This window comes from Arthrobacter sp. AG258, from assembly GCF_004364695.1.
Taxonomy (GTDB): Bacteria; Actinomycetota; Actinomycetes; order Actinomycetales; family Micrococcaceae; genus Arthrobacter.
The window spans coordinates 1-56,288 of sequence record NZ_SOBI01000009.1 but is presented as its reverse complement, the minus strand read 5'-3'; the positions used below and the strand labels follow the sequence as shown (position 1 = coordinate 56,288).

55 protein-coding genes (1 of these 55 running past the window's edge) are annotated in these 56,288 nt (G+C 66.2%); 33 read left to right on the top strand and 22 right to left on the bottom strand.

All coding sequences use genetic code 11. The annotated features are described in order from the left end of the window. Positions 1-988: the 5' portion of a TerC family protein gene (locus tag DFO47_RS17590; RefSeq protein WP_133832472.1), read on the bottom strand. 215 nt of this gene lie to the left of the window's left edge; 988 of the gene's 1,203 nt are visible here — the first part of the coding sequence; it begins with the start codon at positions 986-988; its stop codon lies off the left edge, out of view. 36 nt (positions 989-1,024) lie between these two features. Beyond that, positions 1,025-2,707, bottom strand: coding sequence for a RecQ family ATP-dependent DNA helicase (locus tag DFO47_RS17585; protein ID WP_133832471.1), 1,683 nt, complete (start codon positions 2,705-2,707; stop codon positions 1,025-1,027). A gap of 170 nt (positions 2,708-2,877) precedes the next feature. Between DFO47_RS17585 and DFO47_RS17580 the strand changes: the two genes are divergently transcribed. Beyond that, a complete protein-coding gene (locus DFO47_RS17580; RefSeq protein ID WP_133832470.1) occupies positions 2,878-5,205 on the top strand; it encodes an FdhF/YdeP family oxidoreductase in 2,328 nt (775 codons plus the stop codon). A 139-nt stretch (positions 5,206-5,344) separates the two neighbouring features. On the opposite strand, the gene DFO47_RS17575 is transcribed toward DFO47_RS17580, so the two are convergent. Together DFO47_RS17575 and DFO47_RS17570 are read right to left on the bottom strand one after the other, a co-directional pair. Further along, positions 5,345-5,674, bottom strand: coding sequence for a DUF6457 domain-containing protein (locus tag DFO47_RS17575; RefSeq protein ID WP_018762248.1), 330 nt, complete (start codon positions 5,672-5,674; stop codon positions 5,345-5,347). Positions 5,675-5,702: 28 nt separating this feature from the next. Continuing rightward, a complete protein-coding gene (locus DFO47_RS17570) occupies positions 5,703-6,677 on the bottom strand; it encodes an aldo/keto reductase (RefSeq protein WP_133832469.1) in 975 nt (324 codons plus the stop codon). Between the two features lie 322 nt (positions 6,678-6,999). Here DFO47_RS17570 and fdhA point away from each other — a divergent pair, with 322 nt between their 5' ends. The 4 genes from fdhA (at position 7,000) to DFO47_RS17550 (ending at position 11,210) form a co-directional block, all read left to right on the top strand. Next, on the top strand, positions 7,000-8,211 hold the full coding sequence (gene fdhA / locus DFO47_RS17565; protein ID WP_018762250.1) for a formaldehyde dehydrogenase, glutathione-independent: 1,212 nt from the start codon (positions 7,000-7,002) through the stop codon (positions 8,209-8,211). 111 nt (positions 8,212-8,322) lie between these two features. Then, positions 8,323-8,676 (top strand): GNAT family N-acetyltransferase, encoded by a 354-nt coding sequence (locus DFO47_RS17560; protein ID WP_133832468.1) that lies wholly within the window; start codon positions 8,323-8,325, stop codon positions 8,674-8,676. A 168-nt stretch (positions 8,677-8,844) separates the two neighbouring features. Continuing rightward, positions 8,845-9,780 carry a serine hydrolase gene (locus DFO47_RS17555; protein WP_133832467.1) on the top strand — a complete coding sequence of 312 codons (936 nt, stop codon included), beginning with the start codon at positions 8,845-8,847 and terminating at the stop codon, positions 9,778-9,780. 68 nt (positions 9,781-9,848) lie between these two features. After that, the gene (locus DFO47_RS17550; RefSeq protein WP_026264715.1) at positions 9,849-11,210 is read left to right on the top strand and encodes an MFS transporter; all 1,362 of its coding nucleotides are present in this window, start codon (positions 9,849-9,851) and stop codon (positions 11,208-11,210) included. A 5-nt stretch (positions 11,211-11,215) separates the two neighbouring features. Here the strand turns inward: DFO47_RS17550 and DFO47_RS17545 are convergent, their stop codons facing one another. The 3 genes from DFO47_RS17545 to DFO47_RS17535 all read right to left on the bottom strand — a co-directional run bounded on the left by DFO47_RS17545 (position 11,216) and on the right by DFO47_RS17535 (position 13,882). Next, positions 11,216-12,520, bottom strand: a complete 1,305-nt coding sequence (locus DFO47_RS17545; protein ID WP_133832466.1) for a hemolysin family protein — start codon at positions 12,518-12,520, stop codon at positions 11,216-11,218. 73 nt (positions 12,521-12,593) lie between these two features. Further along, entirely contained in the window at positions 12,594-13,349 is a 756-nt protein-coding gene (locus DFO47_RS17540; RefSeq protein WP_018762255.1) for a metalloregulator ArsR/SmtB family transcription factor, read from the bottom strand. A gap of 125 nt (positions 13,350-13,474) precedes the next feature. Beyond that, the gene (locus tag DFO47_RS17535) at positions 13,475-13,882 is read right to left on the bottom strand and encodes a DUF1304 family protein (protein WP_026264716.1); all 408 of its coding nucleotides are present in this window, start codon (positions 13,880-13,882) and stop codon (positions 13,475-13,477) included. Positions 13,883-13,969: 87 nt separating this feature from the next. Between DFO47_RS17535 and DFO47_RS17530 the strand changes: the two genes are divergently transcribed. Both DFO47_RS17530 and DFO47_RS17525 read left to right on the top strand, forming a co-directional pair. Beyond that, the gene (locus DFO47_RS17530) at positions 13,970-15,013 is read left to right on the top strand and encodes a helix-turn-helix transcriptional regulator (protein ID WP_133832465.1); all 1,044 of its coding nucleotides are present in this window, start codon (positions 13,970-13,972) and stop codon (positions 15,011-15,013) included. A gap of 10 nt (positions 15,014-15,023) precedes the next feature. Beyond that, on the top strand, positions 15,024-15,359 hold the full coding sequence (locus tag DFO47_RS17525) for a cupin domain-containing protein (protein ID WP_018762258.1): 336 nt from the start codon (positions 15,024-15,026) through the stop codon (positions 15,357-15,359). A gap of 72 nt (positions 15,360-15,431) precedes the next feature. On the opposite strand, the gene DFO47_RS17520 is transcribed toward DFO47_RS17525, so the two are convergent. From DFO47_RS17520 to DFO47_RS17480, 9 genes are all read right to left on the bottom strand, one after another. Beyond that, positions 15,432-16,673, bottom strand: coding sequence for an MFS transporter (locus DFO47_RS17520; protein WP_133832464.1), 1,242 nt, complete (start codon positions 16,671-16,673; stop codon positions 15,432-15,434). 100 nt (positions 16,674-16,773) lie between these two features. Next, positions 16,774-18,021 (bottom strand): AGE family epimerase/isomerase, encoded by a 1,248-nt coding sequence (locus DFO47_RS17515; RefSeq protein WP_018762260.1) that lies wholly within the window; start codon positions 18,019-18,021, stop codon positions 16,774-16,776. 50 nt (positions 18,022-18,071) lie between these two features. Continuing rightward, entirely contained in the window at positions 18,072-18,815 is a 744-nt protein-coding gene (locus DFO47_RS17510; protein ID WP_133832463.1) for a sulfite exporter TauE/SafE family protein, read from the bottom strand. Continuing rightward, positions 18,816-20,255 (bottom strand): NAD-dependent succinate-semialdehyde dehydrogenase, encoded by a 1,440-nt coding sequence (locus tag DFO47_RS17505; protein WP_133832462.1) that lies wholly within the window; start codon positions 20,253-20,255, stop codon positions 18,816-18,818. 59 nt (positions 20,256-20,314) lie between these two features. Beyond that, positions 20,315-21,130 (bottom strand): carbohydrate ABC transporter permease, encoded by an 816-nt coding sequence (locus tag DFO47_RS17500; RefSeq protein ID WP_018762263.1) that lies wholly within the window; start codon positions 21,128-21,130, stop codon positions 20,315-20,317. A 4-nt stretch (positions 21,131-21,134) separates the two neighbouring features. Next, a complete protein-coding gene (locus tag DFO47_RS17495; RefSeq protein ID WP_018762264.1) occupies positions 21,135-22,091 on the bottom strand; it encodes a sugar ABC transporter permease in 957 nt (318 codons plus the stop codon). Next, positions 22,088-23,377, bottom strand: a complete 1,290-nt coding sequence (locus DFO47_RS17490; protein ID WP_133832461.1) for an extracellular solute-binding protein — start codon at positions 23,375-23,377, stop codon at positions 22,088-22,090. Before DFO47_RS17490 ends, DFO47_RS17495 begins: the two co-directional genes overlap by 4 nt. Positions 23,378-23,471: 94 nt before the next feature. Beyond that, a complete protein-coding gene (locus DFO47_RS17485) occupies positions 23,472-24,356 on the bottom strand; it encodes an aldolase (protein ID WP_018762266.1) in 885 nt (294 codons plus the stop codon). 31 nt (positions 24,357-24,387) lie between these two features. Continuing rightward, complete coding sequence (locus tag DFO47_RS17480; RefSeq protein WP_133832460.1) at positions 24,388-25,293, bottom strand: PfkB family carbohydrate kinase; 906 nt, start codon at positions 25,291-25,293, stop codon at positions 24,388-24,390. Positions 25,294-25,429: 136 nt separating this feature from the next. Here DFO47_RS17480 and DFO47_RS17475 point away from each other — a divergent pair, with 136 nt between their 5' ends. The 9 genes from DFO47_RS17475 (at position 25,430) to DFO47_RS17435 (ending at position 31,352) form a co-directional block, all read left to right on the top strand. Continuing rightward, on the top strand, positions 25,430-26,572 hold the full coding sequence (locus tag DFO47_RS17475) for a Gfo/Idh/MocA family oxidoreductase (RefSeq protein ID WP_133832459.1): 1,143 nt from the start codon (positions 25,430-25,432) through the stop codon (positions 26,570-26,572). 70 nt (positions 26,573-26,642) lie between these two features. Then, positions 26,643-27,425, top strand: a complete 783-nt coding sequence (locus tag DFO47_RS17470; RefSeq protein WP_109863974.1) for a DeoR/GlpR family DNA-binding transcription regulator — start codon at positions 26,643-26,645, stop codon at positions 27,423-27,425. Continuing rightward, positions 27,422-28,339: a 2-hydroxyacid dehydrogenase gene (locus DFO47_RS17465; protein WP_018762270.1), complete on the top strand. Its 918-nt coding sequence runs from the start codon at positions 27,422-27,424 to the stop codon at positions 28,337-28,339. Before DFO47_RS17470 ends, DFO47_RS17465 begins: the two co-directional genes overlap by 4 nt. 31 nt (positions 28,340-28,370) lie before the next feature. Beyond that, positions 28,371-28,838 carry an SRPBCC family protein gene (locus tag DFO47_RS17460; protein WP_018762271.1) on the top strand — a complete coding sequence of 156 codons (468 nt, stop codon included), beginning with the start codon at positions 28,371-28,373 and terminating at the stop codon, positions 28,836-28,838. Between the two features lie 7 nt (positions 28,839-28,845). Then, entirely contained in the window at positions 28,846-29,190 is a 345-nt protein-coding gene (locus DFO47_RS17455; protein WP_018762272.1) for a DUF1801 domain-containing protein, read from the top strand. A 170-nt stretch (positions 29,191-29,360) separates the two neighbouring features. Continuing rightward, positions 29,361-29,846: a hypothetical protein gene (locus DFO47_RS17450; RefSeq protein WP_133832458.1), complete on the top strand. Its 486-nt coding sequence runs from the start codon at positions 29,361-29,363 to the stop codon at positions 29,844-29,846. Between the two features lie 63 nt (positions 29,847-29,909). Continuing rightward, positions 29,910-30,233: a hypothetical protein gene (locus tag DFO47_RS17445; protein ID WP_018762274.1), complete on the top strand. Its 324-nt coding sequence runs from the start codon at positions 29,910-29,912 to the stop codon at positions 30,231-30,233. Between the two features lie 245 nt (positions 30,234-30,478). Continuing rightward, a complete protein-coding gene (locus tag DFO47_RS17440) occupies positions 30,479-30,865 on the top strand; it encodes a VOC family protein (protein ID WP_018762275.1) in 387 nt (128 codons plus the stop codon). 136 nt (positions 30,866-31,001) lie between these two features. Beyond that, positions 31,002-31,352: a cupin domain-containing protein gene (locus tag DFO47_RS17435; RefSeq protein WP_133832457.1), complete on the top strand. Its 351-nt coding sequence runs from the start codon at positions 31,002-31,004 to the stop codon at positions 31,350-31,352. Positions 31,353-31,409: 57 nt separating this feature from the next. On the opposite strand, the gene DFO47_RS17430 is transcribed toward DFO47_RS17435, so the two are convergent. Both DFO47_RS17430 and DFO47_RS17425 read right to left on the bottom strand, forming a co-directional pair. After that, positions 31,410-32,663 carry an MFS transporter gene (locus DFO47_RS17430; RefSeq protein ID WP_109863977.1) on the bottom strand — a complete coding sequence of 418 codons (1,254 nt, stop codon included), beginning with the start codon at positions 32,661-32,663 and terminating at the stop codon, positions 31,410-31,412. Next, entirely contained in the window at positions 32,660-33,121 is a 462-nt protein-coding gene (locus DFO47_RS17425) for a MarR family transcriptional regulator (RefSeq protein WP_018762278.1), read from the bottom strand. The genes DFO47_RS17430 and DFO47_RS17425 overlap by 4 nt, the downstream gene beginning before the upstream one ends. A 134-nt stretch (positions 33,122-33,255) precedes the next feature. Between DFO47_RS17425 and DFO47_RS17420 the strand changes: the two genes are divergently transcribed. The 7 genes from DFO47_RS17420 (at position 33,256) to DFO47_RS17390 (ending at position 41,174) form a co-directional block, all read left to right on the top strand. After that, a complete protein-coding gene (locus DFO47_RS17420) occupies positions 33,256-33,762 on the top strand; it encodes a DUF3592 domain-containing protein (RefSeq protein WP_133832456.1) in 507 nt (168 codons plus the stop codon). A 54-nt stretch (positions 33,763-33,816) separates the two neighbouring features. Continuing rightward, positions 33,817-34,398: a heme-binding protein gene (locus tag DFO47_RS17415; protein WP_018762280.1), complete on the top strand. Its 582-nt coding sequence runs from the start codon at positions 33,817-33,819 to the stop codon at positions 34,396-34,398. A 388-nt stretch (positions 34,399-34,786) separates the two neighbouring features. Further along, the gene (locus DFO47_RS17410; RefSeq protein WP_133832455.1) at positions 34,787-36,865 is read left to right on the top strand and encodes a beta-galactosidase; all 2,079 of its coding nucleotides are present in this window, start codon (positions 34,787-34,789) and stop codon (positions 36,863-36,865) included. 8 nt (positions 36,866-36,873) lie between these two features. Next, on the top strand, positions 36,874-37,854 hold the full coding sequence (locus DFO47_RS17405; RefSeq protein ID WP_109863980.1) for an ABC transporter permease subunit: 981 nt from the start codon (positions 36,874-36,876) through the stop codon (positions 37,852-37,854). Positions 37,855-37,937: 83 nt separating this feature from the next. Beyond that, the gene (locus tag DFO47_RS17400; RefSeq protein WP_133832550.1) at positions 37,938-38,807 is read left to right on the top strand and encodes a carbohydrate ABC transporter permease; all 870 of its coding nucleotides are present in this window, start codon (positions 37,938-37,940) and stop codon (positions 38,805-38,807) included. Positions 38,808-38,813: 6 nt separating this feature from the next. Then, the gene (locus DFO47_RS17395; protein WP_133832454.1) at positions 38,814-40,448 is read left to right on the top strand and encodes an extracellular solute-binding protein; all 1,635 of its coding nucleotides are present in this window, start codon (positions 38,814-38,816) and stop codon (positions 40,446-40,448) included. Positions 40,449-40,496: 48 nt separating this feature from the next. Beyond that, entirely contained in the window at positions 40,497-41,174 is a 678-nt protein-coding gene (locus DFO47_RS17390) for a DUF624 domain-containing protein (protein ID WP_133832453.1), read from the top strand. Between the two features lie 5 nt (positions 41,175-41,179). On the opposite strand, the gene DFO47_RS17385 is transcribed toward DFO47_RS17390, so the two are convergent. Next, on the bottom strand, positions 41,180-41,917 hold the full coding sequence (locus DFO47_RS17385; RefSeq protein WP_133832452.1) for an alpha/beta hydrolase: 738 nt from the start codon (positions 41,915-41,917) through the stop codon (positions 41,180-41,182). Positions 41,918-41,990: 73 nt separating this feature from the next. On the opposite strand from DFO47_RS17385, the gene DFO47_RS17380 reads away from it, so the two are divergent. Beyond that, a complete protein-coding gene (locus DFO47_RS17380) occupies positions 41,991-42,686 on the top strand; it encodes a WYL domain-containing protein (RefSeq protein WP_133832451.1) in 696 nt (231 codons plus the stop codon). Positions 42,687-42,704: 18 nt separating this feature from the next. On the opposite strand, the gene DFO47_RS17375 is transcribed toward DFO47_RS17380, so the two are convergent. Then, positions 42,705-45,083, bottom strand: a complete 2,379-nt coding sequence (locus DFO47_RS17375; RefSeq protein ID WP_133832450.1) for a glycoside hydrolase family 3 N-terminal domain-containing protein — start codon at positions 45,081-45,083, stop codon at positions 42,705-42,707. 296 nt (positions 45,084-45,379) lie between these two features. On the opposite strand from DFO47_RS17375, the gene DFO47_RS17370 reads away from it, so the two are divergent. The 5 genes from DFO47_RS17370 to DFO47_RS17350 are packed head-to-tail and all read left to right on the top strand — an operon-like array spanning position 45,380 to position 49,838. Then, the gene (locus DFO47_RS17370) at positions 45,380-46,513 is read left to right on the top strand and encodes a Gfo/Idh/MocA family oxidoreductase (RefSeq protein ID WP_133832449.1); all 1,134 of its coding nucleotides are present in this window, start codon (positions 45,380-45,382) and stop codon (positions 46,511-46,513) included. Positions 46,514-46,540: 27 nt separating this feature from the next. Beyond that, complete coding sequence (locus tag DFO47_RS17365) at positions 46,541-47,509, top strand: PmoA family protein (RefSeq protein WP_133832448.1); 969 nt, start codon at positions 46,541-46,543, stop codon at positions 47,507-47,509. Positions 47,510-47,511: 2 nt separating this feature from the next. Next, positions 47,512-48,243, top strand: coding sequence for a cupin domain-containing protein (locus DFO47_RS17360; protein ID WP_133832447.1), 732 nt, complete (start codon positions 47,512-47,514; stop codon positions 48,241-48,243). A gap of 36 nt (positions 48,244-48,279) precedes the next feature. Beyond that, complete coding sequence (locus tag DFO47_RS17355; RefSeq protein ID WP_133832446.1) at positions 48,280-49,305, top strand: LacI family DNA-binding transcriptional regulator; 1,026 nt, start codon at positions 48,280-48,282, stop codon at positions 49,303-49,305. A gap of 29 nt (positions 49,306-49,334) precedes the next feature. Further along, the gene (locus DFO47_RS17350; protein WP_133832445.1) at positions 49,335-49,838 is read left to right on the top strand and encodes a GNAT family N-acetyltransferase; all 504 of its coding nucleotides are present in this window, start codon (positions 49,335-49,337) and stop codon (positions 49,836-49,838) included. Here the strand turns inward: DFO47_RS17350 and DFO47_RS17345 are convergent. Then, positions 49,835-50,230 (bottom strand): VOC family protein, encoded by a 396-nt coding sequence (locus tag DFO47_RS17345; RefSeq protein WP_109863989.1) that lies wholly within the window; start codon positions 50,228-50,230, stop codon positions 49,835-49,837. The genes DFO47_RS17350 and DFO47_RS17345 overlap by 4 nt on opposite strands. Positions 50,231-50,610: 380 nt before the next feature. On the opposite strand from DFO47_RS17345, the gene DFO47_RS17340 reads away from it, so the two are divergent. The 3 genes from DFO47_RS17340 to DFO47_RS17330 all read left to right on the top strand — a co-directional run bounded on the left by DFO47_RS17340 (position 50,611) and on the right by DFO47_RS17330 (position 53,533). Then, positions 50,611-51,876: a DUF1524 domain-containing protein gene (locus tag DFO47_RS17340; protein WP_133832444.1), complete on the top strand. Its 1,266-nt coding sequence runs from the start codon at positions 50,611-50,613 to the stop codon at positions 51,874-51,876. Positions 51,877-51,942: 66 nt separating this feature from the next. Continuing rightward, positions 51,943-52,638: a PASTA domain-containing protein gene (locus tag DFO47_RS17335; protein WP_243835525.1), complete on the top strand. Its 696-nt coding sequence runs from the start codon at positions 51,943-51,945 to the stop codon at positions 52,636-52,638. A 103-nt stretch (positions 52,639-52,741) separates the two neighbouring features. Then, complete coding sequence (locus DFO47_RS17330; RefSeq protein ID WP_133832443.1) at positions 52,742-53,533, top strand: DinB family protein; 792 nt, start codon at positions 52,742-52,744, stop codon at positions 53,531-53,533. Here the strand turns inward: DFO47_RS17330 and DFO47_RS17325 are convergent. After that, the gene (locus tag DFO47_RS17325; protein ID WP_347876408.1) at positions 53,530-54,402 is read right to left on the bottom strand and encodes a universal stress protein; all 873 of its coding nucleotides are present in this window, start codon (positions 54,400-54,402) and stop codon (positions 53,530-53,532) included. The two genes, DFO47_RS17330 and DFO47_RS17325, sit on opposite strands and share 4 nt — an antisense overlap. A gap of 347 nt (positions 54,403-54,749) precedes the next feature. Here DFO47_RS17325 and DFO47_RS17320 point away from each other — a divergent pair, with 347 nt between their 5' ends. Continuing rightward, the gene (locus tag DFO47_RS17320; protein WP_133832441.1) at positions 54,750-55,838 is read left to right on the top strand and encodes a TerC family protein; all 1,089 of its coding nucleotides are present in this window, start codon (positions 54,750-54,752) and stop codon (positions 55,836-55,838) included. Positions 55,839-56,288: the final 450 nt, after the last annotated feature.

The following is a 56,288-nucleotide window of genomic DNA, read 5'->3' as shown; positions in this document are numbered from 1 at the left end:
GCCGCCTGGCCCCGGAGACAGCGTTCTTGGCTTTGCCCTTGGGGCTGAAGACCGACGCCAGGATCGTCAGCAGCAGCACGCCGAGGATCACGCCCAGGGAAACCCCGGTGCTGACTTCCACCACGTTGACGTGCTCGCCGTCGTTGATGAACGGCAGGGTGTTCTCGTGCAGGGCGTGCAGGACCAGCTTCACGCCGATGAAACCGAGGATGACGGCCAGCCCGTACGAGAGGAAGATCAGCCGGTCCAGCAGGCCGTCGATGAGGAAGAACAGCTGGCGCAGGCCCATCAGCGAGAACGCCGTGGCCGTGAAGACGATGAACACGTTCTGGGTCAGGCCGAAGATCGCCGGAATGGAATCCAGGGCGAACAGGATGTCCGTGCCGCCGATCGCCACCATCACCAGCAGCATGGGGGTCAGCACCCGCTTGCCGTTCTCCACGGTGAACAGCTTGTCACCGTCGTAGTGTTCGGAGGCCGGCAGGAATTTCTTGGCGAGCCGCACCACAACGCCGTCGGAGTCGTCGTCGTGGTCATCCGGTTTGAGCAGGTGGCCCGCGGTGACCAGCAGGATAAGCCCGAAAATGTAGAAGACCCAGGCGAAACTGTTGATCAGCGCGGCGCCCAGGAAGATGAACGCGGTGCGGGCGATCAGGGAGAAAATGATGCCGAACAGGAGCACCTTCTGCTGGTCCGCGCGCGGCACCTTGAAGCTGGCCATGATGATGAGGAATACGAAGAGGTTGTCAACGGACAAGGCCTTTTCCGTGACATAGCCCGCGAAGTATTCGGTGCCCATGTCCGGCCCGCCGAAGATGAGGACAGCCAGCCCGAACAGCACCGCAATGCTCACGTAGATGGCGGACCAGACGGCCGATTCCTTCAGGGACGGGGTGTGGGCCTTCCGGACATGGAAGAAGAAATCGAAGGCCAGCAGCCCTGCGATAACCACAATGGTCAGGATCCAGGCGTAGGCAGGGGTTTCCACGCGGCGGGCCTTTCGTCGGAGGTTACCCCAGCCTACCTAAGCGGGCTTCAGGAGATGGTGCTCCACGACGGCGGATCGCGACAGCGTCTTGTACCCCTCCTGTTCGAACAGCACCGTGATGACGTCCCCCTCCTCCCGCATCACCAGGCCCGGCCCCCACTCCTTGTGCACCACTGCGGACTGTGGCGGGAACGGTGCACCGGCGCTGTACGCCGGACCGCCGTCGTCGTCCGTGTCCTTGCCGGCCGGAGGCGCAGCTGCTCGGTGGACTTCCGCCGTGCACGCGTCGCAGTTTCCGCACGGTTCAGGCATGTCCTCGCCGAAGTAGCCCAGCAGGAACCGCCGCCGGCAGCCGTCCGCCTCGGCGTAGGCGCGCATCATGCCCAGCCGGGACTGGTCCACGCGTTGCCGGGCTTCGGCGAGCTCCACGGCGTCCTGCACCAGCGCTGCCGGTTTGGCCTTGGAGGTCAGGCGGACTCCACGTTTCCCGCTGCTTGCGGCACCGATCTCTTCCAGCAGGTTGACCAGCGCCGTGATGCGACGGGCCGGGAGGCCCGTCAGTTCCGCCAGGGATGACTTCGGCGCGGGAGCCTTGGCGGCTTTGAGGACCTTCAGGACCGCCAGCAGCGAACCGGGATCGGGCGAGCGGCTGCTGAAGAATTTCCGCAGCCCCAGGTCCTCCGATCGGTAATGCAGCACGGCGGCCGCGGAGTTTCCGTCGCGGCCGGCGCGGCCTATCTCCTGGTAGTAGGCGTCGAGTGATTCCGGAATGTCGGCATGGACCACGAAGCGGACATTCGGCGTGTCGATGCCCATGCCAAAGGCAGTCGTGGCCACCACCACATCCAATTGGTCATGCAGGAACAGCTCGTGGGTGCGTTCCCGGTCCGCGGCGCGCCGGCCGGCGTGGTAAGCCTCGGCGCGCAGCCCCTTTGCCGCCAGCCGCGCCGCGTACTCTTCGGTGTCTTTCCGGGTGGCGGCGTACAGGAGGCCCTTTCCCGTCCGGGCCAGGTCCGCCACCTGCCCCATCACCGCCTTGCGTTTGTCCTTGTCCTTGTGGTGCCGGACCACAGCCAGGCTGATATTGGGCCGGTCGAAGCCGTGGACCAGGACCAGCGGGTCCTTCATGGCCAGCCGCTCCACGATCTCATCGCGCACCGGAGGGGAAGCCGTGGCGGTCAGCGCGGCCACGGGCGGGTTGCCCAGTTGCTCCCGGACCGTGCCCAGGCCCAGGTAGTCCGGGCGGAAGTCATGGCCCCAGGAGGAGACGCAGTGGGCCTCGTCCACCACGAACAGGGACACATCCAAAGCCTTGAGCCGGTCCACCGTTGACGGCCGCGCCAGCTGCTCCGGGGCCAGGAACACGAACACGGCCCTGCCGTCCTCCACCGACTGCCAGGCGGCGTGGACGTCGGCGTCGCTGTGTGCGGAATTGATGGCGACGGCGGCATCCGGCCCCAGATCCGCAACCAGCGATTCACGCTGGTCCTCCTGCAAGGCGATCAGCGGAGAAACCACGACGGCGGGACGCCCGGTGAGGTTGTGAAGGTGCAGGGCTGCGACCTGGTAGATGGCGGACTTTCCGTACCCCGTGGGCATGACGGCCAGGACGTCGCGGCCCCCGGTGAGGGCGGCCATGCCGGCCAGTTGGCCTTCCCGAAGGTTGCCCAGGGAGAAGGACGAGGCCGCAAGGGCGCGAAGGGCAGGTTCGTCGGACATGAAGAAAGGGCTCCGCACGGAAGGAAACAATGGCCGCCTGCTTCAGCCGTGGGAACCAGCCTACGCCAGGGCCCTGGTGCTTGACTTCACGGGAATGCTCAACAACTGTGGAGTGACATATCCGCCAATCCAGCCGGTCCTTCCGGGAGCCGGCGAACAAGGAGCATGTTGTGGCGCGCGAAAACCCGAAGGTCGAAGAACCGGAAGAGTCCGATCTCGAGGTGACCGGCCACCCCAAGACCTGGGCCGCGGGAGTTCCGGGCGTCTACCACTCGATGCAGCCGGCGGTCCAGCACATGGGTGTGGAACGGTCGCGGAAAACCCTGTTGGCCCTCAACCAGAAGGACGGCTTCGACTGCATGAGCTGCGCGTGGCCTGATCCGGGCCACCGCAAGACGTTCGAGTTCTGCGAAAACGGTGCCAAAGCCGTCACCTGGGAGGCGACCCCGGTGGTGGTCGGCAGCGAATTCTGGGCAGAGCATCCGGTCAGCGAACTGCGGAAGCGGTCCGAATACTGGTTGGGCATGCAGGGCCGGCTCACCGAGCCCGTCTACAAGGCTGCGGGGGAGGACCACTACCGCCCGGTGACGTGGGAGCGCGCCTTCCAGATCATGGCTGACAAGCTCAAGTCCCTCCCGGACCCCAACCAGGCCACGTTCTACACCAGCGGCCGCACCTCGAACGAAGCAGCCTTCCTGTACCAGCTGTTCATCCGCGCCTACGGCACCAACAACCTCCCGGACTGCTCCAACATGTGCCACGAATCCTCGGGGTGGGGCATGGGGCAGACCATCGGCGTGGGCAAGGCCACCGTGTCCTACGATGACTTCGGCAAGGCGGATTTGATCATCGTCATGGGCCAGAACCCGGGCACCAACCACCCGCGGATGCTGACGGCGTTGGAAGAAGCCAAGGAAGCCGGCGGCCATATCGTCGCTGTCAACCCGCTGCCCGAGGCCGGACTTCTGCGCTACAAAAACCCGCAGAAGGTCAAGGGCATCATCGGCCACGGCACCCAAATCGCCGACCAGTTCCTGCAGGTGCGCATCGGCGGTGACATGGCGCTGCTCCAGGCGGTGTCCAAGCGCGTGCTCGACGCCGAGGCCGCCAACCCCGGTAAAGTCCTGGACCACGCATTCCTTGCCGAACACTGCTACGGTCTCGAGGAACTGCGGGCGCACCTGGCCCACCTGGACGAGGCAGCGGTGCTGGAAGCCACCGGCCTGCGGTCTGAGGAAATCGACGAACTGGCGGCCCGCTACCTGGCGGCGGACAAGGTGATCATCACCTGGGCCATGGGCATTACCCAGCAGAAAAAGGGCGTTGCCACCATCAAGGAGATCATCAACCTGCTCCTGCTGCGCGGCAACATCGGCAAGCCCGGTGCCGGCGCCTCGCCCATCCGCGGCCACAGCAACGTCCAGGGCGACCGGACCATGGGAATCTGGGAACAGATGCCGCCGGCCTTCCTGGACGCCCTTGGTCGGGAGTTCCAGTTTGAGCCGCCGCGCGACCACGGCCTGGACGCAGTCCAGACCGTCCGTGGAATGCGCGACGGCGGCGTCAAAGTCTTCGTAGGGCTTGGCGGCAACTTCGTGGGCGCCATTTCAGACACCGAGGCCGCCGAAGCGGCCATGGAGAACACTGAACTTTCCGTCCAAATCTCCACCAAGCTCAACCACTCCCACGCCGTGACCGGGGCCGAGGCCCTGATCCTGCCCACCCTGGGCCGGACCGAGATCGACCGGCAGGACTCCGGCCCACAATTCGTCTCGGTGGAGGACACTGTCTGCGCCGTCCATGCCAGCCATGGCGTCGTGGAGCCGGTGGCCCCCGGGCTGCTCTCCGAAGTTGCCATCGTGTGCCGGCTTGCCGCCGCCACGGTGGGGGACCGGACGTCAGCGGACTGGGCCGGGTTCGAAAAGAACTACGACCTCGTCCGGGACCACATCGCCCGCGTGGTGGTTGGCTGTGAGGACTACAACACCAAAGTCAGGAAAAAGGGCGGGTTCGTGCTGCCCAACGGTCCGCGGGATTCCCGTACCTTCAACACCCCAACCGGGAAGGCCATGCTCACCGTCAACGAACTCGAACACGTTGACCGGCCTGCCGGAACCCTCATCCTGCAGACCATGCGCTCGCACGACCAGTTCAACACCACCATCTACGGCAACAACGACCGCTACCGGGGCATCAAGAAAGGCCGCGAGGTGGTGTTCGTCAACCCCGTGGACCTTGCCGAACTGGGCCTCGCCGACGGGCAACACGTGGACATCCACGGCGTCTATAAGGACAACGTGGCCCGGGTCCTGCGCAACTACCGGGTGGTGTCCTACCCGTCCGCCAAGGGCTGCGCCGCAGCGTATTACCCCGAGGCCAACGTCCTGGTCCCGTTGGAGAGCGTCGCGGAGGGAAGCCAGACCCCGGCGTCCAAAGCCGTCATCGTCCGCCTTGAGCCTGTGAAAGTCCTGGAAGAGGAGCCCGCCGCCGCAGGCTGACAGGTTGTGGGCCTGTCGAAACCCAGCTGACCGTGCCCCGGCGGCACGCGAACGAGCGACTCCCCGCCGTTTGGACTTTTCCCTGCGTCACGCGAAGGGGATGTGTCCATATGGCGGGGAGTCTGCGGGCCGTGGCCGGTTACTGTCCCGTGTCCGCCCAGCCGCGGCCGGCGGGCCCGCCGTGCGCGCCGTCGTCGACCAGGCCCAGGGCGACCCGGGCCGCCTTGGCCACGGCAGCCGACGCCGCCTCACGGCTCCCGGCGCTGCCCGTCCCCGCGTCCAGCGCCGCTGCGTACCCCACCAGGAACGTGGTGATGGGCGCGGCCGCATGGATCACGTTGTCGGCGGATTTGCGGGCGAGGTCCAGCAACAGCTCCTGGTCCACGTCGAGGTCCAGGATCTGCAGTGCCTGCGCCAGCCGGTGGGTCCACTGGTCCAGCACCTGGGCTTCGTCGTCGTTGACTGTCATGGTTTCTCCTTTGCTGACACCGGATGTCTCAGGTGTCGATAGTGGACATGTTCGGGTAGCGGGCGCCCGCTGTCGACCCTGCGGGGGCCAATTCGTCCAGCAGCCGCAGCTCATCGGCGCTGAGCTCCACTTCCACCGCGCCCAGGTTCTCGCGCAGCCGGTCGCGCTTCTTGGTGCCTGGGATCGGGACAATATGTTCACCCTGTGCCAGCAGCCAGGCGAGTGCCAGCTGGCCGGGAGTGCACTGCTTGTGGTCGGCCAGTTCCTTCACCCGGTCCACGAGCTCAAGGTTCCGGGTGAAGTTCTCGCCCTGGAACCGTGGCGAATGCCGGCGGAAGTCGTCGTCGGCGAAGTCGTCCACGCTGCGGATCTGACCCGTCAGGAACCCGCGGCCCAGCGGACTGTACGGCACGAACCCGATTCCCAGCTCGTCGAGCACGGGAAACACCTTGGTTTCCGGCTCCCGCTCCCACAGCGAATATTCGGTCTGCAGCGCCGTGATCGGGTGCACCGCGTGCGCCCGGCGGATGGTGTCCGCCGATGCCTCGGACAAACCGAGGTGCCGGACCTTTCCGGCCTGGACCAGTTCCGCCATGGCGCCCACCGTGTCCTCGATAGGAACCGTCTTGTCCACCCTGTGCTGGTAGTAGAGGTCGATGTGGTCCACGCCCAGCCGCCGGAGGCTGGCGTCGCAGGCCGACTTGACGTACTCGGGGCGGCCGTTGATGCCCACCCAGGAACCATCCTCGCGGCGTTCGTTGCCGAACTTGGTGGCGAGCACCACGTCATCGCGCCGGCCCGCTATTGCGCGGCCCACCAACTGTTCGTTGGTGAAGGGCCCGTACATGTCCGCCGTGTCCAGCAGCGACCCGCCGGCGTCCAGGAACTCGTGGATCGTGGCAATCGATTCCTGCTCGTCGCCGTCGCCGTAGAACTCGCTCATGCCCATGCAGCCAAGGCCCAGGGCGGAAACAGTCAATTGTCCAATAGTGCGTGTTTTCATGCCGTTCTCCTCAACGGTAGAACTTGCCTTAGGGGCAGCCGGCCCGCCTGTTTGCGCGGAAGCCGGTGGGTGTCGCGTACGCCACTATAGGCGCTTCCCCTTGGGGACGCGTCGATAGACAGTTGCACCGGCAAACAGGGGGCACCTACCCCTAGACCGCTCCCGGGGGCCTGCCTAGACTGGGCGGACCCCACGCCGGGAACCTGCCCCTGATATTCATCAGGAATCGCCAGTGGAGCAGGGCGGGTCCCATGTCCGGGGTTTTTCAACCTACCCAGATCACTGCCGTCCCACCGGACGGACCTGACTACAGGAGCGATAGATGACAGGGAACAAAGCCGTTGCCTACAAGGAAGCCGGCAAGGTCGAGGTAATTGATATTGACTACCCTACGTTCGAACTCAAGGACGGGCCCGGGGTCAACCCCGCCAACGTGGGGCGCCCCGTCCACCACGGGGTCATCCTCAAGACAGTCGCCACCAATATTTGTGGTTCGGACCAGCACATGGTCCGCGGCCGCACCACGGCTCCGCCGAACCTGGTCCTGGGCCACGAGATTACCGGCGAAGTGGTGGAGGTAGGCCGCGACGTCGAATTCATCAAGGTGGGCGATCTCTGCTCGGTGCCGTTCAACATCGCCTGCGGCCGCTGCCGGAACTGCAAGGAGCGCAAGACCGGCATCTGCCTGAACGTGAACCCGGACCGTCCCGGCAGCGCCTACGGTTACGTGGACATGGGCGGCTGGGTAGGGGGCCAGGCGAACTACGTGCTGGTGCCGTACGCCGACTGGAACCTGTTGAAGTTCCCGGACAAGGACAAGGCCATGGAGAAGATCCTGGACCTGGCCATGCTTTCGGATATCTTCCCCACCGGGTTCCACGGCGCGGTCACGGCCGGGGTGGGTGTTGGATCCACGGTGTATGTTGCGGGTGCCGGCCCGGTGGGCCTCGCAGCCGCCACCAGCGCGCACCTGCTGGGTGCCGCCGTCGTCATTGTGGGCGATATGAACGAGGGCAGGCTGTCCCAGGCGCGCAGCTTCGGTTGCGAGACGGTGGACCTGTCCAAGGGTGATCCGAAGGACCAGATCGAGCAGATCCTCGGCATCCCCGAGGTGGACTGCGGTGTGGACGCCGTCGGCTTCGAGGCGAAGGGGCACGGCCACGACGCCAAGGAGGCACCGGCGACGGTCCTGAACTCCCTGATGGAGCTCACGGCGGCCGGCGGGGCCCTTGGCATCCCCGGCCTGTACGTCACCGGCGACCCGGGCGGCATCGACGAGGCCGCCAAGAAGGGTGCCTTGTCGTTGAGCCTGGGCACCGGCTGGGCCAAGTCCTTGAGCTTCACCACGGGCCAGTGCCCGGTCATGAAGTACAACCGGCAGCTGATGATGGCCATCCTGAACGACCGGGTGCACATTGCCAAGAACGTCAACGCCAAGGCGATTCCGTTGGAAGACGCGCCCAAGGGCTATGCCGAGTTCGACGCCGGCGCGGCCACCAAGTACGTCCTGAATCCGAACGGCTACCTGAGCTGAGCCGTGGGCGGACGGTGATGCCACGAGGGACTCCTCTCAGGCGGAAATATGTGCTGCCCGGGCCGGGTTAGGCTTTGCACGGGCAGCACGACCGCAACGAAGGAGTTTCCCTTGAGTGATATCACCGTCCGCCACAACCCCGAGCGCAGCCGTTTCGAGATCCTCGACCGCGGGAACGTGATCGGCAAGGCCGCCTACCAGGATTACGACGGCGGCGCGTCACCACAGCGGATTTTCTACCACACGGTGATCAACGAGGAATACGGCGGGCAGGGCCTGGCCGGGAAGCTCGCCGCGGCTGCCTTGGACGCGACGGTGGAGGCCGGGACGGGCATTGTCCCGGTCTGCCCGTTCATCAAGAAGTTCGTGGCCAAGCACCCGGAGTACTCGGACAGTGTGGTGGCCGTGGCTCCGGCGCACCTGGAATTCCTCGAAACCGCCCTTTCGGCCAGGGCCCGGGCGTAGCCCCGGGCGCCCCAAACGTTGATTGTGGGCCGCCCGGGCGGTCCGGTGGAACACACCGCAAGTCTTCAGGAAGCTCCCAAACTCCGGTGATTTAATCGCATCTGTCAGCGCGGCTCAACGCCGCGCTGACGTTGTTTGTCATTGCCGAGGCGGGACAGGAGCCCTTGTATGTCCGAGCACCCACAGGTGCCCACACCAGGCCGCGCCGCTCCGCCGACACCGCCCGCCCAGCCGGCCCCCGGGAGGGGCCAGGGCATCCGTACGCTGGTCATCCTGGCCCTTGCCGTCATACTGGTCATCGCGGGAACCATCGCCCTTGCCGTAGCCCGGTCCGAGCCGCCGACCGGTTCCGTGGCCCCCACCCAGCCTGTGGCGGCGCCGGCACCCGTTGCGGCAGCCCCGGAGTCCCTGCAGGACAGCGTGGACACCATCCTCAGCGAGGCGGACCAGTACCGGATCGGGCTGGCGCTCGCGGACGTGTCCGGCGGCGCGGAACGCACGTTCGGCGATGCGGACGCCTTCACCGCGGCCAGCACGGCGAAGATCCTGACAGCTGCTGCCTACTATCACTTGGTGGAAAAGGGGGAGGCGGCCCTGGATGAGCCCATGGGCGACTACGACGCCGCTTTCCAGCTCAAAGCCATGGTCAACGACAGCAACAACGACTCCTGGCAGCTGCTGATTGACGCCGTCGGGTACCCCCAGTTGATTGCCTACGCGGCCTCCATCGGTGTTACCTACGACCCCGAAAAGAACCTGTTGACCGCGGCGGACATGGCCCTGATCCTGAAAAAGCTGTACGCGGGGGAGCTGCTCAACGCCGACAACACCGCCCAACTGCTCAGCTACATGCAGGACACCAACAACGAAGACCTCATTCCCGCCGGCTCCAGGGCAGGCATCGACGTCCACCACAAATACGGTGAGCTCTCCGGCGAACTGCATGACGCCGCACTGCTGAGCTACCGCGGCTCGACCTTCGCCCTGGTGATCTACACGGAAAACCGGGACGGCGTGGCCGATGACGGGCAGGCCGAGGTGATCCGGGACCTGACCCGGGCCGTTGAGGATGCATTGTTCCCGGTTGGGGTGGCGGGCAGGTAGCCAACGCCACGCCCGCGCCGTGGTCCGCCGACTCGCCCTCAGTGAGCGCTTTGGGCCAGACTGTTACCGTGAGCAACAACCCACGGACTGCCTTGGCCGTCGCAGGCCTCAGCCTGGGCACGGCACTGAACCCGCTCAACTCCTCCATGATCGCCGTGGCCCTGGTGGTGCTGCGCGCCGATTTCGGGCTCGACGTTGCGGCCGTCACCTGGGTGGTCACATCCTTCTACCTTGCTTCTGCGGCCGGCCAGCCGGTGATGGGCAGGTTGGCGGACCGGTTTGGGCCACGACGGATGTTCATGCTGGGCATGGGGCTGGTGGCCGTTACCTGCGCCCTGGCACCGCTGGCCCCGAACTTTGCCTTGCTCTGCGTGGCCCGGGCGGTCATGGCACTGGGCACGGCCACCGCGTACCCCAGCGCCGTGGTGATGGTGGGGGCGATTGCGCACCGGGCCAAGGTGGACTCGGCCCGGCCGCTGGGCCGGCTCCAAATGGCGAACACGTCGGCAGCTGCCGTGGGGCCCGTCGTCGGCGGTTTGCTCGTGGGCTTCGTGGGCTGGCAGTCGCTGTTCCTGATTAATGTTCCGCTGGCGGTGGCGGCGCTGCTGATCGTGCGGCAGGCCGCACCTGCGGACCAGGTCCGCGAGCGCGGCAGCGTGGCCCAGCTGGTGCGGGACTCGGATGTTCCGGGCATCGCAGGCTTTATCGGTGCCCTGCTGTTGGTCATGATGGCGGCGCTGAATGTGGCGCCTGACTACCGCTGGTGGATGCTGGCCGCCGGCACGGTTGTGGCAGCCCTCTTCGCCTGGCGGGAGCTGCGGTTCGCCAAGCCGTTCCTGGACCTGCGGCTGCTGGGCCGGAACAGGCCCCTCATGCTCGTTTACCTGGCGTTCGCGGTGTTCAGCAGCGTCTACTACTTCGTCTTTTTCGGCCTGCCGCAGCTCTTGCAGGAGGCGGGCGGCTATGATCCCGGCGTCGTGGGCCTCTTGATGCTGCCCCTTGCCGGGATGTCGGTGGTGGCCACCCCGTGGGCGGTCTCCGCGATGGGAAGGTTCGGTGTGCGCCGGGTGCTGCTCGCCGGCGTCGTCCTCCTGACGCTTGTGGCGGCACTGATGTGGCTGCTGACCGGCACACTGGCCATCCCCTTCGTGGCGGTCCTGACCGCGCTGATGGGGATTCCCTACGGAACCGTCAGCATCGCCACCAACCAAGGCATGTTCGTCTCCACCCGGCCGCAGGACCGCGGCGTCGCGGCAGGGATCTACCAGACGTGCCGCTACGTTGGCGCGATCACCGCTACCGTGATGATCGGTGTGTTCGCGTCCGGTGGCGTGCACCAGGACAGCTGGATGCGGATGGTCCTGGCCATGCTGGTGCTCTGCGCCGTGACGCTCGGGATCTCTGTTTTCTGGCGGCAGCAGAAGGCGTAGCCGCCTTACCCGCCGGCACCCGACGGCGGCGTCACCGGGGTGACCCGGACCCGTGCAATCCGCAGCTTGTCCATGCTGAGGACCGTCAGCACGTACCCCGGGACCTGCACCCGGTCACCGGCCTGCGCCAGCCGCCCCAAGCGGGACATCATGAAGCCTGCCACCGTCTCATAGCGTCCCTCGGGCAATTCGATTCCGGAGGCTGACGTGAACTCCTGCAGGATCAGGCCGCCGTCCACCTCGATGGACCCGTTGGCAACGGTGACACGGTCCTCGTGTTCGGCGCCGGTGTCGTACTCGTCATAGATCTCGCCCACGAGTTCTTCCACGAGGTCTTCGAGCGTGACCACACCGTCGGTGCCGCCGTATTCGTCCACCACCAAGACAATGTGCTGGTTGGTCTTGCGCATCCGGGACAGCGACGGAAGGACCCTGTTGGTTCCCGGCATGGCCAGGATGGTCCGGGCAATATCCCTCACCGGCGCCTGGTCCTGCGCCTCGCCCCGGGGCATCAGGTCGCGGATATGGACGAAGCCCAGGACGTCGTCGGGGGTCCTGCCAATCACCGGAAACCGGGAGTAGGGGCCGTCCCTGACCATTTCGCGGGCGGCAGCGACCGTTGTGGTCCCGTTGATGAAGGTCACTTCCGTGCGGGGACGCATGACCTCCTGCAGGGTCCGGTCGCCGGCGCCGAACACATCGGCCAGGATGTGGCGGTTGCTTTCCTCAAGGGCCTCGCTTTCCGCCACCATGTCCCACAGCTCCTCCGACGTGATGCTTGCCCGTTTGGCATGCGGGTCGCCGCCGAACAGCCGTACCACCGCATCGGTGGAGACGGACAGCAGCCAGATGACCGGCCGCATAACCCTGGAAAGGGTGATCAGCGGCGGAGCCAGGATCCTGGTCAGGGCGACGGGGTTTTGCAGGGCCAGCCTCTTGGGTGCCAGCTCGCCCAGGACCAAGGACAGGTAGGCCACCAGCAGCGTCATGCCAACGAACGACGCCGGCCCGGCGGCGGCCCCGAGCCCAAGGGCTTCCAGGAGGGGCACGACGACGGGCGCGATCGCCGAGGCGCCGTACGCTGCCGAGAAGAACCCGGCCAGGGTCACCCCGATTTGGACCGTGGAGAGGAACCGGTTGGGATTCCGCGCCAGGGCGGCGGTCCGGACCCCGGACTCGCCGGACTTTTCGATGCGGCGGATCTGGCCCTCGTGCAGGGACACCAGGGCCATTTCCGCTGCGGCAAAGACTCCGCCCAGCAGAACGAAACTGAGAACCAGAGCGATGTTGACCAGGGTGCCGCTGTCCATGAGATGACCTTAGACCCGCGGGTGGCCGCGTGGACGCGGAGCTCCAGTGCGGGCTGCCGGGCGGCTGTCGTCGCTAGGTGTACATCAGCGAACCGGGGGTGGTGAGCTTCTCACCGGTTTCCAGCCAGGTCTTCAGGCCGGAGAGGATCATCGGCCAGCCGCCGTAGAGCTGTTCGTTGGCCCCTTCGCGCAGGTCGCTGTGCGTAACGGTGAGGTGGCAGGAGTCGTCGCCTACCGGTTCGATCTCCCAGGTGATTTTAGAGGTGCCCTCGGCCTTGACGTCCTCGCCCCAGAGCGCCCGCATGGTCTGGACCAGGCGGCGCGGCGGATCCACCTCCAGGTTCTCGCCCTCGCCCAGGGCCTCCCCGGCCTTGGGGTTGCCCATCACGAACTTGCCACCGGGTGTCCAGTCGGACTCCATGGTGTTTCCGAATTGGTACTTGCTGCGGATGTCACTGTCGGTGATGGCTTCCCAGAGCCGTTCCGGCGTGGTCTTGATGTAAATCTCGAAGATCTTTTCCATGGGAGTTTCCAATCTGGATTTGAGGTCGCTGAGGGCAGCGGCCCATGGTTCTGCGTATTTGCTGACCCAGCGGTCGTGGACCAGGCGGATGGGCACCGGGTTGAGGAAGTGCAGCTTTTCCCGGCCCCGACGGCGGGTGGCCACCAGGCCTGCATCCTCCAGGATGCGCAGGTGCTTGGCGATGCCGAAGCGGGTCATGCTGAACCGCGCCTCAAGCGCACTCAGGGTCTGGCCATCCTCGCGGAACAGCTCATCAAGCAGGTCCCGGCGGGTGGGGTCGGAGAGTGCTTTGAACACGTCGTCCATACCGCCAATGATAGGTGACTAAATGGTCACCTATCAAGGGTTTTACGCAGTTGGCTCGAGCCGGGAGCCGCGTGGGCGGTTCCTCGCCGCCAGCCGCGCGTGCGGAACCCCGGCGGCCGGGTCGCCTAGGGCCCCAGGGGGAGGAAGAGCAAGGTGAGCAGGGCGGGAAGGGTGGCGGCAAGGGTCCCCGGGACGCTCTCCCACCGCTTCGGGTAGTGGCCCTGCAGGTCGGCCAGCAGCATGGTGGGGGCGGTGAGGACCATGTTCAGGCAGCAATACACAACCAACGTGTACCCCACCACGGTTTCGCCGATGTTGACCGCCACCAGCCCGGCCGCCAGGCCCAGCGCGACCACCAGGTTCTTGTACCCGGTGGGGATGGCCCACATCATCACCGCGGGCACGTTCTCCGGCGGCGTGCTGAGGAACTTCTGCGCCCACCTGCTGCGCAAGAGCAGGAAACTCTCCACCGGGAAGACGCCCACGTAGATGGCCACGGCCATCACCGCAAAGACCTGGGACATGATGTTCATGCCGGAAGGGTAGGGCCGCGGCACTGTAGCGCACCATCCCCGGATTGGGGGATTCCACGGGAACCCGGGGAGCCGGATACTGAACCTATGTGGGAGGAACGCGCTGAGCGCGCCCGGCGGGAGATCGCCGCGCTGGCCACAGACGGACTGGACTTGTCCGCCCTCTATGCCGCCGCCCTGGCACTGGTGCGGCAGTCGGTGCCGTTCGACCAGGCCTGCTGGGCCGGCGTCGACCCCGACACGATGGTGATGAATTCGGTCACCAACTGGCGGCCCTGGCCCGTCACCGACGAGTACGCCGTCCGGTTCGCCCAATCCGAGTATCAAGGGAACGAGCCGAATACCTTTGCCCAGTTGATGGGGCGTCCGCGCCCGGTGGCTCGGATTTCGGATGCGCCTGGCCCCGCGGTGGCCGGCAGCATCCGGATCAATGACCTCTTGCGCCCGCTGGGACTGGTGCATGAACTGCGCGGCGCGTTCCGCGTGGACCAGTCGTGCTGGGGAGTGGGCAGCCTGTTCCGTAATGGGGCGGTCGACTTCAGCGACCGGGAGGTGGAATTCCTGGCAGCGGTTACTGGCGCGCTCGCCGCCGCAACCCGCATCGCCACCCGCGCCCACCACGCGGTCTGGGACCAGCATGGGGGCCCGATCATCGTCCTCGCCGGCGATCGTGGTGAGTTGCGGGCCGCCACTCCGGCCGCCACCACGTGGCTCCAGGCACTCGAAGACGCGGTTCCGGGCCGGTTCAGCATGGTGCTGTACGCCGTGGTGGAACAGGCAAAGGCGTCACGCACCGGGACGGCGCGGACCCGGATGCGGGACCTCGACGCCGGTTGGGTGGTCCTTCAGGCGAGCCGGCTCCTCACCGGGGACGATCCCGGACAGATGGTGGTCACGGTGGAGCCGGCCACCACCGGCCAGTTGCTGACCCTCCTCCTGGCTGCTTACGGCTTCACCCCGAGGGAACAGGAAGTCTGCCTGGAACTCATCGCAGGCAGCCCGGACGCTGATATCTCCCGGCATCTGTTTATCTCGCCGCACACCGTCCACGACCACCTCAAATCCATCTTCGACAAAGTGGGGGTGGGCAGCCGCGGGGAACTGGTCGCCAGGCTGACGGCAACTGGGTAGCCTTGGGCGCATGCAGAAGATATCGGTCGACGCCTTGGCGCGCCAGCAGCTCGAGGCAGCGCTCGCATCCCCCAACGGCCGTGCCGCCGATACCGTTTACGGCGGCCACGAGAAAATCCTCCGGCAATCCGTGATGGCGATGGCGGCCGGAACCCGGTTGAGCGAACACAAGAACCCCGGCGACGCCACGGTGTTCGTGATCCGCGGCTGCATCCGGCTGACCGCGGGTGGAGACTCCTGGCAGGGCAAGGCGGGGGACCTGCTGATCGTCCCGCCCGGCCTGCACAGCCTGACAGCCGAAGAGGACTCCACCTTCCTCTTCACCGTGGCCAAGCACCGCGACTGACCCATCGACTGCTCCGCAGTTGTCGTTCCGGGCGCTGAAAACGACTGGTACGGAGCACTCGAAGCAGGTTTGTCAGGAACGGTCGGTGACGCTTTCCTTCACCGGCCGTGGCTCCAGCCAGATCCGCTCCCGCGGGCCCGGCGGATAGGCGTACCTCTTCCCGGCAAAGGTGATCAGCAACGCGGCAACCACCGGGATCGCCGCCGCGGCGGGGACCAGCAGCGCGCCGCCCACCACCAGGGCGGCCGAACCGTACAGGGCACCAACGGTGATGCCCAGCTGGATGGTCAGCACGGTCAGCCCGTTGGCGGCCTCGCTGTATTCACCGCCGGCCCGGAGGATCGCCGACTGGTTGTAGATGCCGATTGCCCCGAGGCCGGCCCCCCAGACCGTCATCAGTACCAGGGCGACGGGGAGGTTCCCTACCGCCAGGGGGAGTAAGAACATCGACGCGGCGATGGCCGCCGTCGTCACGATCAGGGACCGGCGCGGGCGCGAATCCACGGTCAGCCCGGCAATCCAGATGCCCAGCAGGCCAGAGCCGCCCAGCACGGTCAGGGAGAGGCTGGTGGCGTAGTCCGGCAGGTGCGCCTCGCGGATGAAGGGTGCGATGTAGGTAAAGAGAGCGAAGTGGGCCAACACGAGCAGCGGCCAGGCGACGGCCACGGACTTTACTCCGGGCTGGCCAATAGCCTTCCGAAGCGAGGGCCGGGCCGCGTCGGTAATGCGGCGGACCCGGGGGAGCAGCCAGAACGCGAGGACGGTGAGGACCAGCCCAAAGCCGGCCAGCACCAGGAACGCTGCCCGCCATCCCAGGAACCCGCCCAGGGCGGTGCCCACCGGAGCCCCGATGGCCAACCCCAGGCTGTTGCCGCTGAACACGATGGCCAAGGCCTTGCCCACCTTGTCCGCCGGGACCACCCGGGCCACGAACGGCGCCATGGTGGTCCAGAGCAGCCCGTGCGCCAGTCCACCCACCAACCTGGCGATCATCGCCGAGGTGAAGTCCGGCGCCATCCCCACCATGGCGTTGCTCAGCGCGAACGTCAGGACCAACGCGACGAGCAGCGCATGCCGTGGAATTTTCCCCAGGAGCCGCGCCGCCGGAACCACGGTGACAACAATGACGGCGGCGTACGCGGCGGCGAGGTAGCCGGCCACGGGTTCGGACACGCCGAGGCCGGAGCTGATCTGCGGAAGGAGCCCTGACGGCAGCAGCTCCGTGGTGATGGCAGTGAAGGCTATGGTGGCCAGCACCGCCATGGCGGCATAGGGAAAACGGGCAGGGGACGGCGCGGAAATCGCGGAAGACATGGGGGTGCGTCCATTCAAGGGGTGGGGTTGGAAAGCGGCTCGCTGGCCGGACAAATTCCTCCCTTAAATTTACAGGATCGAACCCCCTGCTCCGCGCCGGTTACGGCGTGTTCAGGCGTGCGTCCAGCAAGCCGGCCGCGACCGCTGGAGCCAGTCCGGGCGCCAGCGGGAGGCGCGGGACCACGAGGCAGTGCCACAGGTGGTAGATATCCGCCTTGCCGGACCACACCGTCGAGGTGACATTGCCGTTCTCGTCGAGTTCCTGCTTCCAGGAACCGTGCTCGTAGTCGATGAACCAGTCGCGGGCGTGGTCCCAGATCCGCTCATACCAGTCCGCGTACTGTTGCTCGCCCGTGGCAATGTACAGGGCGGCCGCACCGCCGATCGCTTCCGCTGGTACCCACCGGATGCGGGTGGTGACAACGGGTTTGCCTTCCCAGTCGACTGTGTAGACAAAGCCCGGATGGCCGTCCGGTTGCCAGGCGTCCCGGATGGCGGCATCGAACAAGCCCCGTGCATCCTCGAGGAGCCACTCCGGGACGTCCAGGCCGCGGGCCTCAAGCCCGGCACGGAGGTGGAGGAGCAGCCGCGCCCACTCCACCCAGTGGCCAGGGGTTCCACCGTAGGCGCGGAACTGGCTGGCGCGGTCATCGGTGTTGTACTCGGGCATGGGGTTCCAGTCCGGGTCGAAGTGCTCGAACACCCGGTAATTGTTGTTGCGCGCAAACCGGTGGATGAGCACCTCGGCGATGTGCAGGGCCCGTTCGAGCCACCTGTTCTCCCCGGTCACATCAGCCACGATGAGGTAGGCCTCCACCGAGTGCATGCTGGCGTTGCCGCCGCGGTATGCCTCGGTTTCCGTGAAGTCCCGGTTCCACGAGTCGAAGCACATGTTGGCCTCGTGGTCCCAGAACTTCGTGTCGGCGACCTGCAGCGCTTCATCCAGCAGCTCCCGCGCTCCGGGTCGACCGGCCGCGACGGCGCTTGCCGCGGCCAGGAGTACGAAGGAGTGCTGGTAGCCGGACTTGGTGTCGTCCACCGGACCGTCCTGGTCCACCTCCGCGTACCAACCGCCAAACTCGTCGTCGTGGAGGACGCCGTTGAGGGCGGCAATTCCGTGGTCCACGAGCGTGGCCGCTCCCGGCCGTCCCATCAGGGCGGCGACGGCGAAACTGTGCGTCATCCGCGCGGTGATCCACAGGTGGGTTGGCTTGTCGGCGAATACCTTGCCGTAGTTGTCGAGCCAGCCGAATCCGGTGGCGACCTTGGAGGCCTCGGCGAAACGGACCAACCGGTCGGTTTCCGCCTCAAGCCATCGTGCGTGGGCGGCGCTGTTCAGCCACGTCATGTCATGTCCTCTCAGTTCTCTCAGTTGCGTGGTAGGTAGAAAATATTGCGTCAGCCGGCGGCTTCAAGAACGCCGCGGACAATCGTGGCAGCCGCTCCCAGATAGGCCAGGACCACCAGGAGTTTCTGTGCTGCCCGGGCCGGAACAAATTTCGAGGCGACGTCGCCGAGCACCAGCCCGGCCAGGCAGGAGACGGCAACGGCACCCCACATGCCCAATGGCATCACGGGGAAGGTCGCGGGGGCAGTGATGGCCTTGGAGATGAGTGAGAACGTACCGATCGTGAAGAAGTACGGCTGCATGGTGGCAGCGAACGACTTATGGTGCCAATTGGTGGCGATCGAGTACATGCTGACGGCGGGCCCGCCCACCCCGGCGGCAGTGTTCATGAATCCGCTGAGGCCGCCGGCGGCCAGCAGGTAGCGCCGGCGCGACGGCAGCGTGGCGGACTTCAGTGCCAGCAGAACAGTCAGCCCGGCCGCGAGGAGCACCCCGATGGAGATCTCCAGCACCGGCGCTGGAATCAGGCGGATCAGGAAGGCCGCCGGAATGATGCCAAGCAGGGCAGAGGCAGCAAGAAACACGTAGCGCTTCCAGTCGATGTCGCGCAGCACCCGGAAGATAATGGCTCCTGCCGTCACCGCACCGCACACATTCACCAGCACCACGCCTTCCACCGGGCCCAGGAGCAGGACCAGGAACGGGGCCGCCACCAGCGCGAAGCCCATCCCGGTGATCCGCTGCATCCCGGCACCCATGACGACGGCCCCGAGGACCAGCCCGGTGGTCAGCATTTACGGTCTCCAGGCCACGTACTGGACCTCTTCGAACTCTTCGAGGCCCAAGCTCGATCCTTCCCGTCCCAGCCCTGACTGTTTGGCGCCGCCCATCGGGGCGAAGGCAACGGACGGCAGGGGGTCGTTCACGCCGACGATGCCGGCCTCAAGCTGCTCCGGGATCTCCCAGCCGCGCTTCGGGCTGCCGCTCCACACGTAAGCGGCCAGGCCCATCTCGGTGGCGTTCGCCTTCCGGATGGCGTCCTCCTCCGAGGAGAAGGTGACGACGCCGGCGGCCGGGCCGAACACCTCTTCGGTCACCAACAGTGCGTCGTCCGGAACATCGGCAAGCAGGGTGGGCGCCATGAACGCACCCCCGCCAGGGACCGCCGTGCGCTGGGTGACGCGGCGGGCGCCCCGGCCCAGGGCGTCGTCCACCAGCGCCTGTACGGCGGACACCCTGTCGGCATCGATGACCGGGCCCAGGTCCGGGACCCGCGCGCCGCCGTCGGGAACGCCATGACCGATGGTCATCGCGTCAAAGCGGGCGCCCAGCTTCCTTGCGAACTCGTCGGCGACGCTGTCCTGGACCAGGAACCTGTTGGCGGCCACGCAGGACTGGCCGGTGTTGCGGAGCCTGCCCAGGACGGCGCCGTCAACGGCCGCGTCAAGGTCCGCGTCCTCGAAGACGATGAACGGTGCGTTGCCGCCGAGTTCCAGCAGGGGCCGGACCACGCGCTCGGAGGCCGACGCCATGACCTGCCGGCCCACGCCCGTGGAACCGGTGAAACTTACGGCACGGACCGCCGGGTGGGCCATCAGCGCCGCGGTGATTTCGCGGGAAGGGCCATGGACCAGATTCACCACGCCGGCGGGAAAACCGGCGTCATTCAGGACTTCGAACAGGCCGGTCGCAGCCAACGGGGCCTTCTCGGAAACCCTGCCCACCACGGTGCACCCGGCGGCGAGCATCGCGGCGAGCTTGCGGGCCTGGATGGAGACGGGGAAGTTCCACGGGGTGAGGCTGAGGGCCACACCGACGGGCTTGCGGTTGCTGAGGTGGCGGCGGCCCCGGAGTTCAGGTGGGCTGATGGTGCCGGTGGCGCGGCGGACCTCCTCGGCGAACCAGCGGAAGTACTCCACCGAGAAGTCCACCTCGCCCTGCGCTTCGGGAAGCCTCTTGCCTGCCTCGAGTGCCAGCGTGTGCGCGATTTCGTCGCGGCGTTCCGCCAACAGCTCCGCCGCGTTGCGGAGCAGGTCTGCCCGGTGGCGGGCGGTGGTGCGGGACCAGCTGCCGAAGGCTTCGGCGGCGGCGTCGGCGGCCTTGGTGGCGTCCCCGGCCGAGCCCCAGGCGACCTCGCCCACGGTGCTGCCGTTGCCCGGATCAGTAACGTCCCTTGCGGTTCCGGCAGTGTGCCAGGTGCCGTTGACAAGGTGCCGGGCTGATGTGAGGTTCATGGAAGGAGCCTTTCGTTGGGCCGTGAGGGCACCGCCGGAGCCGCGCGTCGTCGTTGTACTCATCCCTTGCTTGCCCCTGCCGTGATGCCGGCAACGAAGTAGCGCTGCAGGAAGACGTAGGCCACCACCACCGGCAGGGAAGCCAGGATCACGCCGGCGAACAGCAGCGGGTAATTGGTCTGGAACTCACCTTGGAAGCTGAGCAATGCCAGCGGCAGGGTCCGGTTGCCGGGGGACTGGATGAACAACAGCGGGTAGAGGAGCTCGTTCCAGTGGATGACGAACAGGAAGATGGCGGCCGCGGCGATCGACGGTGCGGAGAGCGGCAGGGCGATGGATGCGTAGGTCTTCCACGGCCCGCTGCCGTCGATGGAGGAAGCTTCATAGAGTTCCTTGGGCAAGGTCCGCATAAACCCGCCCAGGATGAAGACGGCAATGGGCAACGTGGACACGACGTTGGCCAGGATCAGGCCGGCCAGGTTGTCCAGCAAGCCCAGCCTGCCAAAGAGGACGTAGAGCGGCACCATGTTGGCCTGTGCCGGGATGGCCATGCCCAGGACCAGGAATCCGAAGATTGCCCAGGACATGAACCCCTTCAACCGGGACACTGCGTAGCCGGCCAGGCTGGCCACGAACAAGGTCAACGGCACCGAAACGCCGGTAACGATCACGCTGTTCATGAAGGACGAACCCAGGTTCTGGCCGCCCACCACCTCAACGAAGTTATCCGGGGCGAGTGAATGCGGAAGGCTGAACGGGCCGGCGAACAGTTCCTGGGTGGACTTGAAACTGCCGAACGCCACCACTGTCAGCGGAATGATGATGATGACCGCGTAGATGGCCAGGATGGCGCGGCGGCTTAGTGTTGCGAGCATGCTGCTAGTCCCCCTTCGGGGTGAGCCGGAGCAACCGGCGCTGCAGCCAGGTGACCAGGGCGATCATCGCCATGAAGATAATCGACTGGGCGGCGGCGTAGCCGAACTCCGAGTTGGCAAAGGTGCTGTATATGCGGGTGGAAAGGATATCCAGGGCTGCCTTGGGCGGGTTGCCGGCGATGCCAAGGATCAGGTCGAAGGCCTTGAAGGACTGCACGGTGGTGTAAGCCACCACGATGGAGGTGGCCGGGGCCACGAACGGCCAGGTGATGGATTTGAACTGCTGCCATTTGCTGGCGCCGTCCATCTCCGCCGCTTCGTAGAGTTCCTTGGGGATGGCCTGCAGCCCGGCGATGTAGACCACCATCATCTGGCCCGAATGGAACCAGACCTGGGTGACGGCCACCCAGTACAAAGCTTGGGCGTCGTTGCCGAGGTAGGCTCCACCGTCCACCCCGACGGTTCGGAGGACGGAGTTGGCCAGGCCGAAGTTGGGGTCGTAGATGAACTTCCAGATGAAGGCCACCGAGACGGAGGACAGGATGGTGGGGAAGAAGAACAGTGCCCGCAGCAGGATGCTGCCCCGCGAGTTCTTGGTCAGCAGCAGGGCCAGGACCAGCGAGAACGCTGTCTGGGCGATCACCACCAGCAGCACGAACTTCAGGTTGTTCGTCAGCGCGTTCGTAAACAGCGAGTCCTTGGTGAACGCCCGGACGAAGTTGTCCACGCCCACATAATTGAACGCCGCGGAGAATCCGTTCCAGTCCGTGATGGCGTACTGGAACGCCTGCAGCGTCGGCATCACCAAAAAGAAGGCGACGACGGCGACTGCGGGCAGCGGGAAAAGGTACAGGGCCGGATTCACCCGTGTGGGAGAGCGGCGGCGCACCTTGGCAGGGTTGTCGGGGGTGTGGCTGTCCGGGGCCTTCCGCCGGGCAGCCGTTCCCGGATGGATGCTCATAGCCGTTCGTCAACAATCTTCTGGGCGGCAGCGGCTGCCTGCTCCGGGCTGGTGCCGGAAATGACGGCCGTGGCGCTGGCCTCCACCGCGTTGCGGACATCGAGGTTGTTGAACTGGAAGCGGGCGGCGAGTGCAGTCTTCTTCTGCAGCCAGGGACTGAGGCGCTTCAGGTCCGGGTTGGTGTACTCCACCTTGTCCACGGAGACGTGCTGGGCAGTCTGGTTGGCGTAGTATCCGGCGTTCTCGGGCTCGGAGAGGAAATCGATCCATGCCGCCGCGGCCGCCTGGTTCTTGCTGGCGGAGTTGACGCCCAGGATGAAGGTGGCGTTGTAGGCGCCCTCGTATTTGCCGTTGCCGTCGGAGGTGGTGTTGGGGAATACCAGGTCGATCGGGAACTTGGCACCGAGTCCGCGGACCGCGGCGAGGTGGTAGGAGCCGGTGGCGAGCATGGCGGCCTTGCCCTGGGAGAACAGGTTCTGGGCCGGTTCAACGGCGGTGCCGGTGGCGTTGGGCTGCACGAAGGGCTTCAGGTCCTTGTACTGGCCCAGCATCTTGAGGAACCAGTCGTCCGTGCACTTGAGCTTGCCCTGCTCGATTTGGGCGCACATGTCGTCCACGGGGGCGTTGTTGGCGATCATGCAGTTGAACAGCTGGCCGCCGTTTCCGACGTCGCCGCCCGGCCAGGAAATGGGAATGACCCCGGAGGCGGCGAGTTTTTCGCACATGCCCAGGAAGGCGTCCCAGTTCTTGGGCGAGGTTTCTGCACCGGCCTTGTCGAAGAGGTCCAGGTTGGCCATGGGCATGGGGAAGACCACCTGGTAGGGCAGGCCGAGCTGGTTGTCGCCGCTCTGCCCGGCGGACAGGAGTCCCTTTTGGTAGTTGCCTACGGCTTTGCTGCCCTTGAGGTCGGTGTACACCCCGGCCTCGGTGAAGTTCTTAAACTGGGAGCCGCGGAAGGTGGCGAACGCGTCGCCGATGGAGCCGCCGCGAAGCTTTTGCAGTGCCTGGGCGTTGTAGTCGTTGGAGGTCGAGATGTCCTGGGCAATTTCCACGCCGTCGTGTTGTGCCACGAAGCGCTTGATGAGTTCGTCGAATACGGCCTTGTCCTCGCCGCGCCAGTGGGCGAAGGACACCTTGCCGGTGACGGTTCCGGTGGCGGGTGCCGACGGACCGGTTGCCCCTCCCGGCTTGGTGGAACCGCCGGGCCCGGCGCACGCTGCCGCAGCGGCGCCGAAGCCCAGGGCCCCGAGAAGGGCGACTGCCTGCCGGCGTGAAATCTGACTCACAATAATCTCCTCGTTGAGTGTTTGCTGTGCCTTGTTTGCTTGCTGCTGAGAGGGGCCGGGCCCCGTGACGGTGCTTGTGGTGCGGGAGAACTGCCTAGGCGTTGGTCCTCTGGGCGGACACGACGTCGTCCACCACGGCGCAAAGGCGCTGCAGCCTGCGGACGGCGTCGGTGGAGAGGGACTCGACGACGTCGGGAGCGCCGATGCAGGAAGCCCAGACTGCGCGTCCGGAGAGGAAGCCGCTGGCACCTTCGAGGCAGGCCCACCGGACGGCGTCCGGGAAGACGTCTTCGGGAACACCGGAGGAGAGGACCACCCACGGGCCGTCGATGGCTTTGGTGAGCTCGGCGCAGGCGTCGCGGACGTCAGCTTCCGAAGCCTGGCCGTGGAACGGGACCTCGGCCTTGTACAGGTCGGCACCCAGGCTGCCCAGTTCCTTGGCGGCGGCCAGGATGCCCGCGTTCCAGTCAAAGTCGCCGCCGGCCAGGGGCTTGCGGGAGACGGGTTCGATGATGCTTATCAGCCCCGCGGACCGGCAGCTGTCCACGAACTCGCGGACCATGGCCACGCGGCCCTCGGCGGGTTCGTCCGGGCGGTAGAGCACCAGCAGCTTCAGGGCCTTGACGCCGAGGGCGGCGTATTTGTGCGGATCCACCAGGCGGTCGATGGTCACTTCGCCCACCAGTTCGCCGTGGGCGGGTTCAAAGTGATCGGCGGAGGCGATCAGCCCGCAGCCGGGGTCCACCACGCCTTCCTCGATTGCGTGGTCCAGGGCGAACTGGCGGTCGATGAGGACGCCGGAGGCATAAGGGGTCAGGATCCGGGCCGCCTCGAGCTTGAAGTCCCGGAGGTCCTGGTCCGTGACGGGCTGGTCGGTGTGCTCTGCGAACATGTTGCGCATGGCTTCGCGCTGGTCAACGGCGAGCATCGCAAAGGCGCCTGAGGGCCGTTGGAGCGGGGAGAGGTCTGCATGGTTCATGGGCTGGCTACTTTCAGCTGGGCGGGTTGGGTCAGGAATGGTGGTTGGAGGCGAATTCGGTGGTGATGGCCTGGCGGGGGATGGCAGAGCGGCCGTCCAGCCCGGCACAGGATGCTGCGGCGGTGCGGCCGGCGAATGCGGCGGCGTGCACCAGCGGCAGGCCTGCGGCAACGGCTGCGAGGAGCGCGCCGTGGTAGACATCGCCGGCGCCGAGGGTGGAAACGATGTCCGCCGGCGTGGCCGGTACGTGGACGGGATCGCCGCCGCGTTCCAGGACCCAGGCGCCGTCTGAGCCGGCGGTGGCCACGACGGCCGCGGCGCCGTCGTCGAGCGCTTTGCGCAGGAGGGCTCCGGGGGAGTGCCCGGCGCCGTACTCTGCCTGGAGCCTTTCCACGGTAGGTACGTAGAGTGCGATGCCGCGGGGGCTGAAGGATGGGATGGGATTGCCGGCGTCCACGCTGATGTTCAGCGATCCGGAGCGGGCACCTGCGACGGCATTCCATCCCAAGTGGTCGGCATGGACCCAGGCGGCGGATGCCAGCAGGTCGAAGAAGCGGCTGCCCGCAGGGAACCTGACCGGCGGCACGGGCCTGGTGACGATGGCCCGGCTCTCGGTTGCCTTGCTGACGATGATCACGCTGGCGCCGGTCTTGACGCCGCGATCGCGGATCACGGCGGAGGTGTCCACGCCTTCGGCTTGCAGCCCGGAAATGATGCGGTCGCCTTCTTCGTCGGTGCCGAGGACGCCGGCGAAGGCGGTATCCGCCCCCGCCCGTGCTGCTGCGACGGCTGCCGTGGCTGCAGGGCCGCCGCCCGCCGCCGCGAAATCCGTGGCCACGGTCCGGCTGTCCGCAGCGGGGTAATCCTGCACCAGGGCAATGGAGTCAAGAGTGGCGCAGCCTACGAAGAGCAGGGGTCCAGTTGACGGTTGGGGCACGTTCCACCTCGTTGTAGTTCCGGCTGGTATTGAAGAAATATACACACGCTATGTTGGAAAAACAACACTTTCTGTATAGTTGTGTTTGGGATGCAACGCCGCACCCCCCACTCAACGTAGAGAAACGGAGCAGCTCATGTCATTGCCTACTGCGGAATCTGTCCGGACCATCCGGTACGGACTCATCGGGGCAGGCCACATGGCCCGCGAACATGTCAGGAACCTCGCCTTGATCCCCGGGAGCCGGATCACCGCAGTGTCAGACCCCACGCCGTCATCCCTCGACGAGACTGCCAAGGAAATCGGCTACGACGTGCAACTCTTCAGCTCCCACCAGGAACTGCTGGCCTCGGGAATGGTTGACGCGCTGGTGATTGCCAGCCCCAACGACACCCACTTGGGCATCCTGAAGGACATCTTCGCCAGCGGCACCAACCTCCCGGTCCTGGTCGAAAAGCCCGTATGCACCAGCGCAGAACAGGCGGACGAGCTCGAAGTCCTCGCCGCGGGCTACCCGGCACCGGTGTGGGTTGCCATGGAGTACCGGTACATGCCGCCGGTCCAGGAGGTTATCCAGGCGGCACACACCGGAAAGCTTGGGAACATCTACATGCTTTCCATCGTGGAACACCGCTTCCCGTTCCTGCACAAGGTGGATTCCTGGAACCGCTTCGCCGAGCGGACGGGCGGCACCCTGGTGGAGAAGTGCTGCCACTTCTTCGACCTGATGCGCCTGATCCTCCAGGACGAGCCCGTCCGGATTTACGCCAGCGGCGGCCACGACGTCAACCATATGGACGAGGTGTACGACGGCAAGGTCCCGGACATGGTGGACAACGCCTACGTCATCGTCGATTTCAAGGGAGGCCGGCGGGCCATGCTGGAGCTGTCCATGTTCGCCGAAGGGTCCAAGTTCCAGGAGCGGATCTCCATCGTGGGCGACGCCGCCAAGATCGAAACCCTCATCCCGGTGGCGGCCAACCACTGGATCCCCGGCGACGAAGCCGAGGCGACCGTGGAATTCAGCCCCCGGTCCCCGCTGGGCCCCCTGAAGCATGACGTGCCGGTGGATGAGGCGGTCCTCGCCGCCGGCGCCCACCACGGCTCCACGTACTACGAGCACCTTGGATACCGGAAGGCAATCCTGGGCGAAGGCCCCGTAGAGGTGACTGTTGCCGACGGCCTGCAGTCCGTGCGGATGGGCCTGGCAGCGGAACGTTCTATTACGGAAGGACGCCCCGTGGAGCTCGCGAATGCGGCTTCCGGGGTACGTTCATAAGAAGATTTGTGTTGGAAGTCCAACACGCCGCCAGGCTCTGCCCGGCGCATTGGGGAGGGATAAGCAGCTTATGAGCACAGCACATGGAGAGGCGCCGCTGACGCCGCGCCAGCGCACCATCCTCGATGAGTTGGGACGGAAAGGCTTCATTTCCACGAACGACCTCGCGGGGACGTTCGCAGTCTCCGACATGACCGTGCGGCGGGACACCCGGGTGCTGGCCAAGCGGGGCCTGGCCCGGGTGGTCCACGGCGGGGTCAGTGCCGTGGACGGGCACGGCCAGAACGCCGACTTCGCCGCCCGGGTCCGGGAGGACGCAGACGCCAAGCTCCGGGTCGCACGGGCCTGTGTGTCGATGATCAGCGAACGGGACGCCATCATCCTTGACGCCGGTACCACCACGTACCAGATCGCCCAGGAACTGCCCACGTCCTTCAGGGGGACCATCATCACGCACTCGGCACCGGCCATCCAGCGCTGCCTGCAGTTGACCGAGGCGCGCACCATCTGCCTCGGCGGGGAGCTGCTGCTGGACAGCCAGGCGTTCAACGGTCCCATGACCGTGAGCGCGGCTGCCGGTTTGCGCGCCAAAACGGCGTTCATCGGGGTGACCGGCATCCACGATGAGGCCTTCTACATCGAACGCGACGTGGAGCGCGCCACTAAGATCGCCCTTATGAATTCGGCGGAACAGGTAGTGGTGGTGGCAACCCACCAGAAGATGCTCAGGTACGCGCTGGCGCGGCTGGCAGCATTTGATGCGGTGGACATCCTGGTGACGGATGCCCCACCGCCGCAGGAAATCGAGGATGCCCTGGGCGCCGCCAACGTCAAGCTGATGGTCGCCGCATGAGCGCCCGCCTGCGCGTCTGCCTGCCCGCCCAAGACCTGCTGGACGCACTCGCCCCGGTGGACGGCGTCGAGTTTGTGCTCTGGGACCTCGCGGGCCCGGCCCCCGAGGGCCGGCTGGACCTCCTGGTGCCGCCCTACATGGGCAAGCCGTCCGCGCTCGCCGCGCTGGAAGGCGTGGACGTAGGCCTGGTGCAGAGCCAGTCCATCGGGTACGACGGCGTAGCGGGCATCCTGCCCGGCGGTGTCACCTTTGCCAACGCGGCCGGAGTCCATGAGACCTCGACGGCGGAGCTCGCCGTGGGCATGATGATCGCGTCCCAGCGAGGCATCCCGGACTTTGTCCGGAACCAGGACAACGGCACTTGGGACAACAGCCAGCGCCCCAGCCTGGCGGACCGGCGCGTCCTGCTGGTGGGCTACGGGGGAGTCGGCAAGGCCATCGAGGCCCGGCTCCTCCCGTTCGAAGCCGAGGTCACCCGGATGGCCAGCCGTTCACGCGAGGACGGTGGCGGAACCATCCACGGGATCGACTCGCTCTACGAACAGCTGCCGCTGCACGAGATCGTAGTGGTCAGTGTTCCCCTCAACGGGCAAACAGAGCACCTCGTGGACGCCAAGTTCCTCGCCGCCATGCCGGACGGCGCCCTGCTGGTGAACGTGGCCCGCGGCCCCGTGGCCAACACCGACGCGCTGCTGGCCGAGACTGCAACCGGCAGGCTCCGCGCCGCCCTGGACGTCACGGATCCGGAACCGCTGCCCGCCGGCCACCCGCTGTGGACCACCCCCGGAGTGCTCATCACTCCGCATGTGGGCGGCGCCAGCTCGGCCATGTTCCCCCGCATGGTTCGCCTGGTCAGGAAGCAGATCGGACTGCTGCTCGAGGGCCGCGAACCCGTCAACGTGGTCCTCCCTTAACGCCGGCGGCCTGCGGCCCTATGCTTGGCCCATGTCTACTTTCGAAGTCCGCCGCAGCGCGGTCATCCCTGCCTCCGCCGAGGAGATCTTTCCGCTGGTGAACAACTTCCACGAATGGACCGCCTGGTCCCCCTGGGAGGCGGTCGATCCGGGCATGAGCCGCCGCTACTTCGGCAGCGAATCAGGGGCCGGCGCAGGCTATGAGTGGAACGGGAACCGCAAGGCCGGCAGCGGAACCATGGAGATCGTGGAGTCGGTGCCTCCGAGCCGCATAGGGATCCGGCTGCAATTCACCAAGCCGTTCAAGGCCCTGAACCCCACGACGTTCACGTTCAGCCCGGCTCCTGGCGGCACCGAGGTGACGTGGCTGATGACCGGGGAGAACAAAGGGCTCGGTAAGGTCTTTGCCCTGTTCATGAACATGGACAAGCTGGTGGGCGGCGACTTTGAGCGCGGCCTCGCGGCGCTCGCAGCCACGGTCGCCGCCCGGAAGAGCTGATCGCTCCATGGGCGTCGTGGATGATGCCCTGGCCGCGACGGATGAACCGGGCCGCGGCTGCCTCCGGCATGTGGTGGAGATTGCCCGGTCCGTGGCCCCGGACGCCACCGAGGGCATGAGCTACGGGATGCCGGCCCTCAAGGTCGACGGCAAGCCGCTGGTGGCTGCCGTGGCCGCGGCCAAGCACCTTTCGATCTTTCCGTTCTCCTCGGCCGTGGTGGAGGCGGTGGCCGGACGCCTGGAGGGCTACTCGCTGTCCAAGGGAACCATCCGCTTCAGCGCAGCCAGGCCGGTGCCGGACGACGTCGTCGCGGACATCGTCAGGCTGCGGCTGGCGGAAATACGGAAGTGAAACCCTGCAGTTGAGGACTTCGGTTGGTTCCGCAACGGGAGGGTCTCTGCGAAAATTATCCAGTGACTTTACTTAAGCGGACATCCCCTTTACCGGCTGATGGACCTCCGCGGTTTGTTGATCCCCGCCGTACGGGAGCCCTGCTTGGCCTTGGGGGTGCATGCCTCTTCGTGTTCTCCTACACGCCAGGGTTTGCGGACCTATTGTCCGGCGCCGCGCGCGTCCTGGTCCTCGGGGCTGTGGGCGCCAGCCTGTGGTTCCTCTTCGCCAGGCCACGTTTCCTGGGACCCTTCGTGCCACCCCGCGGCAGACACATCGCGGTCTATGTCCTGTGCGTGGTGGTTGAATTCGCGCTGATAGCGGCCGGTAGTTCATTGCTTGACGCCCGAGGCGCGCTGGTGCTGCGTCCGGCGCTGATCGCACTGGTGGTCGGCCTCCATTTCCTGCCGTTCGCGTGGGCCTTCAAGGAGCCCATGTTCTACCTTCTGGGCGGACTGCTCGCAGCGATTGGCGGTATTGGGCTGCTGAGCGGGACGGAACCGGGCGCGGCGTCGGCGGCGGCGACCGCCGGAGTGGCCATGGCGCTGGTCCTGCTTGCCTACAGCCTCGGAGCCTTCTCCAAGCTTCGGCGGGCAGGAACGCCTGCGAAGCGGTGAGGAACGCTGTGGCAGGACCAAAGGACCTGCCGGCCCGTCCACAGCGGCGCCTATCCTGAACCCATGCCTGACACCTTCGCATCCCTGGTGGACACCTTCAAGAACATGGGCGTGGCCCGCGCCTACGGCACGACGGTCACCCTCGGCGGGGAGGAGATCGTGCCCGTGGCGCTGGTCTCCTTCGGCTTCGGTGGCGGCATGGAATCGGAGAAAGGTGCGTCAGGTGGAGGCGGCGGCGGGTTCGTCCTGCCCTTGGGGGTGTACCGGACAGTCAATGGCAGGGCGGCGTTCCGCCCCAACACCATCGCCGTCCTGGCATGCCTGGTTCCCCTGGTGGCCGTGGCAGGCAGGGCGGCCCGCAGGGCCATCTCGGCGGCCCGGAAATAGCTGCACTGCCGCTGCCCCACCCGCAATAAAAACCCCTATTCCATGCGGGGACGAACAGTTCCATAATGGCCTCGTAGACTTCGGGAACCCCGTGCCGATGGCTTCTGCCACCGCGGATCAGGGAGCTCCAGGTGGCCGCCCCGGCATTCGGCGGGAAGGACGGCCACGAGGCCCGGCGGGGGACGGCCGGACCGATTCGGGGGAGAGCATCGCCATCAGGAAAAGTGGCAAGGAGAGTTGTTGTCATGCTCAAAGATCTGGAAGTCATGGCTGTATTGCCGGCAAAGGACATTGACCGGGCACGGGAGTTCTACCGGGACAAGCTGGGTTTGGAGCCCGAGCGGACCATGAGTGACGGCGGGCTCGTGTACCGGTGCGGAAAGGGTACCGCGTTCCTGATTTACCAAACGGACAACGCAGGCTCGGCCAAGAACACGCAGATAGGGTGGGGAACCGATGACGTACGGCGCGACGTCGAGGAGCTGCGCGGCCGGGGCGTCGTTTTCGAGGAGTACGACATGCCCGGACTGAAGACAGAGAACGGCATCGCCTCGATGGAGGGAATGGGCGACGCCGCCTGGTTCCTGGACAGTGAGGGCAACATCCTGAACATTTCATCGCTGCCCCGTTGAACGCCTCGGCCCGCTGTCGCAGGCCCGGCACATTAAGGACGACGCCGGCACCCGCCGCCGGAAGCACCTGCACCCGGGTGCCCCGGCAGGGGCAGGGCCGGCGCCGCCGCAGATTGAGGTTGTGGGAAGGGGCGCGATGAGCGTCGAGGAGGTGGCACCGAAGACCACTGGCGTCTCGGTGGAGTTGCTGGCTGCGGTCGACCTTGCCGGCGAGATCGACGGGATGGAAGGGCGCCAGTTGCGGATGCGGATGGTGACCATCGAGCCCGGTGGAGTGTTCGGCCCCCTCCATGACCATGCAGGCCGGCCTGGCACTGTCTATGTCCTCTCGGGGATCATCACCGACCACCGGGACGGGGTTGCCACGGAGTACGGGCCGGGCGTGGGCTGGCCGGAGGACCGGAACACCCTGCACTGGCTGGAGAACCGGGGAGTGGTGCCGGCGGTCGAAATCTCGGTGGATATCGTCGGCGCGCCCATGCCGTAAAGCTTGTCCGGGCTTTGCCGCAGGTGCCGGGATCGGCCGTACCCGCCCAACCGACGCTCAGACGGCCGGTTCCCGCCTGCCCAGCGCCATCCGGAGCGCGCCGCGGAAAGTAATCCGGTTCCGCCTGCTCACCGCCACCACCGCCGCGATTCCGGCCAGGAGCACCACGATGCCGCCGGAGGCGACCGACCAGCGTGCACCGTACTGGCTGCCTATCCACCCCACCAGGGGCGAACCCAGCGCGGTGCCGCCTTGCAGCACTGCCAGGTACAGCGCCAGGACGCGGCCACGGAACGGGGCTTCCACGGAGAGCTGGATGCTGGTGTTGCAGCTGTTCAGGAAAGTGATGGACGCCAGGCCCACCGGAACCAGGATGGCTGCGTAGGTCCAGAACGATGGCGCCAGGCTGCCGAGGATCGTGAAGAAGCCCAGCCCTAACGCGCCGCCCAGGAGGAAGCGCAGCCGGGGGCCGGACCGGCGCGCGGCCAGGAGGGCGCCGGCGAGCGTACCTACCGCCATGATCGAGCCGAGGAGCCCGAATTCACTGGGCCCCATGCTGAACTCGGTGGTGGCCATCAGCGAGTTGATGACCGGGAAGTTCATGCCGAACGCGCCCAGGATACCCACCAGGACCATGATCAACATCAGATCCGGACGGCGGCGCACATACCGGACGCCCTCCACCACCTGGTGCTTGTTGCGTTGGCCTGCCACGGGGGCCGGCTGGGTGATGCGGATCCGGAACAGCGAGACCAGGACGGCGGCGAAGCTGGCAGCGTTGAGCAGGAACACCGGGCCGGTGCCCACCCACGCGATGAGGACGCCGGCGATTGCGGGGCCGGTAAGCCGGGCGGTATTGAAGGACGCCGAGTTCAAGGCCACTGCATTGGAGATGTTGTCCTGGCCAACCAGTTCGGACACGAAGGCCTGGCGGGCGGGGGCATCCACGGCGCTGGCAACTCCCAGGCAGAACGCAGCCACGTAGGCGTGCCACAACTGGGCGGTGCCGGTGACCACGAGCAGGCCGATGGCCAAGCCGGTGAAGCCCATGGCCAGCTGCGTCCACATCAGGATGATGCGCTTGCGGTACCGGTCCGCCAGCACTCCGCCGTACGGGCCGAACAGCAGCATGGGCAGGAACTGCAGGCCGGTGGTGAGGCCCACCGCGGCACCGGAGTGGTCCGTAAGGACGGTCAGGACCAGCCAGTCCTGTGCCACCCGCTGCATCCAGGTGCCGATGTTGGACACGATCGCGCCGCCGGCCCAGATGCGGTAGTTGGGGTTTTCGAGGGCCCGGAACATGGCACTCATTTGGCGCTCATTTCCTGCATGATGCGGGCCGCGCGGCTCAGTGTGAGCCGGTCGTCCTCGCTGAGTCCTGCCACGCGCCGGGCCAGCCAGGCGGTCCGCTGCCGGCGTGCTTCCTCGAGGACCGTCCTGCCGGCGTCGGTGATGTCCACGCGAACCTGGCGGCCGTCGTCGGGATGGGCGGACCTGGTGACGAATCCTTGGTCGGCGAGGGCGTTGACGATCCTGGTCATGGATGGGGCCTGGACGTGTTCGCTCTCTGCCAGTGCGCGCAGCGTGCTGGGACCGCTGCCGTTGAGCAGGGCCAGGACGGTGTACTGGCCAGGGGTGATGATGTCGCCGGTTGCTTCGACGCGGAGCCGGCGGGACGTGCGCATCACGGCGGTGCGCAGGTCGATGGCGAGGGTGTCCGGGGCGGTGGGGTCTGCTGTGGCCTGGGGTTTGGTGTGGGCGGGTGACATGTAAGCGGGTGCGCCTCCTGCTGCGGTTATTTAGCACTGCTAATTAGTTCTGCTAACTATTATGCCGCTCATGGTTGCCCATGGCAACGGTCCAGTGTGTGGTTTTGCTGACAGGCTCGGGCAGAATGGGAGCCGTGACTGGGCGCAGAACCGACAAGAACCGCAAACCCGCGCGGCCGTGGAAGATAAGGCTGAACCTGGCGGTCACCGTCCTGGTCCTTTGCCTGGGGCCCATCATGATCGGTGCGGGCAGCTTCATGATCAACGCGGACGAAGAACTCGCGCGCACTGGAGTGCGGGCAACCGGAACGATCGTCCACTTTGACGATGTCACCAAGGCATCCCAGCGCAGGATCCGGGTTGACTTCACGACGCCGGACGGATCGGCCCACCGGACGTTCGCGGCCGTGGACCACGACCAGCACCCTGTGGTGGGAACCGATGTTCCTGTGATCTATGCCGAAGATGATCCTGGCCGGGCGATTGTTCCGGGCTATGAAAGTGGCGGAGAGTGGTTCCGTGGTGCCGGCGTGGTCCTGACAGCGCTCTTCGGTGGAATTGGAACCCTGGCCGTCGTCCTGATGGGAGTGGGGGCCCTGCGCGGCTTCTTTCGGAGGCGCGCCACACGGCGCGTGGGGTGAGCCGGGGTGCAGGTCTGGCCGCCCAGGCGCCACGGGCGTAGGCTCTGACGCACCATGACTGAACAGCAGCCCTATGAACTGATCCGCCGGTATCCACATTTCGAGCTCCGTTGGTATCCGGCTTACGTCGTGGCTGAGGTCAAGGTCAGGGCGGACTTCGACCGGGCCGGAAACGCGGCGTTCCGTTACCTGTTCAATTACATCAGCGGCAACAACTCCGCCCGCCGCAAGCTGGCCATGACTGCGCCCGTCATCCAGGAGCCTGGTTCCCCGCAAAAGCTGGCCATGACGGCTCCCGTGCTGCAGCAGGGGCCGTTGCCGGGAGCCCGTGGGCCGGCGGAGTTCGTGGTGGGATTCGTGCTCCCGGCCGGCGTCACGGCCGACACGGCCCCGGCTCCCGCCGACCCCAGGGTGACGGTGCGCGCCGTTCCGGCCTCCCTTTCCGCTGCCCTCAGCTTCACGGGCGGCGGCTCCGCTTCTTCCTTTGAGCGGCATACCGCGGGGCTCCAAGCGGCACTGAAAGTGGCCGGGCTGACGCCGGTCGGCGCTCCGCGATACGCGCGCTTCGACCCGCCCTTCAAGCCCTGGTTCCTGCGACGCAATGAAGTGCTGCAGGACATCAAAGAGCCAGGATAGCGGGCGCCGGACCACTGCCTGCCGCTAGCGGAGGAGGGCGTTCGCGCCCACCGGGGGTGGCCGGCCTGGATCGTGCGGTCCCAGGCTGGCTGTTGATACTGGCATTGGCGCTGCGAAACCTGCCACGCCGGTCGTACAAGCAGCTCCGATAGTTTCTTCCAACCCTGGAAAATACGGAACTTGGCCTGCGCCTGGACCGACTTTTTCCGGACGGGGGCCCCTGCATGCATCCATGTTAGCGTTCGCATCCGCGGTAATGCGGAGAAAGAAGTGCGCTCCTACTTTCACGTACCTGTTGTTATTGCTGAAAGTTTACGATAGTTTCTCTGTGTGATGCAGGTCGCACTGGTGGGGAGCCCGCGGCCAACATGCCAACCAAAGGACAATGATGACCAGCGAGCAACGCACCCATACCCCCGAACACCGGCTTAAGCGCCTGCATGACCGGCTTGGCGGCATCGCCTACGGAGGGGATTACAACCCCGAGCAGTGGCCGCGCGAGGTGTGGGACGAGGACGTCCGCCTCATGAAGGAAGCAGGGGTCAACCTGGTTACCCTGGCCGTTTTCTCCTGGAGCAGGCTCGAAACGGCAGACGGCATCTACGACTTCAGCTGGCTGGACGAGATCATGGACCTGCTGCACGCCAACGGCATCGGCGTGGACCTGGCCACTCCGGACGCTGTCCCGCCGGCCTGGCTGATCGCCCGGCACCCGGACATCCTTCCGGTCCTGGCTGATGGCAGCACCTTCGGCTTCGGCTCCCGCCAGCACTTCGACGTCTCCCACCCCGCCTACCGGGAAAAGTCCCTGGCGATGGCCGAAAAGATGGGGGAGCGGTACGCCGCCCACCCCGCCCTGTGCATGTGGCACGTCAACAACGAGTACGGCCCCGTCTCCTACGGCCCGCACGCCGACCGCGCCTTCCGGGAATGGCTCCAGGACAAGTACGGCAGCCTGGAGGAATTGAACCGGGCCTGGAGCACCGACGTGTGGGGCCAGGTCTACTCCGACTGGGCCCAGGTCAATGCACCTGCCCAGCCCCGCACCTGGTCCAACCCGTCCCGCCGGCTCGATTACCACCGGTTCACCTCAGACAGCATGCTGGCGCACTACAAGGCCGAACGGGACATCCTGCGCCGCTACACGCCGGAACTGCCCGTTGTCACCAACTTCATGCGCTTCTACAAGAACAACGACTACTGGGCCTGGGCCGCCGAGGAAGATGCCGCCGCACTGGACATCTATCCGGACCCTCGCGAATCCGACGCGCACGTTGCCGCCGCCCTCAACTTCGACCTCATGCGCTCACTGCGGAAGGGCCAGCCCTGGCTGGTCATGGAACAAGCCACCGCAGCCGTCAGCCAATGGTCCGTCAACGTCTCCAAACTCCCCGGCAAAATGCGTTTAGGCTCCTACCAGGCGATCGCCCAGGGAGCCGATTCCATCCTCTTCTTCCAGTGGCGCCAGGCCAGGGGAGGCACGGAACGCTTCCACTCCGGCATGGTCAACCACGCCGGCCCCAACACGCGGGTGTTCCGGGAGGTCTGCGAACTGGGCCGGGAGCTCAAGAACCTCTCCGGAATCACCGGCAGCCGCTCCACCGCCAAGGTGGCGCTGGTCTTTGACTGGGACTGCTGGTGGGCCCTGGAACTGGGCAACTCGCCCCGCTCGGACCTGAGCTACGCGCAGGAAGTCCTCCGCCTCTACCGGCCCTTCTTTGACGCCAACATCACCGTGGACTTCGTGGACACCACCAGCGACCTTCACCAGTACAGCCTGGTGGTACTTCCCGCCACCTACCTGCTTACCGACGACGCCGCACAGCGCTACGAGGACTACGTCGCCGGCGGCGGCCGGCTGGTGGCCAGCTACCTCTCCGGCATTGTGGACCAGGACAACACGATCCGGCTCGGCGGCTACCCTGGCGCCCTCCGCAACGTCCTGGGCGCGTGGAGCGAGGAGATGCACCCGCTGGCCGGGGAGGGCGAGGACGTCAAGCTTTCAACGGCCGACGGCGGCACGGCCTCAGCGGATTACTGGACCGAACACCTGCACGCCACCTCGGCGGAGGTGCTGGCCAGCTACGCCTCGGGCAGGCTGGCCGGGTCGCCGGCCGTCACCCGCAACAGTTTCGGCCGCGGCACCGCCGTCTACCTCTCGGCGAGGGTGGACGGCACCTACCTGGAGGAACTGCTCGACGCCGAACGGACCGCTGCGGGGATCCGCCCCGAACTGGACGCGCCGCTGGGAGTGCAGGTCCGCCGTCGTGCCGGCAACGGACGCAGCTACCTGCTGGTCCTCAACCACAACGACGCACCGGCCCGGGTGGATGTTGGGGCGGGCGGCACGGACGTGCTCACCGGCACCCGAATCACGGGTGCAGTGGAACTGGCCGCCAACGGGGTCCTGGTCCTGGAAGAGGCAGCTGGCGAACACGCCCGCACACACGCAGAAGCCGGCCGGTAGGAGGCAACATGGCCACGCAATTGGAAGTACCTCCCGGAGCGGTCACCACACAGCCGCCCGGCCGCAAGGACAAACCACGGAACAAGCCCGGCGGCTGGAAGCTCGCCATCAAGCGCGACTGGCGGCTCTACACGCTGGTGCTGCTGCCGCTGGCCTACTTCGCCATCTTCCGCTACCTGCCCATGGCCGGCAACGTGATCGCGTTCCGGCAGTTCCAGCCCGGCGGCAGCATCTTCGGCGAGAAATGGGTGGGACTGAAGTACGTCACCCTGTTCATCAACGATCCCAGTTTCTGGCAGGCCTTCCAGAACACCATCATCCTGGGCGTGCTGACACTCCTGTTCTGCTTCCCCATGCCCATCATCTTCGCGCTGATGCTGAACGAGCTGCGCTCGCAGAAGTTCAAGAAATTCGTCCAGACGGTGGCGTACCTGCCGCACTTCATGTCAGTGGTGATCATCGCCGGCATGATCCTGCAGAACTTCTCCATGACCGGTACGGTGAACCAGATCGCCAGTGCGGTCTTCGGAAGCACGGTGAACTTCACCCAGGACGCCGCCTGGTTCCGGCCCATGTACATCAGCTCCGAGGTGTGGCAGACCATGGGCTGGGGCGCCATCCTGTACCTGGCCGCCCTCACCAGGGTCGACGAGTCGCTGTATGAGGCCGCCCGGATCGACGGCGCCAACCGGTGGCAACAGACCTGGCATGTGACCCTCCCGGCCATCCGGCCCACCATCATCACGCTGCTGATCCTGAACATCGGCACGTTCATGGCCGTGGGCTTCGAGAAGATCCTGCTGATTTACAACCCGCTCAACTACCAGACCTCGGACGTCATCTCCACCTACCTGTACCGGGTGGGCCTGGAATCGTCCAACTTCAGCTACGCGGCCGCGATCGGCATGTTCGAATCCGTCATCGGCCTCACGCTGATCCTCTCCGCGAACGCCATCTCCAAACGGCTCGCCGGAACGAGCCTGTGGTGAAAGGGGCCACCGTGAAAGGGACAACCGTGAAGGAAACCGCAGTGCAAAAGCCCACGGCGGACACCGGTGTGCTGGTCAAGGACATGAAGGTCTCCCGCAGCATGCGGGTGTTCCGCGTGGCCAACCTGGTGTTCCTGCTGGTGGTGGTCTTCCTGACCATGTACCCGTTCCTGAACATCCTGGCGCAGAGCTTCTCCAGCGAAGGGTTCATCAACGCCGGGCAGGTCAACCTTTTCCCGCTGGGGTTCAACACCCAGACCTACCAGCTGATCCTGGCGGACTCGGTGTTCTGGCGGAATTACGGCAACACCGTCCTGTACACGGTGGTGGCCACCGCGATCTCGATGGGCCTGACCACCAGCTTCGCGTACGCGATCGCCAAGAAGGACCTCAAGGGACGCAGCGTGTTCATCGGCATCGCCGTGTTCACCATGTTCTTCAACGGCGGCCTGATCCCCAACTACGTGCTCATCACGTCGCTGGGCATGCGGGACACCCTGTGGGCCGTGGTCCTGCCCAACGCCATCAGTGTCTTCAACCTGCTGATCATGAAGTCGTTCTTCGAAAACATGCCCCGGGAACTGGAGGAGGCGGCCGCCATCGACGGCCTCACCCAGTACGGCGTCCTCTTCAAGGTGGTGCTGCCGCTGAGTAAGGCCATCGTGGCCACCATGGTGCTCTTCTACGCCGTGGCCAACTGGAACTCCTGGTTCCAGGCGTTCCTCTACCTGGACGACCCGGACCTGTTCCCGGTGACCATCTACCTCCGCAACATGATTGCCGGCGTCACCACCGCGGGTTCGGCCGGCGGCACGGCAGAGAACGTGGGCCAGATCGCCGCCAACATCCAGTCGGTGACCATCGTGCTCACCATCATCCCCATCCTGTGCGTCTACCCGTTCGTCCAGAAGTACTTCTTTTCGGGCGTCATGCTCGGCTCCGTCAAGGAATAACCCGTTATGAAAGGAAAACCCATGATCCGCAGACGAGATTTCCTCGGCCTGTCCGCGCTCGCAGCCTTCGGCCTGGTGATGGCCGGGTGCGACTCGGATTCCGGCAGCAAGGTGGACACCTCCAAGGCCCGCAACGGTGCGATGGACAGCTTCGGGGTGGGGGACACGTTCAAGGCGACGACGCCGCTGAGCTTCACGTTCCTCTTCAGCGACCAACCCACCTACCCGTACAAGAAGGACTGGCTGCTCTTCACCAAGATGGCCAGCGACAACAACGTCACGCTGCAGCCCACCATCGTCCCCAGCAGCGACTACGAGCAAAAGCGGAGCCTCCTGATCAGCTCCGGCAGCGCACCCGAGATCATCGCCAAGACCTACCCGGGCCAGGAGAGCGCGTATGTGTCCTCCGGTGCGGTTCTCCCGGTCAGCGACTACGTGGATCTCATGCCCCACTACCAGGCCAAAATCAAGAAATGGAAGCTGGAACCTGAAATCGCAGGACTCACCCAGGAGGACGGGAAGTACTACGTCCTGCCTGGCCTGCACGAGGAGCTCTGGCCGGACTACACGCTCGCGTTCCGCACCGACGTGCTGGAAAAGGAAGGCATTGCCGAGCCCAAGAGCTGGGACGAGTTCCGCGAGGTGCTCCGCAAGCTCAAGAAGTCCCATCCCGACGTCGTGCCCTTCTCCGACCGGTTCAATGGCAACAGCGTGCTGAACATTGCCGGCACCGCGTTCGGCACGGTGGCAGGCTGGGGCCTGGTGGACGGCTTGACGTTCGACGACGGCAAGAAGCAATTCGCCTTCGGCTCGGCCAGCAGCCAGTTCAAGGACCTGGTCACCTACTTCAACTCGCTGGTGTCCGAGGGCCTGATGGACCCGGAAAGCTTCACCCAGACCGACGATTCCGCCATCCAGAAGTTCACGTCCGGCAAGTCGTTCGTGATCAGCGCCAACTCGCAGAACATCATCACCTACCGCACGTCCATGGAGCAGTCACTGGGCAAGGGCAACTTCGCGGTCCGCAAGATCACCGTCCCCGGCGGCCCGGCCGGTGACCTGATCGGTGGTTCGCGGCTGGAGAACGGCATCATGCTGAACTCTTCGGTGAAGGACAAGGACAGCTTCGTGGCGCTGATGCAGTACATCGACTGGCTGTTCTATAGCGACGCCGGCCAGGAATTCTCCAAGTGGGGCGTCCAGGGCACCACCTACACCAAGGAAGGCAGTAAGCGCGTCCTGGCCAAGGACATCAACTTCCAGGGCCTGAACCCGGCAGGCACCAAGGACCTGCGCGTGGACTACGGCTTCTCCGGTGGCAATTTCTCCTATGGCGGCACCACGGACTTGCTGCAGTCCACCTTCAACGACGAGGAGCTGGCGTTCCAAAAGGCCATGAAGAGCAAGACGCCCAAGCCAGTGGCGCCGCCTGTGCCGTTCAGCGACACGGACCGCGAACAGGCCACGCTGGTGCTCACGCCGCTCAAGGACCACGTCAAGCAGAACACCTTGAAGTTCATTACCGGCCAGCGGCCCCTCTCCGAGTTCGACGCCTACGTCAAGGAGCTGGACAGCAAGGGCATGGGCAAGTATGTAGATTTGGCCAACAAGGCGTACAAGGCCTACGCGGACAAGAAGTAGGCGGACGACGGCGGCAGCCTGCCTGCCGCGGCAACCGAAAGGCAGTTGGTGGTTCAGAAGAAAGCGGAGTACGGTGCCGGCCCCCTCTTCAGGGCGGCCGGCACCGTGGCGGGCGTGATGACGGGCTCGGCCCTGCTGGTGCTGGCCAACGTACTGCTGCCGGCGGCACTGGTGGCGGCCCCGTTCGCAGGGGCCTGGCTGGTCCTGCCGGCGCTCATTCCGGCCGGTCCGGCGCTGGTGGCGTGCATCTATGCGTTCAACCGGATGCTCACGGGGCATGAGGGACAGGTGTACCAGGACTTCATCCGCGGCTACCGGATGAATGCCGGCCAGGCCCTGCAGGTGTGGCTGCCGTACCTGCTGGTCCTGGCCGTCATCGCGGTGAACCTCGCCGGACTGCCGTCGCTCGGACCCGCAGCACCGGCGCTCCGGCCGGCGTTGCTGGTCCTCGCGCTGCTCGTGGCCACAGCGGGCTTGAACGCGCTGCTGCTGTTGTCCCGGTTCTCGTTCCGGACCCGGGACGTGTACCGGCTCTCCCTGTACAGCTTCAGCGCCCGGAAGCGGGTCTCCTTGGGCAACGCCGGCATCCTGTTCGTCACCGCCACCCTCCTGCTGATGACCACCACCTACCTGCTGCCGCTGCTCGCCGGGACCGTGGTGTTCCTGGTGTGCCTGAACTCCCGCCCGCTGCTGGCGCTGGTTGAGGAGAAATTCACTCTCGCCTGACCTCGTCAGTTTGTGCGGGACGCGGCTGACCCAATGGCTTTGGCGAGGTCGCGGGGACGGCTCCACATGGGCCAGTGCCCCGTTGGGAGGTCGATGACGTCGAGGTGTTCGAGGTGCGCGACTTCTGCAAACATGGCATGCCCGGCGCGGGCGAGCTCCAGCACCTGCGCGCTCGGGATCGAACAGCACACCAGGGTGGTCCGGACCTTGTGGCGGGCATCGTTCCTGAGCTCGACGGCCTGACGAAGCACAGGCCCGGGTTCAGGGACGGCCCGGGCCCGAAAACGCTCGAGGACTTCCGGGCTCAGGCCCTCGAGGCTCGCCTGCTGTCCGAGGACATCGAAGGGCGGCAGCGGAAACTCCGCCAACTCTTCCGGGATGCCCGCGCCGAAGGCGCTTCCCGGTGCCACAGGGCCGGAGTCGACCCACACCACTCGATGGACAAGTTCGGGGTGTCGGTCAAGGACGAGGCTGACGGGGGCGTTTGCCCCGCTGTGGGCGACGAGGATGGCGGGCTGGTCCGCAGAGGCCCCGAGCCGGCTGATGACGTCCAGGACCGCTGTGGCCTGGTCGTCGAGGGTTTTTGCCGCACGCCCGGGATCGTCCACGTCGAGGCCGGGCAGCGTCATCGCGACTGCGCGGGAGTGGTCGGTTGCCAGGTGTTCCAGCACTTCGTCCCACGCCCAGGCGCCCAGCCAGTGGCCGGCGATGAGAACAATGGGACGGCTTGAAGTAGTTGTCATGCCAATACCCTCGCAGGCGTACCGGACAAGGGTATGTCACTATTTATGTCATGAATTTGCCAGGGCCTGAACGGTGAAGCGGGTCGAACGGCTCCATGCCCTCTCCGAGATGTTGCGCCGCAGCGGCAGGCGGGGGATTTCCGCCGAACGGCTGGCTGCAGCGTTTGAGGTATCCGTTCGCACCATCAAGCGGGACCTCGATGCGTTGGAGAACAGCGGGGCGCCGGTATGGTCCCGGCCGGGTCCGGGCGGTGGCTACGGTTTGGCTGGAGGTGCGTCCCTGCCTCCCGTCAGCCTGTCACCGGCCCAGGCCGTGGCGCTCATGGCAGCGGTGTCCGCCGCGCCTGATGCCCCCTACGCCGATCTGGCAGCAGCAGGTGTCCGAAAGATCATGGATGTCCTCGATCCCAAAACCCGGGCACAAGCGGACGAGCTGGCCCACCGCGTCTGGGTCAACGCGCTTCCCGCCTCGTCCCGCGCCATCAAATCCGCACTGGAGGAGGCGATGGCCGAGCAGCGCGTGATCCGCCTCCGCTACACAGCGGGGGACGGGACCGCCACCACCCGCGACGTCGAGCCGGTGCTGTTCGCCGCCACCAACGGCCAGTGGTACCTGGTTGGGTGGTGCCGGCTGCGCGACGCAATGCGGTGGTTCACCGTCTCGCGCATCGAGCGGGCCGTCGTCACCAAGACGGCCTGCAGCGGCCATGGCATCCATGAGGTTGGGGAACCCCCGGCTAACGCCAGGCCGGTGCACGGCCGGGGATGACATGTCCGGTCGGCACGGCTAAAGCGGGGTTACCGTTACCGGTGTCAGCATCTCCCGGTCAAAGCCCACCTCGCGGCGGCCGCCGTGCAGGATGAGTTCGTGGGTGTGGAGGTCCCGGCTGCTGGAGGTCGAAACATGCAGCTTCACCAAGCCCGGGGTCACCACCCGCTTCAGGTCCACCCCGGTAAAGGAGGTCCGGTCCGCGTGCACCGTGAACTCCACCCGGGCCGCGGCGCCGGCCGCAAGGTCAACCCGGACGTAGCCAATCAGTTCACGGACAGGCCGCACCACTTCGCCCACCGGGTCCTCGAGGTACAGCTGCACCACTTCCGCCCCGTCAACCGGGCCGGTATTGGCCACCGAGCATCCCACGGTGACGGAGCCCGCCGTCGTCATCGTGGGCCCGCTGGCCGTGTGGCAGGAAAAGTCGAAGGTCGTGTAGGACAGGCCGTGCCCGAAACCGAACAGCGGTGAGGGGTCCAGTGCGCTGACGCCGGACGGCCCGGCCAGGCGGCTGTGCAGGTAGGTGCCCGGTTGTCCGCCGGAGGTCCGCGGCACGGAAACCGGCAGCTTGCCGGACGGAGTCACGGCTCCGGTCAGGACGTCCCACAGCGCCTCGGCGCCCTCCTCGCCCGGGAAGAACCCCTGCACGATCGCTCCGGCCCTGGCCGCGAAGTCGCCCAGCGCGTAAGGCCGGCCGCTGAGGACCACCACGATGGTGCGGGTGCCGGCGGCCTCGGCAGCCGTGAGGACCTGGTCCAGCATGCGGTGCTGGTCACCGGGGAGCCGCAGGTCGGCAGCGTCGTTGCCTTCGCCGGAGGTGCCCCGGCCAAAGAGGCCCGCATTGTCACCCACTACGATCACGCAGGTGTCCACCGCTGAGGCAATCCGGCAGGCTTCCAGGACCTGCGTGTCGCTGATGGCCTCGCACGTTCCCGTGGCGGCGGTCCGGATCCGGCCAAACCGCTCGGCGGCTGCACCGGCCACAGTCGGAACCCGGATGCCCATGGGCACCTCGGGATGCGATGCGCCGACGTGGGCGTCAAAGGAATAGCAGCCCAGCATGGCGAACGGGTCCTGCGCCAGCGGCCCCACGACGCCCACCGACGCCAAAGCCGCCGCCGGCAGCGGCAGGCTTGGCCCGTCGTCGTGCGCCCTGTTGGTCAGCAGCACCAGGGACTGCGCGGCGATCTCCCGGGCCAGCGCCCGGTGGGCCGCAGGGTCAAGGTCGATGGCGCCGGCAGCCAGGGCCGGGGGAGCTGGGTCGAAGTCCGGCGAGAGCAGCCCGGCTTCCTGCTTTTGCCGGAACACCCGCAGGAGTGCGGTGTTCACCAGGGATTCGGGTACCTCGCCGGAGCGCACGCGCTCAAGCAGGGGCAGGCCGTAGCAGTTCACCGTTGGCAGTTCCACGTCCACGCCCGCTGCCAACGCCAGGGCTGCAGCCTCTCCGGAATCGGCGGCGATGCCGTGCGTGGCGTTGAGGAAGGCGATGCCGAAGTAGTCCGCCACCACGGTCCCGGCGAAGCCCCACTCGTCCCGGAGCAGGGAGGTCAGCAGGGCACGGTTTGCCGCGGCGGGAATACCGTCGGTGTCCGTGTAGGCGTGCATCACGGAACGGGCGCCGCCGTGCTTGATGGCCAGTTCGAACGGCGGCAGCATGACGTCCGCGAGTTCCCGGGGGCCCATGGAGACGGGCGCGTGGTTCCGCCCGGCGCGTGAGGCGGAGTAGCCCACGAAGTGCTTGAGGGTGGCAATGATCCCTTCGGCTTCCAGCCCTTTCACGTAAGAGCTTGCCACGGTGCCCACGAGGTAGGGGTCCTCGCCAATGGTTTCTTCCACCCTGCCCCAGCGGAGGTCCCGCACCACATCCAGTACCGGCGCGAGGCCCTGGTGGACGCCCAGTTGCCGCATCTGGCCGCCGATCAAGCCGGCCATCCGGCGCACCAGCACCGGGTTGAAGGTGGCGCCCCAGGCCAGCGGTACAGGGAAGGCGGTCGCTTTCCAGGCGGCCAGCCCGGCCAGGCATTCCTCGTGCACCTGCGCGGGGATCCGGAACCGTGAGGCGGCCATGATCTGCTCCTGCGCAGCGGCCAGCCGGCGCGCCCCCTCAAGTGGTTCCAGCGGAACCGTGCCGTACATCCGGGTGATCTGGCCGAGGCCCGCAGAAATCACGTCCTCCCAGGAACGGGCGTCGCCTGCCATTTCGTTCTGCAACGGGGCAACAGAGTCGCCTTCAGTGGAAGCATTTACCCACACGCCCACCAGCTGGGCCAGTTTTTCCTCAAGGGTCATCTGCCGCACCAGCTCCTCGAGGGACAGGTGTCCGACGGCGGAAGGCGGCTCGACGCCCGCCGCGGGTGAGGGGAGGGCTTGCTTTTCGGCGGCACCGCTGGTCACGGACGTCTCCTAGGATCGGACGATGTTTCTAAGAAAGTATCAGAAACTTGTGTTTAGTTTCTAGATCGAAACCCCTTGACTCTGGAATCAAAATCTTCCTACGGTTGAAAACAAGCCTTGGGCAGGTAGCTGTAGCGAGCATCCGAAACTTCGAAGAGAGCATAGAAAGTTTCTTTAGGAGCATCGGCGATGCAGGGTCACCCGGCCGGTGCAATGCCGGGTGGTCCGGCATCATCACGGCAACCGCTTCGGGGCACGCTTCTGGGCAACGACTTCACTGCAACGACGGAGAGAACATGCGCACGTACAAAGTGGCCATTGTGGGCACCGGCGGGATCGCCGCGGTCCACGCGGACAACCTGGCACGGACAGGCGGGCGCGCCGAGCTCGTCGCAGCCTGCGACGTGGACCAGGGCCGGCTGGACTCCTTTGCGGAGAAGCACGGCATTCCCGGCACATACCTCACGGTGGCCGAACTGCTCGCGGGGGCCCAGCCGGACATCGTGCACCTGTGCACCCCGCCCATGCTGCACATCGACCAAGCCATCGAATGCCTTGAAGCCGGGGTGCATGTCCTCTCGGAGAAGCCCCCGGCACTGAGCCTGGCGGACTTCGACCGGCTGGAGAAGGCCCAGGCCAAAGGCGGCGCCCAGTTCTCCTGCGTGTTCCAGCACCGGTTTGGGGATGCCGCCGCGGCCGCCCGGGAACTGATCGGGGGCGCCGGGTTCGGCCGCCCGCTGGTGGCCCGCTGCGATACCCTCTGGTACCGGCCGGACAGCTACTGGGACCTGCCCTGGCGCGGCACGTGGAACGCCGAGGGTGGCGGCCCCACCATGGGCCACGGCATCCACCAATTCGATCTCCTCCTGCACCTGCTGGGACCGTGGGAGGAAGTCACCGCGATAGCAGGCAGGCAGGCACGTGCCACGTCCACCGAAGACCTGTCCGCCGCGCTGGTCCGGTTCCGCAACGGCGCCGTGGCCACCATCGTCAACTCGTTGCTCTCGCCCCGGGAGACCTCGGACATCCGGATCGACTGCGAGTTCGCCACCGTGGAACTGAGCCACCTTTACGGCTACGCCACGGACAACTGGACCGTTACCGCCGCGCCGGGCCACGAAGACCGGGTCCGCTCCGAATGGCGCAGCCGGCCGCTGGAACGCGGCAGCGGACACTCCGCCCAGTTCCTGGCCATGTACCAAGCGCTCGACGCCGGGCTTCCGCTGCCCGCCGGCGCAGACTCCGCCCGGCAGACCCTTGAGCTCGCTGCCGCGATCTACGCCTCCGCCTTTACTGGCAGGGCCGTCCGCCGCGGCGAGATCGTCCCCGGCCACCCCTTCTACGGCGGGATGGACGGAGACGGGCTGGGCACCGCCGCCCTGGATGCCACGGCCCTCAACGAAACAGCTTTCGACGCCGCCCGCGCCTGACACCCCACACCCAAGGAGCCTCCCGCCATGCCCACCACCGCCCCTGCAGCCGTCCACACAGCCCGGCTGGATGTCACCGACGACGGCGCAGCCCTCACGTTTACCGCCGACGGCAAGCCCATCGCCACCTATACCTACCGGCCCACCGACCCCCAATACGAGAGCCCCCGACCGTTCTTCCATCCGCTGACCACCCTGGGCGGAGACGACGTGACCATTTCCCGGCCCTGGGACCACGTCTGGCACAAGGGGCTCTCCTGGGCGCTCCCGAACGTGGGCAGCCACAACTTCTGGGGCGGAGCCACCTACACACGCGCCACCGAGTACGCCAACCTGGACAACAACGGCGCCATGACCCACACCGCCTTCACCGGGATCGAGCACTCCGCCGCAGGGATCACCGCAGCGGAATCCCTCACCTGGACCTCGCAGGACGGTGGCCCGGTCATTGCGGAGGCCCGCCGGTTCAGCGTCCAGTTGCTGGCGGACGGCGGTGCCGGCGACGAAACCGGAGGTGCCTACGCCATCCTCTTCGAAACCCGGATGGACAACATCTCCGGGGCAGAGATCAGGATCGGCAGCCCCACCACGGAAGGCCGCCACAACGCTGGCTACGGCGGTCTCTTCTGGCGCGGCCCACGGTCTTTTACCGGCGGCGAATTCCGCAACCAGGAGGGCGCCGGTACCGACGAATTCATGGGCACCCGATCGCCGTGGATCGCCTTTACCGGCAAGCACGACGTCAGTTGCCGGTCCTCCACCGTTGCCTTCGTGGAAGACGGTTCGAACCCCGGCGCACCGAACCAGTGGTTCGCGCGGTCCTCCATGTTCGCCTGCCTGGGTTCAGCACCCTTCTTCAGCGCCGAGGTCCCGCTCCGGGCAGGTGAGCCGCTGACGTACCGGTATGCGGTGGTGATCGCCGACGGCGGCGTGGACCAGGGCCGTGCCGCGGCGCTGGCGGCGGCCGCGCAAACCGCCCTTGGCAATTGGGCCTGAGTATGGGCTCAACGTTCCCGGGTGCTACCGGCCTGTCCGAGATCAGCATTTACGACTGGCCGGGGGCGGATGGCGCCGCCGGCGGATCGCCGCACGTGCACACCGCCTCCACCGAGGCGTACGTGGTGCTGGCGGGAGCGGGCCGGCTGGAGACCCTTGATTCACGAGGGTTCACCACCACTGCGCTGGAGCCCGGCGTGGTTCTCTGGTTCACCCCCGGTACAGTCCACCGCGCCATCAACGATTCGGGGGACCTGAAGATCCTGGTGGTCATGCAAAACGCAGGGCTGCCCGAACACGGGGACGCCGTGATGACCTTCCCGCCGGAGCACCTCACCGACCCGGCAGCGTACCGCCGCGCCGCGGTCCTGGAGCAGACGGATGCCGACACGGGACTGGCCGCAGCCGAGGAAGCCGCGCGCCGTCGTCGTGACCTGGCGCTCGAAGGCTACCTGGCGCTCAAGGACGCTGTCCTCGAATCAGGGCCGGCGGCGTTGGCGGGATTCCACGCCGCGGCCGCCCGGCTGGCGTCCGCCAGGGCCGGAGCCTGGGCCGGGCTTCTGGCAGCCGGCGCAGCCCGGCAGGCCGAGGTCACCCGGCGGCAACTGGTTTCTCTGGACACGGCGGAAAGTATCTATCTCGCGAACGCGCGAACTACGATGGGAAAACGGGAAAACCGCAGGATTTACGGCATGTGCGGCCGGATTCAGGCGTGGGAACTTTCCGATAACTAGCCCCGGGTGCGTGACCCGGGTGAAAGGGTGGTTTCCGTGGTGAGCAAACAGGACACCGGGCGCGCGACAATCAGCGAGATTGCCCGCGAGGCCGGCGTATCCGTTCCCACCGTGTCCAAGGTGCTGAACGGGCATGCCCACGTCGCCGCGGAGACCCGGGCGCGGGTGGAGGAAATCATCGCGCGCCGCGATTACGCGCGCCGCCCGGCCAAGCGCCGGCAGAAGGCCGGCCTGGTGGACCTCGTGTTTCCCGGCCTGGGCTCGGAATGGGCCTTGGAGATCATCGAGGGCGTGGAGCGGGTGGCGCAGGACGCCGGATACGGAACCGTGGTGAGCAGCCTGAGCCTGGACGGGTCCCGAATCCGGCCCTGGCTGGCAAACCTCGCGGAGCGTAAATCCGACGGCCTGCTGATGGCCGTGTACCAGCTGGACGCCAAACAGATCCAGCGGGTGAAATCGCTGGGGATCCCGGTGGTCCTGATCGACCCCGTGGGCCAGCCCGGACCGGACCTGATGACGGTGGGCGCGGCCAACTGGGAGGGCGGCTACTCGGCCACGGAACACCTGCTCAAGCTGGGGCACAAACGGATCGCCATGATTGGCGGACGCGAGGACCTGCAATGCAGCAGCGCCCGCGAGGACGGCTACATCTCCGCGCTGCGCCGGGCCGGCATTGCGCTGGACCCGGCCCTGATGGTGCCGGGCAACTTTTCCATCGAGGCCGGCGAGGCGGCCACGCGCAAGCTCCTGGAACTGCCGGACAGGCCGACGGCGATCTTCACCGGCAACGACGACCAGGCACTGGGCGCCTACCGTGCGGCGCGCTCTGCCGGGCTGCGCATCCCGGAAGACCTGTCCATCATTGGATTCGACGACATCCCGGCCGCCGAATGGGTTGAGCCGGGCCTCACCACCATCCGGCAGCCGGTGGTGCAGATGGCGGAAACCGCCATGCGTGCCCTGCTCCGGCACCTGGACGGCGACGAGGAACTGCCGCAACGGATCGAGCTGGGCACCGAACTGGTGGTCCGCGGATCCACGGCGGCCCCGGCAACACATTAATCCGGTGCCGCCCTTATTAGGCTGGAGCGATGGATTATGTACTTCGACGGGCCAGCCCGGAGGATGCCGAGGCCATCGTCTTGATGCATACGGCCGCGCACGAAGAAAGCTACGGACACCTGCTTTCGCCCGGATTCTTTGCTGAGCGGCGGCGCTCAATCCCGGAACGCGTGGCCCGGCGTCGGCCGTATCTTGAGGCTCCCCACCCGCGGATCGTCGCCGAGGACGCCAACGGCGAGATTGTAGGCCTTGCCGACGCCGGACCGCCGCGCCAGGAAGACAGCCCGTTCGCGCTGGAGCTGTACTCGATTTTCGTACTGAAGCGCGCACAGGGGAGCGGGCTGGGGAAGGCCCTGCTGGAGGCCGCCCTGGGCGGTTCGCCCGCCTATTTGTGGGTTCTTGAGGAGAACGTCAAGGCGCAGTCCTTCTACCGCCGCCAAGGCTTTAGGTTCGACGGCGGCCGCGGCAACCTGCCGCCGGAGTGGGAAAGCGTGCCGGAACTGCGGATGGTCCGGGACCGGCCCGCGGGCTAGCCGGCTTTGTGGGCGTCGCGGACGGCGGGCGGGGTTTGTCCCTGCATGACCCAGCGGTTGCCGTCTGGGTCGCTGAAGTAGGCGAACAGGACGCCGCCCAGGTCCTGGATTTCGCTGATCTCGGCCCCGCGCTGCACTAGTTCATCGCGGACGGCCGGGAGGTCCGGAACCACCAGTTGAAGACCTTCCAGGCTGCCCGGAGCCATGGCGGTCATGCCGGTTCCGATCACTACCGAGGCGGCAGAACCTGGCGGCGTCAGCTGGACAACGCGCATGCCGGGGATGTGCTCCACGTCATGGTCCAGCACAAAGCCCAGCTGTTCGGTGTAAAAGGCTTTTGATTTCTCGACGTCGGAAACCGGGACCTGGACCACTTCGAGGCGCATCTGCATGCGGGCAACTCTACCTTTGCCCATGCCAGCGGGGAACGGTCGTCCGGCGCAGGTCCAGTCGCCTTCCTGCCGGCATTGTGACGCGTGGGAAGGCCGCTTCCTCAAGGTTCCCTCAAGACTGGCTGAATGTTGGCCGAGTATTCACGGCGGCGGCAAATCCGCACATCATGGGGCCGTAGGCTCAGCGGCATCGAGCTTTGCAGGGCTTAGCAGAAGGCCCGGCAGAAAAGGGGTGCCGACTTGCTCGGCGTCCTCATCATTGGGGAAGAATGTCCGACTACGAGACCCTCTTGGGGGCTGCTCAATCCGCGCCGACGCCGAAGCCGCCGCGGAATCCACGCACTTCGACGTTTGCCATCGGAGCAATTACCGCCATCTTCATGCTTTTGGGCGCACTCAGCGGCGGTGTTGGAGGCGCCCTGATTTTCCTCGGCATCTCCGGTGCGCTGACTGGTCTTTACGTCGTGATCACTGGAAGGCGCTCCTGGGCCCGGCTGCCGGCGAAACGCAAGGCCGGCGCCGTCGCCATAGCCGCGTCCTTCGCCCTTCTCATCGGTGGTGCCGTAGCGCTGCCCCGTGTCGCAGGCGCGGACCTTGAGGCCGCCTCCGCGGAAAGCAGGGCTACGGCGAGGGCAGCGACAGCGAGCGTCGCTGCGGCGGCCGTGGCTACGCCGTCGTCCATGCCCACTCCTACGCCCACGACTGGGGACACCGGCGAGCCGCTGGACCCGGACACCCCCAACGCCGTAGCGGCGGGCGTCTCCGCGGCAGCGCCCAACCCACAGCCCGCCTACGCCACCAAGGCGATCGACCTGCTTGCAACGCTTGCCATCAAGGGCCGCGCGCCGAAGACGGGCTATGACCGGGCGCAATTCGGGCAGGCATGGGCGGACGTGGACCGGAACGGTTGCGATACGCGCAATGACATCCTCCAGCGGGACCTCACCGGCATCACGTTCACGAACAATGTGCCCTGCAAGGTGCAGTCCGGCACCCTCGCCGATCCGTACACCGGCACCACAATCGGTTTCGTACGCGGATCCGCGACGAGCACCGCCGTGCAGATCGACCACGTGGTGGCGTTGAGCGACGCCTGGCAGAAGGGGGCCCAGCAGTTGACCGCCGGGCAGCGGACGGCATTCGCGAATGACCCGCTGAACCTGCAGGCGACTGACGGGCCTGCCAACCAGCAAAAGGGCGACGGTGACGCCGCCACCTGGCTGCCGCCCAACAAGGGGTACCGGTGCGAGTACGTTGCCCGGCAAATTTCCGTGAAGGCCACGTACGGGTTGTGGGTGACCCAGGCGGAGCACGACGCGATGGCACGAATCCTGGGCGACTGCACCGGGCAGCTGGCACCGACCAACCAGCAGGCGCTGCCGCCCGTCGCTGCCGAGCCGGCACCTTCCGCCGTTGCGCCTGCTCCTGCAGCTCCCGTGGCGGCTCCGGTTGCGCCGGCGCCGGCTGCGGCTGCTCCCGCGCCCGCTCCGGTTGCGCCCGCGCCTGCTGCGGCCGCCCCCGCGGCGGCTGTGTACTACGCCAACTGCACTGCGGCGAGGGCCGCAGGAGCGGCGCCGATCTACGCGGGCCAGGCCGGATACCGGCCGGCGCTGGACCGCGACTCCGACGGCGTCGCCTGCGAGTAGGGCTCTTGCCCGGGATTCGCCGGGCTCTCTTTCCACCATCACCATCACGCATTCCTAGGGGGAATCATGAAAGAAAACATCGGGCCTGCCGCCGGCAGGTTGAAGAAGACGCTGGCGTTGGCTGTGTTGACCGGACTTATGTTGACCGGCTGCGGCGGCGGCAAGCAGGCTGCGGTGGAGCCGGCCTCCGCGGCATCGGCGACTGCCACGGTGGAAGCCTCCGTCACGGTCCCGGGAGTTGTAGGGCTGACCCTGGACACGGCGACGGACCAACTGGAGAAGCTTGGCTTCAAGGTTGACGCGGTTGACTCTGTTGACGGCAAATCGATCATCGTGAAGAAGAACTGGCAGGTGCTGACCCAGGACCCTTCCAACGGAGCCCAGGCAGCAAAGGGCTCCACGGTGCACCTTGGCGTTAAGTCCCTGGAAAAGATCGCCACTGAAAAGGCTGCGGCCGAGAAGGCTGCAGCTGACAAGGCAGCTGCAGACGTGGCCGCGAAGGCCGCTGCCGACAAAGTCGCGGCGGACAAAGCGGCATCGGACAAGGCTGCGGCTGATCAAGCTGCTGCTGCCAAAGCGGCAGCAGACCAAGCTGCCGCCGCCGCGGCTCAGCAGGCGGCGCAGGCGCCTGCTCCCGCGGCCGTTCCTGCTGCGCCGGCGGCTCCCGCCGTCGGGGGCACCATTATCTGCAGGGACGGTTATGTCTGGCCCAGTGCCACTCGCCAGGGCGCCTGCAGCAGGCATGGCGGCATCGCAAATTAGCTAACGGAACCTTCATTCCCGGAAAGACGGTGCCCCGGGAAGCTGCAGGATATGTGGCGGGAACTCCTTGAACTGCGGCAGGCCACGGGGAATGATAGCGCGCATGGCTACCTTCACCGGATCCGATGACCTGCGCGGCGCTGAGTTTTTCGACGTCAGTCTTCGCGGGGCCCGGTTTATTCGCAGTAGCCTCGCCAGGGTGGTGATGCGCGGCGTCGAGATCGAAGACGCGAACATCGACTCGCCCTGGCTGCTGGAAGACGGCGGGTCCCTGCTTGTGAACGGGGTGGACGTGGCTCCGCTGGTCGATGCCGAGTTGAACCGGCGTTTCCCCGGCAGGCAGCTGCGGCATGCCGCAGGGCCAGACGGTTTGCGGGAGGCGTGGGCAGTCCTGCAGGAAACCTGGGACACCACGGGGCAGCGGCTCGCCGGGCTGCCGCCGGGCACCGAGGAGATATCGGTGGACGGTGAGTGGTCCTTCGCGCAGACAATGCGGCATTTGGTGATGGCCACGGACAAATGGCTGCGCGGCGCGGTCCTTGGCATCGAACCTCCCTACCACCCCATGGGGCTGCCGAACGCCGAATACGAGACTGATGGACTGGACATGTCCGTCTTCCAGGAAACTCACCCTTCCTACGATGAGGTGCTCAAGGTCCGCGCCGGGCGCGTCGCCATGGTCCGGGACTTCATCGCCGGAGCCACAGAGGAGGAACTGCAGAGGACACATCCGGCACCGGATGATTCACGCTTCACTGTCACCACGCTGGACTGCCTGCACGTCATCCTTCATGAAGAATGGGAACACCACCGGTTCGCGGTCAGGGATCTGGACGCCATCGAAGCGAAGGCGTCCAAGCTGCAGGACCGGGCACCAACCTCCGCCCCGGATTAGGACTCGTGCGCTGCCTTGGTGGCGGGCGGGCGCCGGGAAACGAGCACTGGACCCTTGGCATGGTGGAGGACGGCATGGGCCGTCGAACCGATGCTTCCCTTGATCAGTCCGTGGCCTTTCGTCCCGACGACGGTGAGGCGTGCGCCTTGGGCTGCGTGCAGGATGGCGCGGGGTACAGAGGTGTCGGTCAGGAGCTGCTGTTCGACCATAAGCCCGGGCGCCAACTCCTGCGCCTTGGCAACAGCCGAGTCCAGCAGAGCCTCGGCCGCGGCACCGGGGTCAACAGGGTCCCGGACAAGCCGGTAGCCGGCCGGAACCGTCCGGACGTGGATGATGACCAGCCGGGCTCCCGACGAGGCGGCCGCGGTGCAAGCATCCTCAAGTGCCGCGGAGGACTCCGGGTCCTCAACGGCGACCACCACGGGGCCGTCAGGGTCTTCGCCGGGCTTGATCACAGCCACGGGACACGATGCGGTGGCTGCCATCTCAAGGCTGACGGAGCCGATGAGCAGGCCCATGAATCCGCCGAGTCCGCGACTCCCGAGGACCAGCATGTCCTGGCCAGCGGAGAGCCTGGGCAGATTGACGTTGGGGCTCCCGGACAACAGACTGGTCCGGACTTCCACATCCGGGGCGGACTGGCGCGCGTGGGCGGCGCCCTCCTGCAGTGTTTTTTCCGCCGCGTGCTGGAGCCCGCTGTCCTTGATGCCGGGGACTGGCCCCAGGTTCTTCGTCAGCAGTGGCCACAAGGTGCAATGCACCAGATGGAGGGGAACCTTGCGCCGGGACGCCTCCCTCGCAGCCCACCGGACAGCCAGTGCAGCCGGCTCCGAACCGTCATAGCCCACGACAATGGTTTTGGATTCCACAATGCCCCATCCTCGGTCCCGGCAACCACGGCGTCGTGGAATGCCCGAGTCTATTTTCTATTGCCGAGCCTGTGGCGGGCCAGGGGCCAATGTCCCTCGACGGACAGCATTGTTTGCGCTGACAGCCCTGCACCCGACCCCCAACTGCCGGCGGCGAGGTGCGGGGAAAAGCTTTTGATGCGTACCGCCGGCGTACGTTAGAATTGACGAATCAAGGGGAGTACTCCCGTCTGTGGTTGGCCCGTCAATACGGATGCAGCGAAGCATCCCGGGCCGTCAGCTCCGAATCAGTCCGGGCGGAGGAGACCTTGGCGTAATAGTCAACGCCGAACCCTTGGAGTACCCAAATGCAGGTAACACCACTGATCTGGATCATCACCCTTGCTGTGACAGTCCTCTTCTTCGTTTACGAGTTTTTCGCGCACGTGCGCAAACCCCATGAGCCTTCCATCGGTGAATCAGCGCGTTGGTCGGCCTTCTACATTGGGCTGGCCCTCCTGTTCGGAGTTGGCATCGGCCTGGTGTCCGGCTGGTCCTACGGCGGCGAGTATTTCGCCGGGTACCTCACCGAGAAGGCACTCTCGATCGACAACTTGTTCGTCTTCCTGATCGTGATGAGCGGGTTCGCTGTCCCGAAGAAGTACCAGCAGAAAGTGCTGATGATCGGCATCGTCATCGCGCTGATTCTTCGGGGCGGTTTCATCGCCATCGGCGCCGGCCTGATCGAGAACTTCTCCTGGATCTTCTACATCTTCGGTGCGCTGCTGCTCTTCCTCGCCTACAAGCAGGCTTTCGGCAGCCACGATTCCAACCCTGCTGACGGCAAGTTCATGCAACTGGTGCGCCGCGTCCTGCCGATTGCCGACGAATACCACGGCGACAAGCTCACAGTGAAGCAAGGCGGCAAACGCTTCTATACCCCCATGATGCTGACCATCATTGCGATTGGCTTTGTGGACCTGATCTTTGCCGTTGACTCCATTCCGGCCATCTATGGGCTTACCAACGAGGCGTACATCGTTTTCACCGCCAACGCCTTCGCCCTCATGGGCCTGCGCCAGCTGTTCTTCCTGATCGGGGGACTGCTGGAACGCCTCGTCTACCTGGCCCAGGGCCTCGCCGTCATCCTCGCCTTCATCGGCGTGAAGCTTGTCTTCCACGCACTGCACGTGAACGAACTGGCCTTCATCAACGGCGGCCAGCCGCTCCTGTGGGTCCCAGAGATCCCCATCTGGTTCTCGCTGCTGTTCATCGCTGCCACCATCGCCGTTGCCACGGTGGCCAGCCTCCTGAAGACCCGTGGCGACAACGGCGGGAGCGGCCGCCATTCTGTGGACGGCGGACCGGCCGCGGCATCCGCGGATGACCGGGAGGCGGATGGGCAGCCCGACGAAGACCCACGCCACGCGGCTGGCGTACCCAAGTCATCACTGTGACTCAACGCATAAGACGGAGATCCGGCCGCTAAGACGGACCTCAACTGCCGGAAACCGCGGAAATTCGCGGTTTCCGGCAGTGTGCGGAGCCCCCTGTTCCTGGATTTGCGGTGGGGTTGGTGGGCGTGTATTGTTTTCTGAGTCGCCGCCGCTGATGCGGAAAGATAGCGGCGAAAATCCCCTTCTGAACGGCCTGGAAAATGGTTCGCTTTGTGGCGAGCCTGGTGGGTTGGGGTGGTCTTCTTCCTGGTGTGGGTCCTGAGTGATGGATTTGCGTTGGGGTGGGGGATCGGGTAAGTTTGGAAAGTTGCTCCGGAGCGATCTGCGACTGGTTTTTGGTTGTGGTGGTGCCGGGTGTGTCTGTTGTTTGAGAACTCAATAGTGTGCCAAGTTTGTTGATACCAATTGTTTTATGGATTGGTTGTTTTGGCTGGATCCGCCACCCCGTGG

Coding starts and splice junctions, on each gene's coding strand:
- DFO47_RS17585 (WP_133832471.1), bottom strand. CDS start 2,707: ATGTCCGACGAACCTGCCCTTCGCGCCCTTGCGGCCTCGTCCTTCTCC.
- DFO47_RS17575 (WP_018762248.1), bottom strand. CDS start 5,674: ATGACAGTCAACGACGACGAAGCCCAGGTGCTGGACCAGTGGACCCAC.
- DFO47_RS17570 (WP_133832469.1), bottom strand. CDS start 6,677: ATGAAAACACGCACTATTGGACAATTGACTGTTTCCGCCCTGGGCCTT.
- fdhA (WP_018762250.1), top strand. CDS start 7,000: ATGACAGGGAACAAAGCCGTTGCCTACAAGGAAGCCGGCAAGGTCGAG.
- DFO47_RS17555 (WP_133832467.1), top strand. CDS start 8,845: ATGTCCGAGCACCCACAGGTGCCCACACCAGGCCGCGCCGCTCCGCCG.
- DFO47_RS17545 (WP_133832466.1), bottom strand. CDS start 12,520: ATGGACAGCGGCACCCTGGTCAACATCGCTCTGGTTCTCAGTTTCGTT.
- DFO47_RS17540 (WP_018762255.1), bottom strand. CDS start 13,349: ATGGACGACGTGTTCAAAGCACTCTCCGACCCCACCCGCCGGGACCTG.
- DFO47_RS17535 (WP_026264716.1), bottom strand. CDS start 13,882: ATGAACATCATGTCCCAGGTCTTTGCGGTGATGGCCGTGGCCATCTAC.
- DFO47_RS17530 (WP_133832465.1), top strand. CDS start 13,970: ATGTGGGAGGAACGCGCTGAGCGCGCCCGGCGGGAGATCGCCGCGCTG.
- DFO47_RS17525 (WP_018762258.1), top strand. CDS start 15,024: ATGCAGAAGATATCGGTCGACGCCTTGGCGCGCCAGCAGCTCGAGGCA.
- DFO47_RS17520 (WP_133832464.1), bottom strand. CDS start 16,673: ATGTCTTCCGCGATTTCCGCGCCGTCCCCTGCCCGTTTTCCCTATGCC.
- DFO47_RS17515 (WP_018762260.1), bottom strand. CDS start 18,021: ATGACGTGGCTGAACAGCGCCGCCCACGCACGATGGCTTGAGGCGGAA.
- DFO47_RS17510 (WP_133832463.1), bottom strand. CDS start 18,815: ATGCTGACCACCGGGCTGGTCCTCGGGGCCGTCGTCATGGGTGCCGGG.
- DFO47_RS17505 (WP_133832462.1), bottom strand. CDS start 20,255: ATGAACCTCACATCAGCCCGGCACCTTGTCAACGGCACCTGGCACACT.
- DFO47_RS17500 (WP_018762263.1), bottom strand. CDS start 21,130: ATGCTCGCAACACTAAGCCGCCGCGCCATCCTGGCCATCTACGCGGTC.
- DFO47_RS17495 (WP_018762264.1), bottom strand. CDS start 22,091: ATGAGCATCCATCCGGGAACGGCTGCCCGGCGGAAGGCCCCGGACAGC.
- DFO47_RS17485 (WP_018762266.1), bottom strand. CDS start 24,356: ATGAACCATGCAGACCTCTCCCCGCTCCAACGGCCCTCAGGCGCCTTT.
- DFO47_RS17475 (WP_133832459.1), top strand. CDS start 25,430: ATGTCATTGCCTACTGCGGAATCTGTCCGGACCATCCGGTACGGACTC.
- DFO47_RS17470 (WP_109863974.1), top strand. CDS start 26,643: ATGAGCACAGCACATGGAGAGGCGCCGCTGACGCCGCGCCAGCGCACC.
- DFO47_RS17465 (WP_018762270.1), top strand. CDS start 27,422: ATGAGCGCCCGCCTGCGCGTCTGCCTGCCCGCCCAAGACCTGCTGGAC.
- DFO47_RS17460 (WP_018762271.1), top strand. CDS start 28,371: ATGTCTACTTTCGAAGTCCGCCGCAGCGCGGTCATCCCTGCCTCCGCC.
- DFO47_RS17455 (WP_018762272.1), top strand. CDS start 28,846: ATGGGCGTCGTGGATGATGCCCTGGCCGCGACGGATGAACCGGGCCGC.
- DFO47_RS17445 (WP_018762274.1), top strand. CDS start 29,910: ATGCCTGACACCTTCGCATCCCTGGTGGACACCTTCAAGAACATGGGC.
- DFO47_RS17440 (WP_018762275.1), top strand. CDS start 30,479: ATGCTCAAAGATCTGGAAGTCATGGCTGTATTGCCGGCAAAGGACATT.
- DFO47_RS17435 (WP_133832457.1), top strand. CDS start 31,002: ATGAGCGTCGAGGAGGTGGCACCGAAGACCACTGGCGTCTCGGTGGAG.
- DFO47_RS17430 (WP_109863977.1), bottom strand. CDS start 32,663: ATGAGTGCCATGTTCCGGGCCCTCGAAAACCCCAACTACCGCATCTGG.
- DFO47_RS17425 (WP_018762278.1), bottom strand. CDS start 33,121: ATGTCACCCGCCCACACCAAACCCCAGGCCACAGCAGACCCCACCGCC.
- DFO47_RS17415 (WP_018762280.1), top strand. CDS start 33,817: ATGACTGAACAGCAGCCCTATGAACTGATCCGCCGGTATCCACATTTC.
- DFO47_RS17410 (WP_133832455.1), top strand. CDS start 34,787: ATGACCAGCGAGCAACGCACCCATACCCCCGAACACCGGCTTAAGCGC.
- DFO47_RS17405 (WP_109863980.1), top strand. CDS start 36,874: ATGGCCACGCAATTGGAAGTACCTCCCGGAGCGGTCACCACACAGCCG.
- DFO47_RS17400 (WP_133832550.1), top strand. CDS start 37,938: ATGAAGGTCTCCCGCAGCATGCGGGTGTTCCGCGTGGCCAACCTGGTG.
- DFO47_RS17395 (WP_133832454.1), top strand. CDS start 38,814: ATGAAAGGAAAACCCATGATCCGCAGACGAGATTTCCTCGGCCTGTCC.
- DFO47_RS17385 (WP_133832452.1), bottom strand. CDS start 41,917: ATGACAACTACTTCAAGCCGTCCCATTGTTCTCATCGCCGGCCACTGG.
- DFO47_RS17370 (WP_133832449.1), top strand. CDS start 45,380: ATGCGCACGTACAAAGTGGCCATTGTGGGCACCGGCGGGATCGCCGCG.
- DFO47_RS17365 (WP_133832448.1), top strand. CDS start 46,541: ATGCCCACCACCGCCCCTGCAGCCGTCCACACAGCCCGGCTGGATGTC.
- DFO47_RS17360 (WP_133832447.1), top strand. CDS start 47,512: ATGGGCTCAACGTTCCCGGGTGCTACCGGCCTGTCCGAGATCAGCATT.
- DFO47_RS17350 (WP_133832445.1), top strand. CDS start 49,335: ATGGATTATGTACTTCGACGGGCCAGCCCGGAGGATGCCGAGGCCATC.
- DFO47_RS17345 (WP_109863989.1), bottom strand. CDS start 50,230: ATGCAGATGCGCCTCGAAGTGGTCCAGGTCCCGGTTTCCGACGTCGAG.
- DFO47_RS17340 (WP_133832444.1), top strand. CDS start 50,611: ATGCTTTTGGGCGCACTCAGCGGCGGTGTTGGAGGCGCCCTGATTTTC.
- DFO47_RS17335 (WP_243835525.1), top strand. CDS start 51,943: ATGAAAGAAAACATCGGGCCTGCCGCCGGCAGGTTGAAGAAGACGCTG.
- DFO47_RS17330 (WP_133832443.1), top strand. CDS start 52,742: ATGGCTACCTTCACCGGATCCGATGACCTGCGCGGCGCTGAGTTTTTC.
- DFO47_RS17320 (WP_133832441.1), top strand. CDS start 54,750: ATGCAGGTAACACCACTGATCTGGATCATCACCCTTGCTGTGACAGTC.